Genomic DNA, 57,240 nt, shown 5'->3' with positions numbered 1-57,240 from the left:
CCGATGCCGTAGTTCTCGTTGCTCATCTTGAAGCCGCCGAGCTTGAACTTGCCCTTGAACTCGGGCTGCGAGGCGTATCCGGCGAGGATCGAGTCGTCGGTGGTGACGGCGTCGATGACCCCGTTCTCCAGGCCGGTCAGGCACTCGGAGTAGCCGCCGTACTCCTGGAGCTGGGCGTTGGGGGCGATCTTGTCCTTGACGTTCTGCGCGGAGGTCGAGCCGGTGACCGAGCAGAGCTTCTTGTTGTTCAGGTCGGACGGCTTCTTGATCGAGTCGTCGTCCGCCCGGATCAGGACGTCCTGGTGGGCGAGCAGGTACGGACCCGCGAAGTCGACCTTCTCCATCCTCTTGGGCGTGATCGAGTACGAGGCCGCGATGAAGTCCACGTCACCGCGCTGGAGCAGGGTCTCGCGGTCGGCGCTCTTGGCCTCCTTCCACTCGATGTCCTTCGGGTCGTGACCCAGCTGCTTGGCGACATAGGTCGCCACGTCGACGTCGAAGCCGGTGTACTTCCCGTCGGGGGTCTTCAGGCCGATGCCGGGCTGGTCGAACTTGATGCCGACGACGATCTTGCCGTTGTCGCCGCTGTCCCGTGGCGCGCCGGCCGCGGCGTTCGCGAATCCGGCCGAGGTGACGGAGAGGACGACGGCCGCGGCGGCGGCCACGACGGCCCTGCTGGTCCTGAGCGGGTTCATGAGGATCACCCCTGGGGCTGGGCTGGCAGGTCAGTGGTGGAGGATCTTGGAGAGGAAGTCCTTGGCGCGGTCGCTGCGCGGGTTGTGGAAGAACTCGTCCGGGGTCGTCTCCTCGACGATCCGTCCGTCGGCCATGAAGACCACGCGGTTGGCGGCGGAGCGGGCGAAGCCCATCTCGTGGGTGACGACGACCATCGTCATGCCGTCCCGCGCCAGTTGCTGCATGACCTCCAGGACCTCGTTGATCATCTCCGGGTCGAGTGCGGACGTCGGCTCGTCGAAGAGCATCACCTTCGGATCCATGGCGAGGGCGCGGGCGATCGCCACGCGCTGCTGCTGGCCCCCGGAGAGCTGCGCCGGGTACTTGTCCGCCTGCGAGGCGACACCGACCCGGTCGAGGAGGGAGCGGGCCCGCTCCTCGGCCTTCTTCCGCTCCTTCTTGCGGACCTTGATCTGCCCGAGGGTCACGTTGTCGAGCACGGTCTTGTGCGCGAAGAGGTTGAAGGACTGGAAGACCATGCCCACGTCGGCCCGCAGGGCCGCCAGTTCGCGTCCTTCGGCGGGCAGCGGCCGCCCGTCGACGACGATCTCGCCCGCGTCGATGGTCTCCAGGCGGTTGATCGCCCGGCACAGCGTCGACTTCCCCGAGCCGGACGGCCCGATGACGACGACGACCTCGCCGCGGTGGATCGTGAGATCGATGGACTGGAGGACGTGGAGGGTGCCGAAGTGCTTGTCGACCCCGCGCAGTACGACGAGCGCGTCGCCGCCGTCCGGGACGGGCATGGCACCCTCCTGGGTCACGCCCCCGTTTGCCGCTCCCTCCTCACGTTCATGCTCCGCCCTCCACCCGCCCGGCGCACTCCGGACGACGGGCGTACGGAGGGTGAGGAAGCCGGTACGCAGCGGGGCGCCGGCCCCGGGCGCGCCCCGCCCGGCGGACCGGACCCTGCGCGGTGCGACGGGCGGGCCCACACTGGGGGGTGGGAGCCGAGTGCGCGAGGAGGGTCCGCCATGAGCATCGCCGCACCCAAGGTCAGCACGTTGCCGCCGGAGCACCGGGAGCGGCTGATGGCCTTCGCCGAGGACGTGTACTTCGATTCCGGCCACCGTCTCTTCGAGGAGCAGCAGCACGCCGACCGGTTCTGGATCGTGAAGACCGGCGCGGTGACCCTCGACGCGAAGGTCCCGGGCCGGGGACAGCCCGTGATCGAGACCCTGCACCACGGCGAGCTGGTCGGTCTGTCGTGGCTGTTCCCGCCGTACCTGTGCCAGTCGGGGGCGGAGGCGATGACGCCGGTCCGGGCGTACGAGTTCGACGCGCCGGCCGTGCGGTCGATGTGCCACTCGGACACGGAGTTCGGCGCCTCGGTGATCTTCTGGGTGGGTTCGATCCTCGCCCACCGCCTGCATGTGACCCGGGTGCGTCTGCTCGACCTGTACGCCCCGCACGGGAGCGGTGTGCTGGCCTGACCCGCGACCCGGAGCAGGTCGCGGGCCTCGGGGCGGTCAGGCGAGCAGGACGGCCGCCAGGTCCGCGCGTCCGGTGATGCCGAGCTTGCGGTAGATCCTGCCGAGGTGGTTCTCCACGGTCCGTACGGACAGGACGTACGTCTCGGCGATCTCCCTGCTCGTACGGCCGCGCGCGGCCATCAGCGCGATGTCCCGCTCCCGGGCGCTCAGCGGGACCGCCGCGGCGGCTCCGGCGAGCGCCGGGGTGGCCGCCTCCTGGCACCGGCCGCGCAGCGCGAGGGCCCGGGCGGCTGCCCGGGCGGCGCTCGCCGCGCGGCCCTGGCGCCGCCACGCCCCGGCGGCCTCCGCGAACGCCTCGGCCGCGTACAGGTGCAGGCCGAGCGCGCCCATCCGCTCGGCGACGGCCTCCAGGGCGGCCGGATCGGGCCCGTCCACGGAGCTCGCGGCCGCCGCGTGGGCGGCGCGCACCTCCGCCAGCGCCCCCTGGACGAGCGCGGCCGCCGAGACCAGTTCGTCGGCGACAGCGCCACCCGGCGGTCCCCAGCGCAGGACGTCGTGCAGCAACGCCGTCGCGACGGTGGCCTCACCCCGGCCGAGCGCCGCCCGCGCGGCCCCGAGCATCAGCTCCCGCGCCGGCCCGTCGGCGCCGCGCAGCAGGAGGACCCAGCCGTGGGCACGGAGGGTGTCGGTCTGGCGGAGGGGGGTGTGCGGGGAGGGGGCGGGCGGGCTCGGCTGCGTGCCGGGGGTCCGGGTGGGCGCTGCCGGAGCGGCCGTCGTCAGCGGCTCGGGCTGAGGCCCCCGGGCGGCCGTCAGGCCCTCCGGCACGCGGGCCGGTGCCAGCGCCTCCGCCTCCGGAGCGATGCAGCCCCTCTGGGCCGCGGCGAGGACCAGGCCCGCCACGGCCCGTTGTTCCGCGAAGGGCTGGCCGCAGAGGCGGGCCAGGGCCCGGGCCTCGCGGAAGTGGGACAGGGCGTCGGTGACGAGGCCGCGTTCGAGGGCGATGCGGCCCCTGACCCAGGCGAACCAGACGGTGAGCGCGGGGACCGCGTCCCGCATGGCCTCCTGGCCTTCGAGGGCGGTGCGTTCCGCCTCGTCGAGGCGGCCCGACTCCAGGAGGGCGGCCGCCACGAGGTACAGACTGCGGGCCGGGTAGTAGGCGGTCCACCGGTCGGCGAGCCCGCACTGCACGGCGTAGGCGTGGCGGCCGGTCCGTGCCGCCTCCTCGACTCGCCCTCCGGCGAGCCGCACCCGCAGGTGCGCCTGCAACAGCAGCACGTCCGCCTGCGTCCACCCGCCGTCGTCACCGTCGGGCTTCGGGTCGGCGCCCTCCCCCAGGGCCAGGACCGCGGCGGCCTCGTCGTTGCGGCCGACGGCGCTCAGGAGCGTGGCCCGGCAGGCCGTGAGCGCGGGCCGGGTCCCGATGCGGTCGGCGGCCCGGCCCAGCACCCCGAACGCGGCGTCCGCGTCGCCGAGGCCGTAGAGGTGGTGCTGGGAGAGCGCCGCGGCCGCGGACTCGACCTCGCCGGGGGTACGGGCCTCGGCTAAGGCCCGTTCGAGGACCGGGATGCTCTCGGTGAACTCGCCGCGCTGGCCGAGCCCTTCGCCGAGCAGCAGACCGGCCACGACGTGCGGGCCCTGCACCAGGGCGGCGCGGGCCAGTCGGCACATGGTGTCGACGTCGCCGTCGTCGAGGGCGTGCCCGGCCGCGCGGACGAGGAGGTCGGGGTCGGCCGTGCCGGTGGCGTCGAGTTCCCACCGGGCGAGGGAGAGCGCGTCCCCGCGCCGCCGCGCCCCGTACTCCCGTAGGCGCCCGGCCTGTTCGAGCAGGAGGGCGCGGGCGAGGAGACGGGGGGTGCCCCGGCGGAGGAGCAGGGCGTGCCAGGGGTGGGCCAGCTGGACACGGCTGCGCCGGCCGTCCTCGGTGACCGTGACGAACTGCTCCTCCTCCAGCGCGGCGAGGGCCGCGGGCGTGACCCGCGCCAGGGCGTCGTCGAGCCCGAGCGGGCCGCACAGGGCGAGCAGCCGCAGCAGGGTCCGCCGGTCCTCGGGCAGCCCGCGGAAGCGCCCTTCGGCGGGCGCGTCGAGGAGGGTGTCGTCCAGCGGCCCGGTGAGGCACCACACGTCGTCCACGGTCCGCAGGGTGCCCTCCCGTACGGCGGCGCGCAGGATCTCCCGGGTCCAGAGCGCGTTGCCCCGGCCCGCCTCCCACAGGGCCCGTACGACGGGGGCGGCGACGGGCGCGCCGAGCGTGCCGGCGAGGAGGCGTGCGGTCGTCGCCCGGTCGAAGGGGCCGACGCGGAGGTGCTCCACGGCGTCCTGGTGCCAGAGCGAGCGCAGCGCCTCGGGCCAGTCGGCGTCCTGGGGCAGGGTGGCGACCAGGAAGAAACCGGGTGCCGGGGCGGTGGACGCGTCGGTGGCGAGCGCGGAGAGCAGGGTCAGCGAGGAACCGTCCAGGTGGTGGACGTCGTCCACCAGGAGCAGCGTGCGGGGCCGGCCGGCCGGGGCGGCGAGCAGGCGCCGTAACTCCTGGAAGTGGGGGCCGAGTTCGTCGGGGTCGGCGGGACCCGTGAGGTGGGGGGCGAAGGCCGCGAGGGGGACGTGCGAGGCGGCCTCGCTCACCGGGAGCCGCACGGTCCGGTGGTGCGCGGCGGCCTCGTCGGCGAACTCGACGGCGAGCCTGCTCTTCCCGACCCCGCCCTCCCCCGTGATGACGACGCCCCTGCAGCCGGACCTGCGCAACCCGCCGCGCAGGCGCTCCAGTTCGGCGTCACGCCCGGTGAAGGGGAGCGGACCGGAGAAGGACGGGGGTCTTCCGTCGCCCGTCACCGGCGTCCCCACCCCCTTCTCCTTTCTTGTGTCGCTTGTCCGTTGAGTAGGTGTCCGCCGGGGTTTGAGTAGGTGTCCACTCTGTCGCCGTTCCCCCCGTCGGCGGAGGCTATGCGACAGGCGGGCACCACGACCGAAAGCCCGCCGGTCGTCGGAAGTGCTTCGGGGGGAGTACGACATGAGCGCCGTGCCGGCGTCGGGGGGATCCGGGGAGCTCGTGCTCCTCGGCGGAGGCCGTACGGGTACGGGGGCGACCGGCCGGGAAGGCCTGGCATCGCTCGCGGTGCGGGCCGGCTGGCGGGTCCGGACGCTCACCCCGCCCACGGGGGGCGGGGACAGCGGATGGACCGCGCGGCTCGCGGACTTCCTGGCGGCGCCGGACAGCCCGGACCGGATGGTCCTCGTGGCGGAGGGCCGGGCCTGCGGCGCGGTGTTCGCGCTCGCGGACCGGCATCCGGAGCGGGCGGCCGCCGTGGTGGCGCTGGCCCCGGAGCCTCCGGCGGCGGACGCCCCGCCTCCCGGTCTCGCCTGTCCGGTGCTGGTGCTGCCGGGCCGGGACGACGAGTCCGGGCGGGCCGTGGAGCGGTTCCTCGGGGAGCTGCGCCGGGGGCCGGCCGAGGAGGGGCGTCCCGTGGGCAACCGGGGGCTCTCCCCCACGGACCTCCACGACCCCTCGGTCATGCGCCGGTTCGCCGGTGCGGGGCCGGTCCACCGGCTCGCCTCTCCCGGATCCGTACCGACCTGGGTGGTCACGGGGTACGAGGCCGCACGGGCGGTCCTCGACGATCCGGGGCTCCGGGGAGACACCGCGACGACGGCCGGATACCGGCCACAGCCACAAGAGTCGGCCGCCCTCCATCCGGGGGACGCCGACACGATCACGGTCGGCGCGGACGAGCACGGCCGGCTGCGCGGCCTCGTCGAGCGGCACCTCACCCCGCGCTGGGTCGACTCGCTCGTGCCCCGGCTGCGGCGGGTCACCGACGGGCTCCTGGACACGCTGCCCCGGGACCGGGAGGTCGACCTGGTGGCCGCGTTCGCGGTCCCGCTGCCCGTGGCCGCGCTCTGTGAGCTCCTGGGCGTGCCGGAGCCGGACCGGCCGTACCTCGCCGACTGGCTCGTCCGGCGGGTCCCGACACCGCCGCCCGCCGCACACGAGGACGTCGACGCGTATCTGGGCGGTCTCGTCACGGAGCGGCGGAAGCAGCCCGCCGACGACCTTCTCAGCAGGATGTGCGACTCCCTCCGCGACGAGGACGTGATCGCGGCGGCGCGACTGCTGCTCGTCTCGGGGGCCCGTCCGACGACGACGCTCCTCGGGAACGGTGTCGCCGTGCTCCTCGCCGACCGCGACCGGTGGCGGCTGCTCACCGGGGACCCTGACGCCGTCGCCGGCCCTGCCACCGAGGAGCTGCTGCGCCATGTCACCCCGTACCCGGTGGGGTTCGCGCGCCGGGCCGTCGCACCGGTCGACACGGCCGGTGTCCGGATCCCGGCGGGGCACCGGGTCCTGGCCTCCCTGACGGCCGCGAACCACGACCCGACCACCGTCCCGGAAGGACCGGGCGGCCCGGACCTGGGGCGCGCCCCCCACCCCCACGCCTCCTTCGGCCACGGGCCGCACGCGTGTCTCGGTGCCGGCTTCGCCCGGGCGGTGGTCCGCACGGCGCTCGGGACCTTGGCCCGCCGGTTCCCCGGCCTGGACCTGGCGCCCGGTGTCCGGGAGCTGCACTACCGCAGGAGCCGGGTGCGGTACCTGCTCGCGCTGCCGGTCGTCCTGGGCCCCGAGCACCGCGCGTAGCCCCCTTCTTCCCTTTTCCTTCCTTCTCGCACGGGAGACGTCCGCATGGAAGCCACCACGATTCCGGAGCTGATGGCCTACTGTCAGGCCGATCCGGCCTTCTTCGAACCGCCGTGGCACATGCGGGACGAGGACAGTCTGTTCGAGGCCGGCCGACGGCCCTGTCCGCCCGGCTGGCGCCGTCGCGCCAACGGCCTGTGGACGGTCGTCGAGCCCGAGGGCGGGAAGCTGCCCGAGCAGGGCTGGAAGATCCACGTGTCCGCCGCGGCCGCGGAGGCGGAGACCGTGTGCGACCTCGTCTCCGCGTTCTGTCTCGCCCGTGGCGTGACCTTCAAGTTCCTCCGCAGCGGGGCCGCGCTGCGGCTCCTGAACAGCAAGTACGCCGACCGGGGCGGCAGCGGCAAGCTCCTCACCCTGTACCCGGCGGACGACACCGTCCTCGCCGAGGTGCTGCCGGAGCTCGCGGCCCTCCTGAAGGGCTTCACCGGCCCGTACGTCCTGAGCGACGTCCGGTACGAGGACTCCCCCGTGTACGTGCGGTACGGCGCGTTCGTACCGCTGACGTACACGGGGCCCGCCGGCGAGCTCGTGTACGCCGTGCGGGCGCCGGACGGTTCGCTGGTGCCGGACCGGCGCGATCCGGTCTTCACGGTGCCGGGGTGGGTGACGGTCCCGGAGGTGCTGCGCGACTCGGTGGAGCGGCGCACGGCGGGCGGGGAGGAGTTCCCGTACCTGATCGAGAAGTCGCTGCACTTCTCCAACGGCGGCGGTGTCTATCTGGCCCGGCCGCGGGACGGCGGCGGCTACGTCGTCCTCGTGGAGGCCCGGCCGCACGCGGGGCTCGACCGGGACGGTGCCGACGCCGTCGCCCGGCTGACCCGGCAGCGGGAGGTCCTGGAGCGTCTCGACGGCCTCGACTGCGTGCCCCGGGTCCTCGGCCGTCTGGTCGTCTGGGAGCACCACTTCCTCGTCGAGGAGTACGTCGAGGGCGAGACGCTCCTGGAGGAGGTGTTCGCCCGGTATCCGCTCGGCAGCCCCGAGCCCTCGCCGGAGTGGCTCGCCGAGTACACCGGGTGGGCGACCGACGTCCTGGCGAAGGTGGACCGGGCGCTCATGGCCGTCCACGCGCGCGGGGTGCGCTTCACCGACCTGCATCCGGCGAATGTCATCCTGCGCCCCGACGGGCGCGTGACCCTGATCGACTTCGAGATCGCCGGCGACCTCGACGACCCGAAGCCGCCTGCGCTCGGCGCACCCGGTTTCACCGCGCCCGAGGGGATGCCGGGGAGGGAGGCCGACGAGTACGCCCTGGACTGCCTGCGGCAGTGGATGTTCCTGCCGATCAACCCGCTCCAGGAGCGCGACCCCGTCAAGTACGCCACCCTCACCGACGTCATCACCGCGCACTTCCCGGTGCCCGAGGGCTTCGGCGCGCGACTCGTCCGCAGACTCGGCGAGGGCCGCGAGCCCTTCGGCGAGGACACCGCGGCCCGGCTTCTCGCGGGGGCGCCGGAGGACTGGCCCGCCGTCCGGGAGGCGCTCGTCGCCGGGATCCGCGCGAGCGCGACCCCGGGACGTACGGACCGGCTCTTCCCCGGTGACCCCCAGCAGTTCGGCACCGGCGGCCTCACGGTCGCGTCCGGGGCCGCCGGGGTGCTCTGGGCGCTGCGCCGGGCGGGCGCCGAGGTGCCGGAGGAGTACGTGGAGTGGCTGACCGCGGCCGTACGGCGGGCGAGGGAGCCGCGTCCGGGCCTGATGGACGGTCTGCACGGCGTGGCGGCGACGCTCGACGCGCTCGGGCGCCGCGACGAGGCCCTGGACGTGCTCGGCCGGGCCCGCGCGCTCCACACCGGCCTGCGGGCGCCAGGACTGCATTCGGGTCTCGCGGGTGCGGGGCTGGGACTGCTCGGATTCGCCGCGCTCACCGGCGACGGGGAGCTGCGCGCGGAGGCCCTCGGCATCGGCGAGACGCTCGCCGCGGAGCTGGGGCGCGAGAGCTCGCCGATGTTCCCGCCGACGGGGCGCATGGGGCTCGAACACGGCCTCACGGGAGTCGCGTACTTCTTCCTGCGGCTCCACGAGGTCACCGGCGACCCCCGCCATCTCGCGCTGGCGCGGACGGCACTGCGCCGCGAGACGGACCGGGGCCAGTTCCTCCCGGACGGCGGCTTCCGGCTCCTGTACGGCAACCGGCACCTGGTCTACCTGGGGCCCGGCAGCGGCGGTCTCGCGCTGGTCCTCGCCCGCTACCTCGCGCATCCCGATGCCGCGGCCGACCCCGACGCCGCCGAGTTCGCGCGGGTCGTCGCCGGGGTGCGGCACGCCTGCCGGGCGCCGTTCGTGCGCCATCCCGCGCTGTTCATGGGGCGGGCCGGCGTCATCACCACCCTCGGTCTTCTCGACGTGCCCGAGGACCGGCCGCACGTGCGCGAGCACGTCCGACGGCTTTCCTGGCACGCCGTCTCCCACGAAGGCCACCCGGCCTTCCCCGGCAACCAGCTCCTGCGCCTGTCCATGGACCTGGACAGCGGTTCGGCGGGAGTGCTCGTTGCCCTCGGCGTCGCGTTCGAACGGAACGCGTCGATCGTCCCCTTCCTCGATCTGCGGGCGCCCGCGACCGGGGAACCGCTTCCGGAACACGGAGGGAGGTGATTGAGATGGCCTGCGTTCTCCAGCTGCAGTCGCTCGGCGAGGCCGAGTCCGCGCACCCGTGCAACAGCATCGTGACCTCCTACAAGAGCACCTGCTGACGGGTCCGGGGCCGGGGTCCGTCCCCCACGGCGGACCCCGGCCCCGACACACCCTCCCGACCCGCTTCGAGGAATCCCGTGAACACACCGTCCCGTCCCGACCTTCCTCACGAGGAACCCGCGGCCTCCGTCCGGCGCGTCCTGCTCGACCACGTCCGCCCCTCCTGGCCGGCGCTCGCCCTCGGCGGGCTCCTCAGCCTGCTGACCACCGCGGCCGGACTGACGATCCCGCTCGTGGCCGAGCGGCTCATCGACGGACTCACCCACCACCGGTCCCTGGACGGCGTGCTGTGGGCGATGGCGGCCCTCGTCGCCGTCACGGCGCTCGCCGGTCCGGTCGCGCAGTACGTGCTGCGCAGGGCCGCCGAGACGGTCGTCCTCACCGCGCGGCGGCGCCTCTCCTCGCACCTTCTGCGGCTGCGGATCGGCGAGTTCGACCGGACCGAGCCCGGCGACCTGATCGCCCGGGTCACCTCCGACACGGCGCTCCTCCGGCAGGTCACCACCGACGCGCTCGTCGGCACCGCCATGGGCGCGCTCACCCTGGTCGTGACCACGACGCTGATGGGCCTGCTCGACCCGGTGCTCACCGGCGTGACGCTCGGCGTCCTGCTCCTCGCGGGCTGGGTGGTCCGCACGGTCATGGTCCGGGTGAACGAGGCCGGGACGGCGGCCCAGGAGTCGGTGGGTCTGGTCGGTGCGGCCCTGGAGCGGGCGCTCGGCGCGCTGCGCACGGTGAAGGCCTCCGGGGCGGAGGACCGGGCCGAGGCCGCCGTCCACGAGGCGGCCGAGAGCTCCTGGCGGGCCGGGGTGCGGGCGGCGAAGTGGCTCGCGCTCGCCGGCAACACCGCCGAACTCGCCGTACAGACCGCGTTCTTCACCGTGCTCGCGATCGGCGGCAGCCGGGTCGCCTCCGGTGCCCTGGACGTCGGCCGGCTCATCGCCTTCCTGATGTACGTGTTCTACCTGGTGCCCGCCGTGCAGCAACTCGTCGGCGGCGTCAGCCAGTACCACCTGGGTGCGGCCGCCGTGAACCGCATCCGCGAGACGGAGGCACTGCGCGCCGAACCGAAGGGCCGGGCGCCGCGTCCGGAACCCGCCGTCCCCCCCGTACCGGCCTCCCTGGAGTTCCGGGACGTGCACTTCCGGTACGGTCCCGAACTGCCGCCCGTGCACCGGGGGGTGAGCTTCTCCGTGCCGTCCCGGGGCACGACCGCGTTCGTCGGCCCGTCCGGGGCGGGCAAGACCACCCTCTTCTCGCTCCTGGAGCGCTTCTACGAGGCCTCGGCCGGCAGCATCCTCCTCGACGGGCGCCGTCTGGACAGCTGGGACCTGCGGGAACTGCGCTCCCTCATCGGCTACGTGGAGCAGGACGCGCCCGTCGTGTCCGGTTCCCTGCGGGACAACCTGCTGCTCGGCCGGCCCGGCGCGAGCGGCCCCGAGCTCGACCGGGTCCTGCGCACGGCCCGCCTCGACGAGCTGGTGGAGCGCCTGCCGGAGGGCCTCGACACGCTCGTGGGGCACCGCGGCACCCGGCTCTCCGGCGGTCAGCGGCAGCGCGTGGCGATCGCCCGCGCGCTGCTCCGCCGCCCCCGGCTGCTGCTCCTGGACGAGGCGACCTCGCAGCTGGACGCGGTGAACGAGGCCGCGCTGCGGGACACCGTCGCCGACGTGTCACGGACGACGACCGTCCTGATCGTGGCGCACCGGCTGTCCACGGTCGCCATGGCGGACCGGATCGTCGTGCTCGACGGCGGTGTCGTGCGGGCCGTCGGCACCCACGCCGAACTCCTCGCCGGCGATCCGCTCTACGCCGAGCTTGCGGCGACCCAGTTCCTCGAACCCACCCCCTGAAGTCCGGAAGGAGGACCGCCCGATGGAATGCCCGTACGCCGGTTCCGGCCGGCCGCCCGTGATCGGCGCGGAGATGCTCAGGGACCACGCGGCCCTGACGCGGTTGCGCGAGAGCGGCACGGTGGAGGTCAGCCTCGGCGGCCGCGAGGACGGTCTGATGGTCACCCGGTACGAGGTGGCCGCCGCCGTCCTGGTCGAACCGGCCCTGCGCGGCGAGCATCCGCTGGCCGCGTCCATGCGCACCGGCGCGGACGAAGAGGCCTGCGACGAGGAGCAGTTGTTCTTCCTCCCGACCGAGGAGCACCTCCGGCTGCGCCGTACCGTCTCCCGTCATCTGACCCACCGCCGGGTCGCGGCGCTCGTCCCGCGCGTCCAGCGGGAGGCCGATCTGCTGCTCGCGGCCGTGCCGCCGGGCGAGCCCGTCGATCTGGTGCGGGTGTTCTCGCGCCCGTTCCCGGTGGCGGTGCTCTGCGAGCTCCTGGGGATCCCCCGGGAGGACCGGGGGTACGTCCGCGACTACCTGTACGGCTGGATCGCGGAGTACGGCGGGGCGAGCACCGTCACGGAGAGCGCGGGGCACGCGCTGTCCCGGTACCTGAAGGACCTGATCGGGGAGCGGGCCGAGAAGCCCGGGGACGACCTGGTCAGCGCGATGCTCCGGCAGGGCGGCGAGGACGCCGAGCTGCTTCGGGAGGACGCCCTCGCCGCCGTCCGGTTCGTCCTCGTGGCGGGCCACCGTCCGGTGACCCGGCTGATCACCGACGGTCTGGAGCTGCTGCTTCGGCAGCGGGAGCACTGGGAGCGGCTCGGGGCCGACCCCGGGCGGCTCGACGCCACCGTCGAGGAGCTGCTGCGGCACGTCACGCCGACGACGCTCGCGTCCCGCTACGCCGGGGCCGCGACCGAGGTGGACGGCGCCCCGCTGGCCGCAGGCGGCGGGGTGCACTGCGCGCTCGCCGCCGTCAACCGTGACCCGGACCGCTTCGAGGACCCGGACCGCTTCGCCCCCGACCGGGCGCCGAACGCCCACCTCGCCTTCGGGCTCGGGCACAAGCACTGCCTGGGCTCGGCTCTCGCCCGCGCCGAGCTCCGGATCGCCTTCGGCACCCTGCTCGCCCGCTTCCCCCGCCTCGCCCTCGCCGAGCCGGCCCCGGGCATCGAGGAGGAGCCCGAGCGGCGACGCCTCCGGGTGGTCCTGGCCCCGGACGGCGACCACGACCCCGTACAGCGCTGAGGAGCCGCCGTGGAGATCCCCGACCACCCGCTGGAAGTCCTGTGGGACATCACGTACGCCTGTCCCCTGCGGTGCACGCACTGCTACTCCGAGTCCGGGCGGCGCCCGGCGCGTCGCCTCTCCGGTGACGACATGCTGCGCGCCGCCGACGCGATCCTGGCCCTGGGGACGCAGGGGGTGTGCCTGGCCGGGGGCGAGCCGCTGCTCGTGCCGGAACTGTTCGCGGTCGCGGAGCGGTTCACGGCCGCCGGGGTGCCGGTGTCGCTGTTCACCAGCGGCTGGACGCTCGACCGGGCTTCCGCCGAGGCCGCCGTCGACGCCTTCTCGGCCGTGAGCGTGAGCCTCGACGGGGCCACCCCGGACGTCCACGACCGGATCCGCGGCCGGCGCGGCTCCTTCGACCGGGCGGTGGCCGCCCTGGAGCTGCTGACCGTCGGGGCCCGGGCGAGCATCGGTGTCGACTACGTGGTGATGCGGAGCAACGCCCATCAGGTCGAGGAGTTCCTGACCGCCGTCGCGCCCCGGTTCCCGGGCCTCGGGCAGGTGTCGTTCGGGGCGGTCGTCCCCGAGGGGCTCGCCAGCCGGCCGGGTTTCGCGGAGCACGAGCTGCTCGACGACGAGCGGGTACGGCTCCTGGGCAGCGCGGAGTACGGGCGGCGGCTCCAGGAGCTCGCGCCGCCGGGCGTCCGGGTGACGAGCACGGACAACCTGGCCCTGCGGATGAGCCCCGACCTGATCGCCGAGGGCGTCTGCCTGCCCGTGCTGCAGATCGAACCGGACGGCGCGGTGCGGGCGATGGCGGCGTACGAGGGGACCGTCGGAAACGTCCTGACCGATCCCCCGGCGGAGCTGTGGCGGCGGGCCGTCGCCCGCTGGCACGACCCGTTCGTCCGGGAGACCCTGGGCCGGGTGCGGACCATGCGGGAGTGGGCGGAGGCCACGCGGGCGATCGACCTCCGCTTCGGGACGGAGGCCGACCGGCGGCGGATCGCCCGCCGGGCGGCGTTCGTCCCGGGCGGCTGACGGCTGCCGGGCAGCCGACGGCTACCGGGCGGTACGGTGGAGGTGCGGCACCGCACCATCCCGCATCCATACTCCGGCGACGAGCGGCGAGGCCCGCATGAGCGATCCGACGACGGCACGCGAGGCGATCGCCCTCGTCACCGACGACTTCCACGAACTCCCTTTCGCGGAAGGCCCTCTGACCGGTGACGGACCGATCGGCTGGCCCGGCTACTCCGCCGCGCACGCCCGCGCCGCCGACCGCACCGGCGAGACCGAGTCGGTGGTCTGCGGGACGGGCGTGGTGGGCGGGGTGACGGCGGTGCTGATCTCCTTCGAGTTCCGTTTCCTCGGCGGCTCCCTCGGGGAGCGGACGGGCGCGCGGGCCGCCGCCGCGCACGCCGTGGCGCGGGAGCGACGGCTGCCGGTGGTCGTGCTGCCGGCCACGGGCGGCAGCCGGATGCACGAGGGCATGCGCGCCCTCCTCCAACTCCAGCTCCTGGCGCGCGAGTCGGAGATCACTCGGGCCGAGGGGCTGCCGCAGATCGCGGTCCTGCGGGATCCGACGACGGGCGGCGGCTGGGCGACGCTCGGCGCGGGCGCCGATGTCGTCCTCGCCCTGCCGGGCGCCCAGGTCGGCTTCGCCGGCTCCCGGGTGCGGCCGCCGGACGCGGACCCGGCCGCGTACACCGCCGAGGCGCAGCTCGCCCACGGCCACCTCGACGCGATCGTGCCGCCGGACGCGCTGCGCGAGACGCTCGGACGTTGGCTCTCGCTGCTCGTCCGGCCCTCCGAGGGCCCGGTCCCGCCGCCGTACGCGCTCGGCGACCCGGCGGCGCCCGCCGCGAGCGGCCGGGAGGCGGTGGCGCGTGCCCGGCACCCGGAGCGGCCCCGGGCCGCCGCGTACCTCGACGCCCATTTCACGCTGCGCGAGGAGATCTCGGGCGACCGCTGCGGGGGCGTCGACCCGGGCATGCGGTGCGGCTTCGGCCGCCTCCCCGACGGCCGTACGGTCGCGTACGCGGCCCAGTGCGGCACCGCGACCCGCCCGGCCGGCTTCCGCACGGCGGCCCGTCTGGTGCGCCTGGCCGACCGCCTCGGGATCCCGGTGCTCACGCTCATCGACACCCCGGGCGCCGCGAACGACGCCGAGGCGGAGCACGCGGGCGCGGGACCGGCGATCGCCGACCTCTTCGCCGCCGTCGCCTCCGCCCGTACCCCTGTGACCGCCCTGCTCATCGGCGAGGGAGGTTCGGGCGGTGCGCTCGCCCTCGCCTCCCCGGGCAACACCTGGGCCACGCCGGACGGTTACTTCTCCGTCATCGCACCCGAGTCCGCCGCCGCCATCCTCAAGCGGGCCCCCGAGGAGGCCGCGGCCACGGCCGACCAGCTCCGTCTGCGCCCGCAGGACCTGGTGGACCTCGGTGTCGTCAGGGGTGTGGTGGAGCACCGGCCGGACGCTCGTTGACGCGAGCTCTCAGCCGCCGCCCAGGGCCCGCTTCAGTTCGGCCCTGTCCATCGAGGAGCGGCCGTGGATGTTGCGGCGCCGGGCCTCCGCGTAGAGCTGGTCGTAGGTCGGGCCCTGCGCGCCGCTGTGCGAGCGCAGGCCGCCACGGCGCCCGGAGGACATGTCCTCGGTCGAGCTCCTGCTCGCGGTCTTCGACTCGCCGGACCGCGCCCTCTCCTTGTTCACCGTGCGCGCGGCGATCTCCTCGGCGCGCTTCCTGCCCTCGCCCCGCTCCAGAGCGCTCTCCTTGATGTGCTCGTACTGCCGCTCCCGCTTGGCGTTCGATCCGCGCGGCATGATCCGCTCCTCTCGCACCGATGCGACGGCCCCGTGTCCGGCGGCTGCCCGCCCCCGCCGGGTCTAATCGCCGGTGCTCCTTCGGGGCAGGCGGGCGACCTCCAGCCAGACCACCTTGCCCACGGCTCCCGGCTCCTTGTCGCGGCTGCCCCACTCGGCGGCGAGCAGGTCGAGGACCATCAGGCCGTGTCCGCCGGGCAGGGCCGGGGATCTGGGCACCCGTACGCGCGGGTGCTCGGGGCTGGCGTCGGACACCTCCACGCGCAGCCGCCCCTGCCCGTTCCGCAGGACGAACTCCTCGGGGCCGCCGGCGTGCAGACAGGCGTTGGTGACGACCTCGGAGACGAGGAGCAGGACGTCCTCGACCCGCTCTCCCGCCTCCTCGCTGTCCGCCGGGATCCAGCCCCAGTCGGCCAGCGCCTCCGCCGTGAAGTCGCGGCAGCGCGAGACGACCCCGCGCGTGCCGTGCAGCACCAGCCGGCGGACCTGGTCCGGGGGGCCACCGTCGCCGTCACCCATGGGCTCCTCCTTCCCCCCAGTCTCGGGCAGGTGGCCCCGATCGACCTCCGCTGGGCCGGACATCCCCTAGCGAGGCTGGATCCCGCCGGCGTAGACGTGGTCCGGGGTGACGATCGCGGTGACCGCGCGGGCGACGAGCGTGGACGGCTCCTGGCCCCCGCTGGTGATGTCCGTGTTGAGCATGATGACCAGCGTGGCGTCCCGCTCGGGCAGGTAGACGGTCACCGTCTCGTACCCGGGAATCGAGCCGTTGTGCCCGATCCATCCGTTGGCGTCGAAGATGCCGAGGCCGTAGCCGAGGCCGGGGAAGCCCGTCGGCAGCGTCTTGAGCCGCTGCGCCTGCGTCTCGGGGCTGAGCAGCTCTCCGGTGGCGAGGATCTTCGCCCAGCGGCGCAGGTCGTGCTGGTCGGAGACCATCGCCCCGGCCGCCCAGGCCCAGCTGGGGTTCCAGTCGGTGGAGTCCACGACCGCGCCGCTGAGCGTCTGGTTCGTGTAGCCGCGGGGGTGCGGCTCGGGGAACTCGGGGCCGGTCGGAAGGAGCGTGTGGCGCAGGTGGGCCGGGCGGAGCACACGGTTGCGGAGGAACTCCTGGAGCGGCCGGCCGGTGACCTTCTCGACGACCAGGCCGAGCAGGACCAGGTTGCTGTTCGAGTACTCGAACTTCGCGCCCGGCTTGAAGGTGTTCTTGTGCTTGAAGCCGTACGCGAGCGCCTCCTCCGGGGTGAAGTAGCGCTGCGGGTCGCTGAGCAGGTCGTGGATGAAGCCCGGGTCGGAGGTGTACGGGAAGAGGCCGCTGCGCATCTCGGCGAGGTGGCGCAGGGTGATGCGGTGGCCGTTCGGCACGCCGTGGACGTAGCGGGCGATGGGGTCGTCGAGGCGGATCCGGTGGTCGTCGACGAGCTTCAGGAGGGCGGTGACGGTGAAGGTCTTGGTCTCGCTGCCGATGCGGATGAAGCCGTCGGTGGTCATCGGCTCGCCGGTGGCCTTGTTCGCGACGCCGGTCGCGTGGACGTAGCTTCCCCTGCCCGGCATCCACAGGCCGACGGCGACACCGGGGATGCCGGCCTGCCTGCGGACGTCCTCGACGGCCTTGTCGAGCCGGGAGGTGAGCTCGGGACCGAATCCGCCCGGCGGGCAGTCCTCCTCGCCGTGCATGCCGACGGCGACGGTGCTCACGGCGTGGACGGCGGCGGCGGGCGTGGCCGTCACGGGGGCCAGCACGGACGCCACGAGCAGCGTCGCGGCGAACAGCCGGCGGGAGGGGGTACGTCGCATGTCGGGGGTGCCTCTTCCGGGTCACGGGAGCTTCTGGACGGCCACATCACCACCGGGGGGCGACGCGACGGCCCTCCCTCTCGGCGCCCGCGCGACGAGTCCACCCGTACGGGGTCACGCGGGTAACCGAGACGGCCTCAGGGCCCGGATAATCGGAACCCCGACCAACTGGAGACGAAGGACCGATGACGCTGAACGAGGGCCGACGGGTGAGGTTGACGGTCGATCTCCGGCTGGACGGGCAGGTCGTCCCGGCGGGCGGGACCTCCGCCGGGACGGCGGCGGGGTTCCTGGCCCTCGCGGCCGGCCTCGAGGGCACCGTCGAGCGGGTGGACGAGGACCGGCCGCAGAGCCAGGAGGTCCGTGAGTACGAGCGGCTCAAGTCGCTGCTCGACGACTTCGGCCACCAGATGCCGCCGGGGAGCAGGCAGCAGCTGGAGGAGCAGGTCGCCTCCCTGGAACCCGAGTGGACCGCGTACCAGGAGCGGAAGCGCAGGCTGACGGTCCGCGTCCGCTTCGACAACGGCTTCGTCCTCGACGACGCCCCCGGGGACCTGTTCACCGCGGTCTGAGTCCCGTTTCACGGTCCTGTTTGCGGTCCTGGCAAAGTTCTTTGCCAGGACCGCTCCCCCGGTTCGAGTCTGGACGGCGTCCGCACTCGTCGAAGGGGGAACTCACGTGCTCACGACATCCCTGGCCGCTCCACCCGTCCCGCTGAGCTCACGCCGGCGCTGGACGGTGCTCGCTGTCTGCGCGCTCAGCATGTTCCTGGTCGGCGTCGACGCCACCATCGTCAACGTGGGGCTGCCCGAGATCGGGCGGGGCCTCGACGTGGGCACGCGCGGTCTCGAATGGGTCGTCGACGCGTACACCGTGGCCATGGCCAGTCTGCTCATCGTCTCCGGCGCCCTCGCCGACCGTCTCGGGCGGCGCCGGATCTTCCGGACCGGGCTGCTCGTCTTCGGCCTGGCCTCCCTCGTGTGCGCCCTCGCCCCGTCCCTCGGCGTCCTGGTGGCCGCCCGGGCCGTGCAGGGGATCGGCGCCTCGATGCTGAGCCCGGTGGCCCTGGCGATCGTGGTGAACGCGATGCCCGACCCCCGGGAACGGGCCCGCGCGATCGGGGTGTGGGCCTCGGTCTTCGGGTTGAGCATGGCGGCGGGCCCGGTCACCGGAGGGGCGCTCATCGGCGCGTTCGGCTGGCGCGCGGTGTTCTGGATCAACGCGCCGGTGGTGGTCCTCGCCCTCGTCCTGGTCGCCCTGTTCGTGCCGGAGTCCCGTGGGGAGCGCGCCCGCCGCCTCGACCTGCCCGGTCAGCTGCTCCTCACCCTGGTGCTCTGCCTCACCGTCGGCCTGCTCATCGAAGGCCCCCGGATCGGCTGGGCGTCGCCCGCGGCCCTCACCGGCTACGCGCTGACCGCCGTGGCCACGGCTTGCTTCGTCCGGATCGAACTGCGACGCGAGGAGCCCCTGATGGACCTCGGCCTGTTCCGGCGGCCGCCGTTCGTCACGGCGGTGCTCGGCGCGACGGCGGTCTTCGTCGCCCTCAACGTGACACTGCTGCTCAGCACCCTCTACCTCCAGCAGGCCCGTGGCCTGACACCGCTCGCGGCCGGCGCCGTGACCCTGCCCCTGGCACTCGGCGCCACGGTGTGCGCGCCCTGGTCCGGCGCCCTCGTGGGGCGCATCGGGCCCCGGCGTCCCCTGCTCCTCGCGGGCGGGTTCACCACGGCGGGGGGCCTCTGCCTCGTGGGCCTGGACGGGGACACGGGCGTGCCGCTGATCCTGTTCGCCTTCCTGCTGATCGGCATCGGGTTCGGCTTCGCCAACGCCCCTCTCACGAACACCGCGGTCAGCGGTCTGCCGCCGTCCCGGGCCGGCGTGGCGGGGGCCGTCACGTCCACCTCGCGCCAGGTCGGCGTGGCCGTCGGCATCGCCGTCGCCGGCGGTCTCGTCGCGGGCGCCGACCCGGCCGGTCTCGCCGCCGCGACCCGTCCGGGGTGGCTGATCGTGGCGGCGTGCGGACTGTTCCTCCTGGTCGCGGCGCGCGCGGCGCGACCGAAGCCCTAGGAACCGTCTTTCCCGAGTCTTGGACGGGCGCTTGACGTCCGCTGTACGGGGGCTGCATCACGCGCCGCGAGAGTGGCAGCACCCGAACGCACCGGCGTCCGGGGCCCGTCCACGCGAAGCTGGAGCCTCTGATGAAGCGCATGACCCGTACCCGCGCCGCCCTCGCCGGCGGTCTCGCCGTCGCAGCCCTCGGCACGCTCGTCGCCGGGGTCGGCGTGGCACAGGCGGACGAGGAGGACGGCCGGCGCGGCAAGGCCGCGGTCATGCCCGGCGAGCGGGAGATCGCCGGGCTGTTCGACCGGTGGAACGCGGCGCTGCGCTCCGGCGACCCGGAGCGGGTCACCGACCTGTACGCCGAGGACGCCGTCCTGCTGCCGACCGCCTCCCCGAGGATCCGCACCGACCACGTGGAGATCGCCGACTACTTCGCGCACTTCCTGGAGAAGAAGCCGAGGGGCGAGAAGATCCGCTCGGAGATCAACGTCCTGGACGCGGACTCGGCGATAGACGCCGGTCTCTACCGCTTCCACCTCACCGACCCGAAGACGGGTGTCACCAAGCCGCTCGACGCGCGCTACACCTATGTGTACGAGAAGCGCGACGAGTGGTGGCTGATCGTCAACCACCACTCGTCGGTGATCCCGTCCTGAGGCGAGGGCCTGCGCCCCGCCGAGAGCGAACATCCTGGGATCCGGGCCGTGTTGCGGTAAGGCTGGGAGGACACATCCCGGATCCCGGAGGACCTCCATGAGCGCCGAACACACGAACACCCTGTACGAGGCCGTGGGCGGCGCCGACGCGCTGCGCCGGCTCTCCGGAACGTTCTACGAGGGGGTCCTGGCCGACCCCCTCCTCGCTCCCGTCTTCGCCGACTTCACCGCCACCCATGTGGAGCACGTCGCCGTGTGGCTGGCGGAGGTCTTCTCGGGGCCCGCCGGGTTCACGGCGGAGCTCGGCGGGCACCAGGCCCTGCTCCGTGCCCATCTCGGGCTCGGCATCACGGAGGAACAGCGGTTGCGCTGGATGGAGTTGATGAAGGCGGCCGTGGAGAAGGAGCTGCCCGACGACGCCCTGCTGCGCCGCCGGGTGATGGAGTACTTCGACTGGGGCACGCGGATCGCCAAGGACGTCTCGGCCTCCGCCCCGGGCACGGACCTCGGCGAGCCCGGCCCCACCCCGCGCTGGGGCTGGGACGGCCTCGCCTAGGGCCCGCTCCCTGATCCGGCACGATCCGAAAGACAGGCCCCAGTCGTCGGGCAGGCACTAAGGGGTGATCCAGCGGGGCGCGTCGGCGGCGGTTCTCAGCCGTATCCGTACGCACAGTCCGCCGCCGGGCGCGTCCCGCAGGGCCACCCCGCCGCCGTCGTCCGTGACCAGCTGCTTGACGATGGCGAGCCCCAGGCCGGAACCCGAGCGCCCGGTCAGCCCCTGGCCGCGCCAGAACCGGTCGAAGGCGCGGGCCTGCTCGGCTGCGGACATGCCGGGGCCCTCGTCGAGGACCTCCAGGACCGCCTCCTCCGGGCCGCCCGTCTCCACCCGTACCGTGATCGTCCCCCCGTCCGGGGAGACCTCCAGGGCGTTGGAGAGCACGTTGTCGAGGACCTGGTCGAGGTTGCCGGGCCCCACGAGGACCGGCGGCAGGTCGTCGGCTTCGCCGGTGAGGAGGATGGTCACCCCGCGTTCGTCGGCGGCCGGGCGCCAGACCTTCAGCCGCTCCTCGACCAGCTCGCGCAGCGCCAGCGGTTCGGGCGCGGACACCTTGGCCTCGGCGCGGGCGAGCACGAGCAGGCCGCTGACCAGGCGGCTCATCCGGACGACCTCGGCGGTGGCCTGGTCGACGTCCTCGCGGACGAACCCGTCGTCGACGCCGTCCGCGATGTTGTCCAGGGAGAGGCGCAGCGCCGTCAGCGGGGTCCGCAGCTGGTGCGAGGCGTCCGCGACGAAGATGCGCTGCGAGGCGACGAGGGTGTCGAGGCGTTCGGCTCCCTGGTTGAGCGTGCGGGCCAGGGTCTGCGTCTCCTGCGGGCCGGTGACGGGCGAGCGGGCGGTGAGATCGCCGTCGCCGAACCGGCTCGCCATGTCGTTGAGCTGACGCAGCGGCCTGGTGAGCAGCCGGGCGACGATCGCACCGAGACCGGCGGCGACCGCGAGCACGCCGATCGCGAGGATCGCCCGGAAGCCCCAGATCCGCCAGAGCCGGTCGCTCAGGTCGGCGGTCTCGTACCGGACCCGGACCGCGCCGACGATCCGGTCGGCCGGGGCCGGGGCCGCGACGGTCTCCGCCTCTTCGTCGTCGCCATCGTCGTCCTCGCCGAGGGCTTCGCGCCGTGCGTACACCGGCACGGTGACGACCAGCTCCGGGCCCCAGACCAGCCGGGAGCCCCAGTCGACGGTGGTCCGGCCGTGGGCGAGCGCCGCGCCGAACGCCGGGTCGTCCGGGTGCGACGGCAGGGGCAGCGGCGGCATCGCACTCCTGCCGTCGGCGGCCACCACCTCGACCGTGCCCGGCGTCTCGTCCGCGTACGCCCCGGCCATCCGGGCCAGCGCCTGCCGTGCGGGCTCGTCGCCGTCCCCGAGGAGCAGGGCCATCGTGGTGGCCTCGCGGCGTACGGACTCCTCGGTGTCACCGCGCAGTTGGGCGGTGAGCGTGAACGCGACCGGCACCGTGAACGCGGCGAGGGCCACGGCGACGAGGAGCACGTAGCTGACGATGAGACGTCTGATCACGGGCGGGCCACGGACTCCACGACCAGCCGGAAGCCCACGCCCCGGACCGCCTCGACGGTCACCGCGCCGGCCAGCTTGCGGCGCAGCGCCGCCACGTGGACGTCGAGGGTCTTGGTCGGCCCGAACCAGTTGGCGTCCCAGACGGCTTCCATGATCTGTTCGCGCGACATCAGGGCGCCCGGCTCCTCCGTGAGGAACGCGAGCAGGTCGTACTCCTTGGGCGTCAGCGCCACCTCGGCGTCGTCCAGCCACACCCGGGCCGCCTTGCGGTCGACGCTCAGCCGGGCCCCGTACCGCTGGGGCCCCGTGGGCTGCTCCGCCGGACGCACCCGGCGCATCACGGCCCGGATGCGGGCGATGACCTCGCGCACCCCGAAGGGCTTGGACACGTAGTCGTCGGCGCCGATCTCCAGGCCGACGACCCGGTCGGTCTCGTCGCTGCGGGCGCTGATCACGATGATCGGCACGTCGCCGCGCCGCCGCAGCGCCCGGCAGACGTCGAGCCCGTCGGTGTCGGGCAGTCCGAGGTCGAGGAGGACCAGGTCGTAGGGCGTGGTGACGGCGAGTCCGGCCGTCCCCGTGGTGACCCACTCCACCTCGAAGCCGTAGCGCAGCAGCCCGCGCCTCAGGGACTCGGCGACGGGCTCGTCGTCTTCCACCAGCAGTACACGCACGGGGCAACCCTAGTTCGAGTTCCGTACGTCAGTTCACCACCGGAGTCCGCTCCCGGTTCAGTAGTAGTGGCGCATGATCTCGTCGGCCCAGGCGGGCTGCGTGGTCGGTCCCTGCGGGCCGAACTCCGTCATGTACGGCTTGATGTCGAGGACCGGCGTGCCGTCGACCGCGTCCAGACCGCGCACATGGAGGTCGAGACCGTCCGTACGGACCAGGCGGCAGCGGGAGACGCCGAGCCGGTTGGGGCGGTTCTTGCCGCGCTGGGCGAAGATCCCGACCTGCGGCCACTCCGCGTTGCCGCGCGGATGCCGGGCTCCGGTCTCGACGGCGTCGGGGCTCACCCGGTCGAAGTGGTAGACGACCTCCAGGTGCGAGAAGGCGTCGAGCCCGGCCAGCGCCTCGGGCCCGAAGGCCTCCGCGTCGAGGCGGACGACCGACTCGACGTCCCCCCACTCGTCGTCGCGCACCTCGCTCCGCCCGCCGACCACCCGGCCGACGGGACGCGAGACGATCACGCCCGGGGTGTGCTCCGTGTGCTCCTGCGCCATGGGGGCTCTCTCCTTCGTCGGTCGTGGCCGCGCCTCCGGCGAGGCGGGCGTCGGGCACGCTACCCCGCGCCGAGGGACCGTCAGATGCCGGGCCCGTACCCGGGATCCGGGCCCTGACGCGGATGCCACCAGGCCGCGAGGCCCCACAGCGCGAGTCCGGCGACGGCCACGCAGACGAGCACGGCCGCCAACGGCCGGAGCCACCGGGTGGCCGCCGCCCAGGTCAGCGGAGGGACGACCAGACCGGCGAAGAGGATCAGCGGCACATCGACGAGGATCACTCCCCAGTCCCGCGCGTGCGCCTCGAAGCCTCCCTCGATGCTGTACGAAGCGCGGGGCAGCGCGTAGGCGCCCGCGACGGCGACGCCGACGACGGCGAGGAGGCAGCCGACGGCGCCCTCCCACCGGTCCCGCGCTTCTTCTGACGGGTTCTCGCTCATGCCCGGGAGGGACGCGGGACGGCCCCGACCGGTTCCTCGAAGGGGGCCCTACCGGGGCAGGACGATCGCGGTGAGCACCAGGCCTTCGCGTACGAGCCAGCGTCCGGTGAAGTGGTCCCTCCGGGTGCCGCCGGTCACGGGGCCGGGGACGAGCAGCCCGGCGGTGAACGTGCCCGAGTGCTGGCGGGCGTCCGGCTCGAAGTCGATCGACGCCTCCTCGAATGCCAGCTCCCTCCGCGTCAGCGGGTACCAGGTCTTGAAGACGCTCTCCTTCGCGCTGAACAGCAGCCGGTCCCAGGGGACTCCCGGCGTGCGGGCGGTCAGCGCGTCCAGGTGCCGCCGCTCCCCGGGCAGGGACACGCCTTCCAGGACCCCTTCGGGAAGGGCGGCGGCCGGTTCCGCGTCGATGCCGATCGACAGCACGTCCGCGGACCTGGCCAGAGCGGCGGCCCGGTAACCCGCGCAGTGCGTCATGCTGCCGGCCACGCCCTGCGGCCAGCGCGGCTCCCCGCGCGCACCCGGCGCGAGGGGCGTCTCGGGCAGGCCGAGGTGGCGCAGGGCGAGGCGTGCGCACAGTCGTACGGTGGCGAACTCACGTTGTCGCCCGACGACGGCGCGCGCGACGGCGGCGGCCTCCTCGGGGAAGAGCGTGACGGGCTCCGCGTCGTCGCGCCGCCAGGCGGAGGCGACGGCGTCCGGCAGCAGTTCCGCGATCATTCGGCGCACTCCCCTGCTTCCTCGGTGGCCCGTGCCCATGCCGTCCGGACCTCGCACGGCAGCCGGCCTCGGTCCGGTACGTCGAAGCCCTGGGCACGGCCCCACACGCGGAGGTCGTTCGTGGACAGTCCGCCGGGGCGCATGACCGGCAGGGCGGGCCGTGTCGAAAGCCAGTACCGGCGCTTCGTGCCGTACACGCTCGTCCGGACGTCCTCCAGGGCGCCCCCGTTGCGCTCGATCGTCCGCGCGGAGGCGAGGTCGTCCTCGTCGCAGGTGACGAGGACGCGGTCCAGGCCCAGGTCCCTGGCCCTCGGCAGGAGTTTCCCCAGGGCCCGGATCGCCACGCCCTTGCGCCGGGCGGACGGCCGCACGCTGTAGCCGATGTGGCCGTCGGCCTCGCGGAGGAAGTCGTTGAGCTCGTGCCGGAGTTCGGCGGCGCCGAGGTAGGTGTCGCCGTCGACGATCCACAGGTACGTGGCGTGGACGCGGCCCGGGGCGGCGGGCACCGTCGTGTCGCCCTGGCCGCGCAGCCGCTCCACCCAGGCGGCGAAGACGTCCGGCCGGTCCAGGGTGCCGTCCGGGGCGAGCCGCAGCCCCGCTCCGTCCTGCTGCGCGCCGGCGGGCCACTCCTCGTACGCCTCCTGCCAGGAGGTGTGCAGGCGGGTGGTGGGAGTGATCAGTTCGAGCATGCGCGCGACAGTACCGGTCCCGGCCGACGCGACCGGACGGCCGTACCCGCTCGCCGACGCGGCGGCCCCGGGTGACGATGGGGTCCGGGAACCTGGGAGGCACGCGTGGCGCACCAACGCTCCACCACCGACGTCCTGATCGTGGGCGCGGGTCCGGTCGGTCTGAGCGCGGCCGCCGAGCTGCGCCGGCACGGCGTGCACTGCCGGCTCGTGGACCGGCTGCCCGCCCGTCTCCCGTACGCCAAGGCCGTCGGGATCCAGCCGCGCACCCTGGAGCTCTGGGACCGGATGGGCCTGGTCCGGGACGTCCTGGAGGCCGCCGTGCCGCTGCGCGGTCAGCTGGCCTTCGTCGACGGCCGCGAGCGGGACCGCATCGAGCTGACCATGCCGCCCGAGGTGCCGTACGGCTTCGCCGCGCTGCCGCAGTACGAGACGGAACGGCTCCTGGAGCAGTACGTGGCCCGCATGGGGACGGTGATCGAGCGCGGTACGGAACTGGTGTCGTTCACCCAGGACCGGGACGGGGTCACGGCGCGGCTGCGCACGGCGTCCGGGGCCGACGAGGAGCTGCGGGTCCCGTATCTGATCGGCTGCGACGGCGCGCACAGCGTCGTGCGGAAGACGCTGGGCCTGTCGTTCGAGGGCGGCGCGTTCCAGGAGGAGTACATGCTGGGCGATGTCGTGGCCGACTGGGACCTGCCCTCCGGCTACGGCATCCGTTCGACCCGCCTGGGAGCCGACGGCTCCCCCGGCGACGTGCTCGTGTGCATCCCGCTGCCGGGGGCGGGGCGCTACCGGATGTCGATGAAGCTCCCGCCGGAACTCTCCCCCTCCCGGGGCGCGGACGCCCCGGACGGTGTGGCGCACGGCCTCGAAGGCGGCCGGGGCCCTTCGCTCGCCGACCTCCAGGACGTCGTCGACCGGCTCGCGCCGCGCCCGGCGCGCCTTTCGGGGCTGCGCTGGTCCTCCGTCTTCCGCATCAGCCACCGGATCGTCGACCGGTACGGGCGGGGCCGGGTCTTCGTGGCGGGCGACGCGGCGCACATCCATCCGCCGACCGGCGCCCAGGGCATGAACACCGGTGTGCAGGACGCCTGCAACCTGGCCTGGAAGCTCGCCCTCGTGGTGCGGGGCGAGGCGGAGCCCGCGCTGCTCGGCACGTACGACGCCGAGCGCCGTCCGGTCGGCGAGGAGGTCGTCGGCCGGACCGTGCGGCACGCCGTACGGGGGATCGAGGCCGACCCCGAGGACCGGAGGACGCTGCTCCTGCGCGAGGCCCAGCTGCTCGTCGGCTACCGGGGCGGTCCGCTCGCGGGCGAACCGTACGGTCCGGAGGGCGCGCCCCGGGCGGGCGACCGGGCCCCGGACTGCGCGGGCCTGACCACGCCGATCGCCGCGTATCCGCTGCGGCTCCTCGACGTGCTGCGGGGGCGCCCGGGGCACGTGGTGCTGCTGTACGGACCGGACGGCGCCGAACTGGCCGGGGCCGCCGAGGCGGTACGGGCGGCCGGCGACCTCCCGGCGATCGTGATCCTCGCGGCGGACGCGGACGAGACGGCGGGTCCGGACGACCTGTCCGTGCCCGACGCCCGGTCGACGCCCGGTGCCCCGTCCTCACGGGGCGACCTGTCCTCGCCCGGCAGTCCGTCCTCGCCCGCCGGCCGGTCCGTGCCCGCCGGTCCGTCCGTGCCCGTCTACCGGGACACCGCCGGGGAGTTCGCTCGGCTGTACCTCCCCGACGGTGCCACCGGTCTCGTCGTCCGTCCCGACGGGCAGCTCGGTGCCCGTTTCCCGCTCGCCGGGACCGCCGCCGCCCTGAGCGGTTATCTCAGGGCCCTGTCCGTGCGGCAGGACGCCCCGCTACGGCACCCAGTGGTTGCCTGAGGCGGTGATCATGACCTGGAGCTGGATGCTGGCCGAGAAGTAGCTGCTCGTGTCGACCGGGGTCGCCAGCATCTTGCTCCACAGGGCGTCGAGCCAGGCCTGGCTGCCCGGGTCGGTCATCGCCGCCACCGCGAACGGCGCGAAGAAGGCGGCCTCGCTGCCCGAGGAGATCTGGGTGCCGTTGAGCTTGTAGCCGACGGCGATCTTGTTCGGGTCGCCGCCGGTCTTCGTCTTGATCCACCCGTTGACCTTGCGGGCGGCCGCGAGGGACGTGGCGTCGCCGCTGGTCACCGCGTCGTCGCCGATGCGCCAGGGGGTGCGGCAGGCGTTCCACCAGTACGCGCCGTCGTTGGGGTCCTCCAGGACCTGGCCGGGGGCGGGCCTGGGCGTGGTGTTGGTGTCGACGACGAAGTCGGGCAGGAGTCCGGTGCCGGAGGCGTAGGTGGACTGGAGGCGGGAGATCTGCGTCTGGTGGGCGCTGCGCACCGCGTCCCAGGTGCTGTCGCCCGAGGCCGCGCGGAAGGCGCGGAAGTGGTCGGCCATCCAGTCCGAGGTGCGGGTGATGTAGTAGTACTGGTCGCCCGAGCTGCTCCAGTCGCCGAGCTTCAGGAGTTTGGTCGTCGCGTTGACCTCGTCCTTCTTGATGGCGGCGATGTGCTTGAGCGCGAGGTCCTTGTAGTTGTACGTGCCGGTGCTGCCCCACTGCTTGTCGGCGAGGAGCAGGCCGTAGGCCACGTCCATGTCGCCGTCGGTGGCGCCGTCGCCGCCGTCGACGCTCTTGCAGGAGGCGTCCTGCTCGGCGGCGAGGAGGTTGGGGTTGACCGAGGACGGGTGGTCGATCTTCCACTTGACGAGCCCGTCGAAGATCTTCTTGGCGTCGGGGTCGGCGCCCGCCATGGTGGCGGTGACGACCATGCCGTAGCCCTGCGCCTCGGCGACGTACGGGTGGTCGGCGTCGGGCGAGATGACCTGGTACCAGCCGTTGCCGCAGTTCTGCCGGACGAAGGCGGCCTTCCACCGGTTGTAGTAGTCGACGACCTTCTGGTCGAGGGCGGACTGCGTGCCGGAGGGCTTCAGGATGCCGGCGACGTACGGCTTGAGGTGGCTGCCGAAGGGGACGGCGGGTCCTCCGCCGCCCCCGCCGGTGCCGGTGGGCGCGCCGTACACCTCGAACTCCCAGAGGGAGTAGCCGTACGGCGTGCCGCGACCGGTGCCGTACATCCGGACGTACCGGCCGCTGCCGGAGACCGTGAGGTCGTCGGTCGCCCCGTCACCGGCGGTGGTGGAGTAGACGTCGGTCCAGGTCGTGCCGTCGGTGGAGGTCTGGATGCGGTACGCCTTGCCGTACGCGGCCTCCCAGTCGAGCTTCACCCGGGAGATCGTGTGGTTCGCCCCGAGGTCGATCCGTATCCACTGCGGGTCGACCCCTTCGACGCTCGCCCAGCGGGTGGCCGTGCTGCCGTCGACCGCGAGGCCGGGCCCGAAGGCCGAGGTCTCGACGGACGAGGCCGTCACCGCCTTTCCGCCGGACACGAGGCCGTCGGCGGCCTGCGCCTGCGGCATGACCGTCAGGGGCAACGCCAGCAGACCCGCGAGCCCGAGAAGCGTGACGCTTCGTCGACGCATGTCAACTCCCTTTCCCTCCATGGCCAATCGTTAGGAAATATTCCTAACCATTGGCCGGGAGAGTAGAGAGGCCGCCCACCCCGCGCAAGACCCCGCGCACGGGGGAAGTCGGCCGCGCGCGGCACGGACTCGGGTGTGAACCGGTCCGGGAACTCAGCCGCGCGCGTCCCGCAGCGCCGTGTGCACCGACCAGACCACCGACACCAGCGGCACCGCCACGACCGCGCCCACGACGCCCGCGGCGATGGAGCCCGCGACCACCGAGACGGCCACCACCAGCGGGTGGAGCCGCACCGCCCAGCTCATGACGAGCGGGTGCAGCAGATGTCCCTCGATCTGACCGATGATCACGATCAGTGCCACCACGATGCCCGCCACCAGCGGGCCCTTCGAGGCGAGCGCCACGACGGCGGCGATCGCGAGGGCGATCGGCGAGCCGATCAGCGGGATGAAGGCGGCGAGGAACTCCAGGAGGGCGAGCGGGACGGCGAGGGGGACCCCGAGGGCCCAGAGGGCGATGCCGACGAGCACCGCGTTCGTCGCGGCGACCAGGACGATGCCGTGCGTATAGCCGGTGAAGGTGCTCCAGGCCGCTCTCCCGCCCATGGCGACGCGGTCGCGCACCACATTCGGGAGCTGCTCCTGGAACCAGGACCAGTGCCGGTCCCCCGAGTGGATGAAGAACACCGCGGAGAACAGGCCGAGGGCCAGCGTGGCGAGGACGGTGACGACGTGCCCGGCTCCGCTCAGCGCCGTGCTGAGCAGGGCGGATCGGTGGCTGGAGAGGTAATCGCCGATCTTGGACTGCACGCCGGAGAGCGCGTCCGGATCGAGGCGGAACGGGGGCCGCTCCAGCCAGCGCTCGATCCGTCCGACGCCCTCCCGGAACTCGCGCACCAGGGTGGTCTGCTCCCCCGCGACCGCCTCGCCGACCAGCACGAGCACTCCGATGACGAGCGCGATGCTGACGAGCAGGGTGAGGGCGACCGCGAGCGGCCGGGGCAGGTGCCGGGCGACCAGGTCGGCGACGGGCCGGAGCAGCGCGGTGATCACCAGGCCGAGGAAGAGGGCCACACCGATCTCGTGGAAGCGCCCGAGCACCGCGAACAGGCTGTAGACGAGGAGGCCGACGGCGAGCAGCCGCCACGCGTAGGCGGCGGCCGTACGGAGGAAGGGGCTGACCGTCGGGGGCGTGGCTGGCTGCATGGCCATCGACGTACCACCGCCCGCTCACGGGGCCACGCCGTCAGCGGCGGATTCGCCCGACCCGGTCCCGCCATTCGGCCGTCCGGTGTGCAGAATGGTCCCCGATTCCGGCGTCTTCACTTTCGGGGGAACGTGACGTGTCCAGACTGAACCGGTGGTGCCTCGTCCTCGCCGTGGCCGCTCCTCTCGCGCTCGCGGGCTGCAGCAGCGCACCGCCGCCGCTGGAGTTCGGCGCGGCGAAGCCGTCGGGCCCGAGACTCGCCGCGCACCCGGCCGCGAACGCCTCGCTGCCGCTCGCCGAGTGGCCGAACGCCTGCGAGGTGCTGAGCGACGAGGAGATCCGGGCGATCCTCCCGCAGGCGACCGACTTCGCGCGGGACCCGGTGAAGGTCACGATCATCGACTTCAACCCCCTGTCCGAGTCCGCGCCCGGCACGACGGGCGACGTCCCGGCGGGCGGCTGCGAGTTCGAGTTCGGGCTGCCGTCCGAGTACGAGAGCGAGCACAACAGCAGCGTCAGAGTCACCTTCACGGCCATCGCCGACCCCGCACTCGTGGAGCAGAACTACGCCGAGGACCTCAAGTCGGCGCGGAAGCGGGCGACCGAGGGCACGTACAAGAAGGAGTTCCGGGACCTCGGCACCTCGCTCGGCACCGAGGGCTGCTTCCTTCCGGACGTCTCCGACGGGCCCACCTGCCACCAGGGCCCGTACCAGTTCGAGGTGAGCGGGATGTCCACCGCGGACGGCGTGGGCGAGTACCCGGCGTCGAAGCGGAACTGGAGCGAGAAGGTCCTCACGCAGGTCGTGCGGACACTGGGTCCCCGCATGCCATGACGGTGACGGGCCCGGTCCCGGCGACCGCCGCGACGGCCGCCCGGTCCCGGTCGGCCCACTCCAGGAGTCGCAGACCCTCCTGACCGCCGGCCTTGAACCGGGCCTCACCGCGCACCCACAGGCGGAGCAGCGCCGCGTCCGGGTCCGGGGCGGCCGCCGCCTCCCGCAGTTCGGCCTCGGGGAGCAGTCGCCGCAGCACGGGGAGGGGGCCGGGCCGGCGCCCCTCGGGTTCCACGTCGATGCCGACCGGACCGGGGCCGACGGCCGCCGCGACCAGACCGTCGGCGTGGCTCAGGCTGACGCCGAGCCCGGGGAGACGGCTCGGGTACGGGCGGCCGTGCCCGTACCGCCGGCATCCCTCGCAGTACTGCTCCGGGCCCGACGCCTCGGGCGGGAGCCCGGTGAACCGGGCGACGCACCACCGGACCAGGAGACGGGCGGCAAGCACGTCGTCGCGGCGGTTCGGCACCCGGATCCGGTCGAGCCGCCGGCGTTCCCAGGGCGCGAGCATGCCCTCGTGGAGTCCCGGCAGGTCCAGGGCCTCCCCGGTGGTGGCCACCACGGCCAGGGCGTTCAGGGGCGGGGGGTCACTGCGCGCCACTCAGGAAGCGCTCCTGGACGCGCCCGATGGTGCGGAAGTCGTCGATGGTGACCTCCTGGAGGTCGATGGAGCTGTCGGACAGCTCCTCCAGGAGGTCGATGAACTCCAGGAAGTCCATGGAGTCGATGAGCCGGGCCTCGATGAGGTCCTCGTCGGTGTCGATCGGACCGTCGAGACCCGGGTTCTTCTCGTGGAGCCACGCGACGATGGGGTCCATGGGGGGTGCTCCTTGCTGTGCCGAGTACTGGTAGAGGTGCGGAAGGAAGGCCTGCCGTCTACGCGGCGGCGGCCTCGCGCAGCCGGTCGAGCGCCTGCTCGGGGCTGCCGTGGGCGAGGATCATCGCGTGCACCCAGCGCTCGACGCCGAAGGCGACGCAGGCGCTGTACGCGGGGCCCGCGGAGCCCGCGCGGATGTCGAGGCGCTCGCCGAAGAAGTTGCGGTGCCGGTTCACGGAGGCGATGGCCGTGCCGTCGGGGGCGCTGAACTCGTGCTTGACGGGGTCGAGCGCCATGAGCCGGGCGCGGGAGCCGCCCTTGTCGTAGAAGGGGTCGTCGGCCACGGCCCGGTCCAGTGCGAGGCCGAGGCGTCCGGCCAGTTCCTGGATGAACTCGGCTCCCTGGTCGAGGTGTTCGAGCGATCCCTGCTTCGTGCCGAGGTACAGGACCTCGCGCATGTGGAAGCCCCACAGGCGTTTGAGGCCGTCGTAGTGGGTCTCGTTGCGGAAGCAGCGGCCGGCGGCCGAGAGCCGCAGTCCTCCCTCGCCGACGTCCCGGCCCTCCAGGGAGAGCAGCAGGCCGTAGCAGGTGGCGGACGGCAGGAGGTGGCCGGTGGGCCGGAGCGGCAGTTCGCCCGGGGACTCCCCCGCGGCGAGGCCGTCGAGCGCGTCGGGGGCGAACCGCCCGGCGGAGACGCCGAGATGGGGGAAGTTGCGGAAGAAGTCGAGGCGCGCGAGGCCCTCCACGGAGAGCAGCGGCGGGCCCACCACCTCGGGGGCGGAGAGGCGCGCGGCCAGGCCGGTGAGCAGCTCGTCCAGGCCGTGGAGCAGGGCGGTGCGGACCGGGTCCAGGGTGATCAGGCCCGCGCCGGGGCTCTTGAGACCGCCGTCCGGGAGGACGGTGGTGCCGGGTGTGCTCATGGAGAAGGGCTCCCTCTGGGCGTGGGCGAACAGTCACGGCGTGGGGTCCTCGTCGACCACGGCACGGCGGAGAAGCCGCCTGACGCTTCCTCAGGGGCCGGCCTGCGCATGGGGACCCTAAGCCAGTTCACCGAAGGTTGTCTAGACCAAAGCGGCCGAGCCGCCGAACCTTCGGGGTTGCCAACGGGACACACCCGGGAGGCACTTGACAGAAGCGATGGTCTAAACCAATTCTTCTGAACGACGTGGCCGCCTGACCTCCGGCCACCGCCTCTGGAGGGACCCCATGACGACACCCGCCCCGCACCGCCCTGCCCGCCGACCCCGGCTGCACCGGGCGGCGTCGGACCTGCCGTACTTCAGCGCGGACGGCGAGTCGTACCTCGCCCAGACCACCCTGCGGGAGCTGAAGAAGTCACGGCCGCTGCGGGTGCTCTCCGAGGAGGACTTCGCCCACTGGCAGACGTACGGCTACGTCGTCGTCCGCGAGGCGATCCCGGCCGCGGCCGCACGGCGCCTGCTCGACTTCGCCTGGGACTTCCAGGGCCTCGACCCCGAACGCCCGGACAGCTGGTACGAGGACCGCCCGTTCCGCTCCGAACTGGACCAGCAGCTGCACGTGTACGGCTTCGTGGAGGCGTACCACCACCAGCTGCTCTGGGACAGCCGACAGGCCCAGCGGGTCTACGACGCCTTCGTGGACGTGTGGGACTGCGAGGAGCTGTGGGTCACCCAGGACCGCCTCAACCTCAACCCGCCCAACGTGCGCAACCGCGACCGCGCCCTCATCGAGCCCACCGACCGGGGCTTCGACATCGAGCTGCACTGGGACATCGACACCACGCTCGGCGTGCCCCCGCAGCGGGTGCAGGGGATCATCGCGCTGAACGACACGAGCCCGGAGTCCGGCGGCTTCCAGTGCTGCCCGGAACTGTTCCGCCGGTTCGAGGAGTGGAAGCTCGGCGAGCCCGCCGACCGGGACCCGATCCGCCCCGCCGTGGACCGGACGGAGTTCCCCGTGGTCCGCCCCGATCTGCGCCCGGGCGACCTGCTGATCTGGAACGGCCTCCTCGCCCACGGCGTGGCCCGCAACACCTCGGCGGACCAGGTGCGGGCGGTCCAGTACCTGTCGATGATGCCGGCCCTGGAGGAGCACACGAAGCTGCGGAAGTCCCGGGTCGAGTCCTGGCGGCACCTGCGCACCCCCCGCTGGAACCGCACCCTGGTCGGCGACCCCGTCCTGCACGAGTCCGAGCGCTACCCGACGGCCACCCTGAACGGGCTCGGAAGCCGCCTCCTCGGGCTCACCTCCTGGAACGAGCCCCACGAGGCCACGGGCGAGGAGCCGGCGTGCGCCGTGTCTGCCTGACCCTGCCCACCCACCGCGCCTGCTCCGGGACGATCCGGTCGGTCGCGGCGGAAGCCGCCCACGGCGCACGGGAGTTCGGCGTCGAGGTGCACCTGCTGATCCTGGACTCCTCCCCCGCACCCGCCCTAGCCGAGCACCGGCAGACCGTGGCCGCGCTGCCCCCGGTGCCCGGCGTGGTCGTCCACCACTTCGACGAGGCCGCCCAGCGGGACTTCCTGCGCGAGGTGATCGTCCGGTCCGGCGTCGCCGAACCGGACCGCGTGCTCGCCCTGATGCTGCCGGACCGGGTGTCCTACGGCGCCTGCACCAACCGCGCCTTCCTGTTCGCGGAGGCGCTCGGCTGCGCCTCGGTGCACCGCAGGGACTCCGACAGCCGCTACCAGCACCTGGACGGGGAACCGGTCTTCCCGCTCCACCACGAGCTGGCGGCCCTCGGCCGGCGGGCCTCCGACGTGGCCGGGCTCGTGTCCCGGAGCAGGCTCGACCCCGCGTCCGCGCACCGGCCGGTCTCCCTGGTCGGCGGCTCCTTCGTCGGCGAGATGTCCGTGGACGTCGAGGAGATCCACAGGCTCGACCCCGTCGTGTACGAGGACGTCATCGGCCTCTCGGTCCCGGACGGCTATCCGGAGATCTGGCGCCGCAACCTCATCGCCGAGTCGTTCCGGGGCGCCGGGACCGCCGCGTTCACCGGAGACCTGACCACGCTCACCACCGTCAGCCCCACGCGCGTCGACATGTGCAACATCGCCCTCGCGCGCGAGGTGTACGGACGGGTGCCGCTGCCGCCCGCCACCGACACCATCGGCAGCGACTACCTCCTCCTCCACCTGGTCCACGACGCCCGGCTGCCCGGAGTGCTGCACAACCGGCACATCGTCAACTTCCACACCGGAGAACGGCGTTCCGACAGCGGATTCCTCGCCTACCAGCTGCGGTTCACGAAGTTCCTGCTCGCCACCCCTCATCTCCACTCCGTGTACGCGGGGACGAAGGCGGCCGGCGATTCGCTGCTCGACGCCGGGGGCGGGCTCCGCGCCGACGCCGTCGCCGCTCTCGTCCGGGAGAGCACGCGGCTCGACCGGGCCGAGAACGCCGAGCGCCTCGACGTCGTCGACCGCTCCTACCGCAAGCTCGGCGGCCGCTACGCCGAGGCGGCGGACTTCCTCGCCGCCCGCCGCGAGCCGATGATCGACGAAGTCCGGCAGGACATGGCGGAGTTCGCCCTCCTCATCGACACCTGGGCGGCCGTCGTCCACGCGAGCGGGGACCACGAGCTGTCGTCCGGGGGCGCCGCATGACGAAGACGTACACGATCACCGTCGCCTACGCGGGCGGGGAGCGGCGCCGGGGGCCCGTCACGATGGGCCAGGCCAACATGATCCGCTGCATGCTGCGGGACGAGCCCGAGCACATCAACATCCACGCCGTGTGGCCCGTACCCGAGGGGACGCGGACGGAGTCGGCGATCGACGCGCTGCGCGCCCTGGTGGTGCGGCACGAGGCACTGCGGACGACCTTCCCCCACGCGCCGGGCGAGGCGCCGTGCGAGCAGGTCGTGGCGCCGGAGGGAGAGTTCACGGTCACGGTCCTCGATCACGACGAGGTTCCCCCGGACGCCGCCGGGTACGCCGACTCGGTGGCCCGCCGGGACCGCGTCGGCCGCTTCCACCTGGACCGGGACTTCGGGCTCCGCATCTCCCTCGTCGCCGTGGCCGGCGCTCCGGTGTTCGTCGCCCTGGCGGCGAGCCACGCCGTGACGGACGTCAGCGCGCTCTCCGTCCTGGAGGAGGACTGGCTCGACCTGCTCGCCGGCCGGACGCTCCCCGCCGTGACGGCGTTCACCCCGCTCGACCTCGCCGCCGAGGAGGCGACCCCGGGCGGACTCCGGAAGGCCGGGGCTTCCCTGCGGTACTGGGAGCGGATCATCCGCACCGGCCCGCAGGCGATGTTCGCGGAGCCGGGCGCCGTGGGCACCGAGGTCGAGGCGGAGCAGCTGACGCTCCGCTCGCTGCGGGGCGCCCGCGCGCTCGCCCTCGTGGCGGAACGCACCGGCGGCCTGCCGTCCACCGTGCTGCTCACGGCCTGGTGCGCGCTCGTGGCGCACCGTACGGGCCAGTCGTCCTGCGTGGCGGCCGTGCCGACCTCCAACCGGTTCCTGCCCCGGCTCGCCCGCTCGGTGAACACCGTGTCGCAGGACGCGCTGCTCTGCCTCGACATGGGGGTGCCGTCCTTCGACGCGCTCCTGAGCAAGGCGTGGGGGGCGGCTCTCGACGCCTACCGGAACAGCCGGTTCGACGCGGTCCGCCTCTGGGACATGATCGACGCCGTCACCCGCGAGCGGGGCAGCCGCTTCGCCCGCGACGTCGTCTTCAACGACGTCAGCACCCTCCCGGCGGCGGCCGGATCCACGGGCGAGGCCGACGGACCCGAACTGGACGTGGTCCGGGGGCCGGTGCAGGTGCTGCCGACCCGGATCCTGACCTTCGTCCACGAGACGGCGCCCCTGCTCCGGCTCGACCTGTGGGTCGATCCCGCTCTCTTCGCCCCGGACGAGGCCGAGGAATTCCTCACCGGTCTGGTACGGCTCCTGGAGGCGGCCGCCGCCGAGGACGTGCCACTGGCGGCGCTCACCGAGGTGACGGGCGTCCGGCCGGTCGAGCGCGGCGCGGGCTGGGTCCGGGTGGACGGCTCGTGGGTGTCGCCGTGCGAGGTGGCGGAGGTGCTGAGCGGGGCGCTGGGAGGCGTACCCGTGCGGGTGGCTCCGGACGAGGACGGCCTCACCGCGTACCTCGCGTGCGGTGGCTCCCCGCTCACTCCGGCTGACGCGCACGCGGCATTGATGGACGCCCTCCCGGGCCGGCCGGGGGTGCTGGCCCCGCGCCGGTACGTGATCGTGCGGGACGCGCCGGCGGAGGCGGACCGGGACCGGACCAGTGCGTGGCTCCGGCAGCGGATTCTCAGGGAAGGGGCCGGCCGGGACCGGCGCATGTGACATGACGACGAATGACGTGACGATACAGACGGCGGCGAACTCCCTTCCCAGTCCTTGGCGTTCGCCGCGCTTCCGGCTGTTCTTCGGCGCCCGCAGCACCTCGCTCCTCGCCGACGGCATGCTGATGGTCTCGCTGACGACCGCCGTGCTCGGCGCGGGGTACGGGGCGGCGGGCGTGGGCTACGCGCTGGCCGCGTGGATGGCGCCGATCGTCCTGCTGGTGCTGTTCGGCGGGGTGTTCGCCGACCGGTTCACCCCGCAGGTGATGATGGTCGGCGCCGACGTGGTGCGGATGGTGGCCATGCTGGCGCTCGCGCTGCTCCTCGCCGCCGGCGGCATGCGGCTGTGGCACATGATGGCGCTGCTCGCGCTCAGCGGCGCCGCGACCGCCATGTTCCAGCCGGGTCTGGCGAGCCTGGTGCCCCGGGTCGCCGAGGACATCCAGCGGGCCAACGCGCTGCTGCGGATCTCCGAGTCGATCTGCACCCTGCTCGGTCCGGGCCTCTCCGGCCTGCTCGTGGCGTACTGGGACGTCGCCGGCTCCTTCGTCGTCATCGCGGCCTTCTACGCCTGCAGCGCGCTCGGGCTGGCGCCGCTGCGGAAGCTCGGCACGGCCCGGGACGAGAGCGACGAACCGATCCTGCGGCGGCTCGCCACCGGATGGCACGAGTTCCGGTCCCGGTCCTGGCTGTGGGGCGTGATCGCCGTGTGGTCCGTCTACGGCCTGTTCGTCTTCGGCCCGGCCCTGCCGCTCGGCGCGGCGCTGCTCACCGAACAGCACGGCGCGAGCGGTTACGGCTGGATCGCCTCCGCCGACGGCGCCGGCACGATCGTCGGCGGACTGCTCGGCATGCGGGTCCGGCCGCGCCGCCCGCTCGTCGCGGGCGCGTGCGCCATGTTCTTCTTCTCCCTGAACCCGCTGGCGCCCGCCCTGGGGTGGAACTTCACCGTCACGGCGCTGACCGGTGTCGTGGCCGGCTGCGGGTTCGCCTTCTGGGGCGTCATGTGGGCGACGAGCGTGCAGTCGCACATCCCCCTCGCCGTCCTGAGCCGTGTCTCCGCGTACGACGTCGCCGGCTCGATCATGGTCATCCCCCTGGGCCGCGCCCTGTCCGGCCCGGCCGCCGAGAGCGTGGGCGCCGACCGCGTCCTGCTCTTCTCGTCCGTCATGGGTCTGGTCCTGATCGCCGCCATGCTCTCCGTCCCGGCCGTCCGCGCCCTGCGCCGGGCACCGGAAACGGCCGCCGCCACCGAGAGCGCCGCGGGCGCCGGCTGAGCACCCGACGGCCCGGGGGAAGCGGAGGGAAACAGCTGTGCGATTGTCGGCCACGCGTGATAGTCACTACCTCCACGGGGCGGGTGATCACTGACCTCCCCGTTCGGACACAGCAAGGGGTGGGGACATGGCGTTGCTCCGTGATTGGGGGCTCACGCTGGGGAAATGGACGGGCCGGCCGGCCGTGCGGCTGGTGAAGGACTCCGGGGATCCGGACGCCTCCCGCGTCCGGGAGGCCGCGCGGGCCGGGGACTGGACCACGGTGCGGAAGGTGCTCGAAGCTCACCCCGAGAGCGAGGGCCGCACGGAACTCCTGTGGGCCGTCGGCGACACCCCCGGCGTGGAGCGGTGGATCACCCCGGTCCTCGAAGCGGAACCGGAGGCGGCCCTGCCCCGGCTCGTGGCCGGAATCCGCCACCTCAGCTGGGGGTGGGAGGCGCGCACCGCGGCCCGCGCCAAGGACGTCTCGCGCGAGCAGTTCGAGGTCTTCCACTCGCGGCTGCGCACGGCCGAGGAGTGGCTGTACGAGGCGGCCGAGCGCGAACCGCTGTGGACCTCTCCGTGGTACGGCCTCCAGATCACCGGGCGCGGCCTCGAGGTCGGCCAGGTCACCGCGCGGCGCCGCTTCGAGGCGACGGTGCGACGCGACCCGCAGCACCTGGAGGCGCACCAGCAGCAGTTGCAGCAGGTCTGCGACAAGTGGGGCGGCTCCCACGAGGAGATGCACGCGTTCGCGCGCGCGTCCGCGTTCGGCGCCCCGGGCGGCACGCACCTGGGGCAGCTCGTCGCCGCGGCGCACCTGGAGGAGTGGCTCTCCCTCGACCCGGGTGCGGACGCCGCGTACATGCGGCTGGCCGAGGTGACGAAGTCCCTGCGGGAGGCCGCCGAGCACTCCTACCGGCACCCGGACTTCGTCCGGCGGGGCGGATGGCTCCAGGTCCTCAACACCTTCGCGATGGCCTTCTCGCTGGCCGGGGACCAGGAGGCCGCCCGGGAGTGCTTCCGCGCCACCGAGGGACAGGTCACCGAGTTCCCCTGGTACTACCTGGACGGCTCCGACCCCGCCGCGGCGTACCGCAAGCGGCGCTCGTCGGCCGGTCGCTGAGCCGGGGGCCGCGCCGGTTCGGCCCCTGCGCGCCACGCGTCGGCCGGGCCGCCCGGTCGTGAGACCGCCGGCCCCTCCGTACGCCCTCCGTACCCCTCCGTACGCCTTCCTTCCGCTTCCCGTCCGCGCCCTCCCGGCGCGGACGCGCCCACCGAAAGACTCCGTCAGGTGCACCCTTCCGAGTCCGCCCACACGTTCCAGGTCGATCTGCGCGGCCTGGTCGACCTGCTCTCCCACCACCTGTACTCCAGCCCCCGCGTCTACCTGCGCGAGCTGCTGCAGAACGCCGTCGACGCCATCACCGCACGCCAGGCGGTCTCGCCCGGCGCACCCGGCACCATCACCGTCCGCACCGGTGAGACCCTGACCGTCACGGACACCGGCATCGGCCTCACGGAGGCCGACGTCCACCGGTTCCTCGCGACCATCGGGCGCAGCTCCAAGCGGACCGCCGGCGGCGCCCTGGACGGCGCCGGTCTGGACGCCGCCCGCGGGGAGTTCATCGGCCAGTTCGGCATCGGCCTGCTGGCGTGCTTCGTCGTGGCCGACGAGATCACGGTGGTGAGCCGGTCGGCGGCCGAGCCGTCGGCGCCCGCCGTCGAGTGGCGCGGCCACTCCGACGGCCGCTACACCATCCGGACCCTGCCCGCCTCCGCCGCGCCGGAGCCGGGCACGACCGTCCGCCTGACCCCGCGCGCCGACAACGCCGAGTGGACGAGTCCGGACCGGGTCGTCTCGCTGGCCCGCCACTACGGCGGCCTGCTGCGGCACGAGGTCACCGTCGTCGGCCCCCGGGGCGAGACCCACCGGATCAACGAGGCGCCGCCGTGGGAGCGGGAGCACCGCTCCCCGCTGGCCCGCCGCGAGGCCCTCGCCGCGTACTGCAAGGACCTGTTCGGCTTCGCACCGCTCGACAGCGTCGAGCTCGACCTGCCGGCGGCCGGTCTTCGCGGCGTCGCCTACGTGCTGCCGACGGCCGTCAGCCCGGCGCAGCGCGCGGGGCACCGGGTGCACCTCAAGGGCATGCTGCTCACCGACCAGGCGCCCGAACTGCTCCCGGATTGGGCGTTCTTCGTCCGGTGCGTGGTCGACACGACGAGTCTGCGGCCGACCGCCTCCCGGGAGGCGCTGTACGAGGACGGCACGTTGTCCGCCGTGCGGGACGCGCTGGGCGACCGGATCCGCGACTGGCTCACCGGGCTCGCCGCCAGCGACCCGTCGCTCCTCCACCGCTTCATCGACACCCACCACCTCGCGGTGAAGGCGCTCGCCCGGTACGACGACGAACTGCTGCGGATCGTGCTGCCGTGGCTGCCGTTCGAGACGACCGACGGCAACGTCACCCTGGAGGAGTTCGTACGGACGCACCCCACGGTCCTGGTCGCCCGCAGCGTCGAGGAGTTCCGCCAGGTCGCGCCCATCGCCTCGGCCGCCGGTCTCGGCGTCGTCAACGGCGGCTACACCTACGACCGGGACCTGGTGCACCGGCTGCCCGAGATCCGTCCGGGCACGACCGTCACGGACCTCGACCCGGCCACGGTCACCGCCCACCTGGACGCGGTGGACCCGACCGCCGAACTGCGCGCCGCGGCCTTCCTCGCGGTCGCCCGGGAGACGATCGGCGTGCACGACTGCGATGTCGTCCTGCGCGACTTCCAGCCCGTCACCGCCCCCGCGCTGCTCCTCGACAACCGGGAGGCGCGCCACGAGCGGACGAGGTCGGACCTCGCCGCCGGAAGCGACGGCCTGTGGGCCGACATCCTCGGTTCGCTGCGGCAGGAGACCCCGCGCGCCCAGCTGGTCCTGAACCACCTCAACCCGCTGGTCCGGCAGGCAATCACGATCACCGAGCGCGGCCTCGCCGTGACGACCGCCGAGGCGCTCTACGGGCAGGCGCTGCTGCTCAGCCGCCGTCCGCTGCGCGCGAGCGAGAGCGCCCTGCTCAACCGGGCCTTCATCGGTCTGCTCACCCACGCCATGCACCACCCCGGCACGGACGCCACCGGCACCGGGCCCCGGAAGGAACTGTAGAGATGCTGGACACCCCCGAGGCCGTCTTCGAGGCGCTGCGCGAGAACCACGACCGTCCGCACGGACTGCAGCGGACCGTGACCGCGGAGGAGCTCGTCGAGGCCGCCGCGCCCTTCGAGAAGCCGGACACGCTCGTCACGGCCCTCCTGGAACTGATGACGGCGTACGAGTTCACCGGCGAGCACCGCAAGTCGCCCGTCGTCTTCGCCCGGCTGCTCAAGCTGTGGGACACCGCTCCCGAGTCCTTCAGCGAGTGGGAGGCGCACCAGGTCTTCTGGCGCTTCAAGTGGGTGACGACGTCCCTGCTCCAGGTGCCCGAGATGCCGCTGGCCACCGTCCGGGGGTGGATCGACCAGATGCGCGTCCGGTACGCGGAGGCCGGGCACGGTCTCCAGCCGGTGGCCGCGATGCGCTACCACGTCGCGGCCCACACCGGCGTGGACGTCGCCGACGCCTACGACCTGTGGGCCACCCGTACCCGCACCGACCTCAGCGACTGCGAGGCCTGCGAGACCCGGCACCTCGCCTGGCACCAGGTGACGGCCGGGGACGACGCCGGAGCGCTCGACAGCTGGGCCCCCGTCCTCGGCGGGGTCCAGAGCTGCTCGGAGGAGCCGCAGGTCAGCCAGGCGCAGGCGCTGCTGCCGCTGCTGCGCCTGGGCCGCGCGGACGAGGCCCGCTCGCACCACCTCTCCGGCTACCGACGGGTCCGGGGCAACACCGGCACCCAGGAGTCGGTCGGCCTGCACCTGGAGTTCTGCGCGCTGTCCCGCAACGAGGGGCGCGGCCTGGAGATCCTCGCGGAGAACCGTTCGCTGTTCGAGGCGACGGGCGCCCCGCTGGCCCACCTGGAGTTCCTGACCGGCGTCGAGGTCCTGCTCGCCCGGCTCGTCGGGGACGGGCACGGGGACACCCCCGTGGCCGGGCCGCCGGGACGGAACTGGACGGCGGACGGGCTCCTCGCCCATGTGCGCGCCGAGGCGGACCGGCTCGCCGCCGCGTTCGACGCGCGCAACGCCACCACGGCCGTCGGCGACCGCCGCCGCGAGCGCCTCTCCCGGCGCCCGCTGCTCGACGAGCCGCTGCCGCTGGGCCTGCGGGCGTCCGCCGGCCGCACCCCGGCGGTGGCGCCCGCCGCGCCCGCCGTCGACGTCCCCGGGGTTCCCGAGGACTTCGTGGAGCTGGTGCGCGAGGCGCGGCGCATGGCGCGGGCGGGGCATCCCGGCGACACCCGGCTCTGGACCCGCATCGCGGACCGCCTCGCCGACGGCTCCGCCGCCCACGACGACCGGCTCGGCCCGGAGGACCTGCTGCGGGCCGAACTCGCAGGGCAGCGCGCGCTCACGCTCACCCTGGAGGACCGGGACGCCGAGGCCGTCGCGGAGCTGGAGCGGTCCGCCGCGCTCTACGAGGGCATCGGGATGCCGTGGCAGGCGCTGTCGACCCGCAGCCGGGCCCTCGCCTGGGTCACCGGGGGCGAGGCCACCGAGAACGCGACGGACGGGGCCACGGCCCCCGACGCCGAGGCCCTCCGGGCCGGCCTCGACGCGAAGGTGCGCGAGGCGGAGCGGCTGAAGGCCGAGGTCCCGCTCACGGGCGAGGCGCTCGGGGAGGGCGAGGCCGCGGGCGACGATCCGGCGCTCGGCCGCCGCCAGCACTACCTGACGGTGCTGTACTCCCGTACGTTCGCCGCGTTCAAGGAGGTGGCGCAGCAGCTCCCGGAGGTCTCCGACCTCGCCCTGGAGCGGTTCGAGGAGGCCGCCCGCGTGATGCGGGCCGAGGCGGAGAGCCTTTCCCTCCCCCACCAGGTGGCCCATGTGCGTCAGTTCGTCGCCGAGGTGGCCGTCCGGCGCGGTGACGCGGCCCTCGCCGAGGCGGAGCTGCGCGCCGGTCTGCGGGACAACGAGGCGGCGGAACGCCCGTGGCTCAGTGCGCGTCCCCGCGCGCTGCTCGCGCAGGTCCTCCTCGCCGGGGAGCGGCCCGCGGAGGCGAGGGAGCTGCTGCACCAGGCGATCGCGGACACCCTCCGCTACGACGACGCCGAGTTCCCGCTGGCTCCGACGTACGCGCTGCTCGGCCACGCCGCCTCGCGCCTCGGGGACACCGGGGGCGCGGTGCGTCATCTGTCCGAGGCTGCGGCGCGGTTCGACCAGGAGGGGGCGGCCGACCAGGCCACCGACGTACGGCTCCAGCTCGCCGACGTGCTGGCCCGCTCGGGGCAGCAGGCGGACGCCGTCGCCGTACTGGAGTCCGTGCTCTCCGACGAGGCGTCCGCCGCGGTCGGCGAACGGCCGCTGGCCCAGGCACGCCTGTCGCTGGCGCGCGGACTGCGGGAGCTGGAGGAGCACCTGGCCGCGGCCGAGGAGTTCCTGCGGCTCGCGGACGTCGTCGCCGGATGGGGGGACGGCGGCCCGGTCCTCACCCTGGTGGCGGCGGAGGCGGCGACCACGCTGGCCCTCGCCGGCCGCTGGGACGCGGCGGACACCGCGTACGAGCGGGCCCTCGCCGCGCACGCCGAGGCGCCGCACCCGCACCTGATCACGCACATGATGCGCGAGTTCGCCCGGCTCACCATGCTGGCCCGGGAGGCCGAGGGAGTGGACGCGGCCCTTGGGCACCTGACGCGCGCGGACGCGGTGCTCGCCGCCGTGCCGGAGGACGTCGAGGGCTTCGCGGCCTGGTACGAGCGCGGCGAGGTGCGCCACCGCCGTGCCCGGGTTCTGGCGGAGGCGGAGCGCTTCCCGGAGGCCCTGGCCGAGGCGGAGGCCGCGATCGCCACCCATGAAGAGGGCGGCGAGGAGGGCGAGGTGCCGCGGGCCGAGGCGGTCCGGATCGCCGCGCTGATCGAGGGTGCCCTCGGCCGGCACACGGAGGCGATCGCCCGGCTGACGACGGCGGCGGCGCGCTGCCGCGCGGCGGGCCTTCCCGAGGCCGCCGAGATCCTCGACGGCCTGCGGCAGGACTACGCGACCCGCGCGCGGGGCTGACGGCCCCGGCCCGCCGTCCCCGGTTCCCGTGCACCGGGCCGGCGGGCTCACGCCCCGCTGAACGCCATCGCGAGGGTCACCAGGGCGAGCAGCGCGAGGTACGCGCACGCGTGGACGCGGTCCGGGATCCGGGGCGGTCGGCGGCGCAGGACGGCGATGACCGGCAGGGCTCCGAGGAGCAGCGCCCCGGCCGCGTACGGGTCGACGAGACCGACCAGTCCGGTACCGGGCGGCGAGGAGGCGGCGAAGGAGACCGCGACGGCCGGGAGCGCCACGGCGAGGGTGAGGGGGTTGGCCAGCGCGGTCGCCACCCGCATGGGGTGTCCGGCCCGGCGCATCGCGGGGACGGTCATCACGCTGCCGCCGACGCCGAGGAAGGCGGCGACCGCGCCGATCGGGGCCCCGGCGGCGGCCGGCAGTGGCCGCGGGGCTCTCACAGGCCCCGCGTCCGGCCGGGTCGTCCGCAGGAAACCGGGCCGGAGCAGCAGGTCGAGGGCGGTCAGGGCGGTGTACGCGACGAACGCCCAGCGGGCCAGGGCCGGCGGGGCGAAGCGGGTCGCGTACGCCCCGGCGCAGGCGCCCGCCGCGAGCAGGGGGAGCAGGGCGCCGCTGCCGCGCAGGGCGAGGAGCACGGACCGGGGGGTGACGGCCGTGGCGAAGGCGGCGTTCACGACCATCACCAGGGCCGAGGTGGCGGTGGCCACCGGGAGGGCCGCCGTGCCGAGGGCGGCGTCGGCCCACACCACGACCGGGACCGCCACGAACCCGCCGCCGAACCCGAACAAGACCGTCGTCGCTCCGGTGAGGAGCCCGATCGCCATCAGCATCACCACGTCCATGGGTCAAGATCACCAGTCGGCCGGGGGTTCCCGCATGCGATGGTCGGCAGGATTCCTTCGCGTCTCGGCCGGTACGGTGGCCCGGTTACGGTGGCCCGGTGAAGAACATCCCGCTGGACGACGTCGACCACCTCGACCGCGCGGTCCTGCCGATCGGCACCGACTACGCGGCCGGGCAGGTCCTGGACTGGCACGAGCACCGGCGGGCGCAGTTCCTCTACGGGGCGACCGGCGTCATGGTCGTCGACACCGCCGACGGCACGTGGACGGTCCCGCCCGAGCGGGCGGTCCTGATCCCGGCCGCCACCCCGCACCGGGTCCGGATGCTGGGCGTCAGCACCCGCAGCCTGTACGTGGAGCCGGGCGCCGTTCCGTGGTGGCCGGCCCGCTGCACGGTCGTCGACGTACCGCCGCTGCTGCGCGAACTGCTGCTCGCGGCGGTCGAGTTCACGGCCGACTACAGCCTGTCGGGGCGGGAGGGCGCCATCGCGACGCTGCTGTTGCACGAGATCGCCGCGCGCTCTCCGCTCCCCTTCCACGTCGGGATCCCCGCCTCCGGAGACCTCGCGGCGCTGTGCCGGGAGTACCTGGCCGTCCCGGACGCGGCCGTCACCAACACCGACTGGGCGGCCAGGTCCGCCCGGAGCGAGCGGGCGTTCACCCGGCGGTTCCGCGAGGAGACGGGCGAGAGCCCGGCCGTCTGGCGGTCTCGCGCCCGGCTCCTCGCCGCAGTGCCCCTGCTCCGTACCTCGACGGTCAGCGAGGTCTCCGGCCGGCTCGGATACGGCTCCCCGGCCGCGTTCACGGCCGCCTTCACGCGGGCGTTCGGCATGCCGCCGTCCCGCTTCACGGCGGGCCGGGGCCGGGGCTGACGTCAGATCAACGCGTCACCGTCCACTTCTGGTTGGCGCCGCCGGAGCAGCTCCAGATCTGCAGCCGGGTGCCGTTGGCGGAGCTGTTTCCGGTGGCGTCCAGGCACTTGCCGGACTGCGGGTTGACCACGTCCCGGGCGGAGTCGGCGGTCCAGCGCTGGGCTCCCGTGCCGTTGCAGTCCCACAGCTGGACGGGGGTTCCGTCGGCCGTGCCGGCGGAGGTGACGTCGAGGCACTTGCCGAGCGCGCGGACGGTGCCGTCGGCCGCGAGGGTCCACTGCTGGGCCGCGGTCCCGTTGCAGTCGTAGAGCTGGACGGGCGTGCCGTTCGCGGTGTTCGCGCCGGCCACGTCGACGCACTTGCCGCCGATGCCCGTGATCGGTCCCGAGGTGGCGGGCGCGTCGGCGGTGGTGACGCGGACGTGGTCGACGACGAGTTGGTTCGGGAAGGCGGTGGAGCCGTCCGGGTCGCCGGGCCAGTAGCCGCCGACGGCGAGGTTGAGGATGAGGAAGAAGGGCTTGTCGAAGACCCAGGTCCGGCCGCCGAGGTCGGCGGGCGTGCGGGTCTGGTAGACCGTCCCGTCCACGGACCAGGTGATCCGGTTGGGCGACCAGTCGACGGCGAAGGTGTGGAAGGCGTCGGCGAAGGCCTGTCCGCCGGGCAGGGTGTAGCCGGCGCCGATTCCTCCGGAGCCGGAGTAGCCGGGGCCGTGCAGGGTGCCGTGCACGGTGGACGGTTCGAAGCCGACGTTCTCCATGACGTCGATCTCGCCCGAGTTCGGCCACCCGACCTGGCCGATGTCGTTGCCGAGCATCCAGAACGCGGGCCACATGCCCTGGCCGCGCGGCACCTTCATGCGGGCTTCGACGTGCCCGTACTTCGTGGTGAACTTCCCGGCGGTGTTGAGCCGGGCGGAGGTGTACTCGCAGCGCCCGTACCAGCACTGGTAGTTGCCCGGGTTCTCCTTGCGGGCGGTGATCACCAGGTGGCCCTGGCCGTCGAGCGCGGCGTTGCCGTTGCCGGCCGTGTAGTACTGCCGCTCGTGGTTGTTGACGTTGTCGCCGGTCTCGGTCTGCCACCGCGAGCCGTCCACGGCGGATCCCGCGGGTCCGTCGAAGTCGTCGGAGAAGGTGACGGCGGCCGTCCCGGCCACGGGCAGGAGGGCTTCCTGCGGATCGGCGGCCGGACCGAGCGCCGCGACGGCCAGGGCGACCGCGAGGGCCGCCACCGAGGAGGACAAGGTGCGCAGGCGTGAGCGGGAGGAGGTCATGGGGCTCTCTTCCGTCGGCTGTGGGGGGAGCGGCGGGACGGGTCCACTTCGCCGCACCCATGATTTAAGGAGTGAAGGAAGGGGCCGTCAAGACATCCGACACCCCTTCCGACTCCCCACGGCTCAGCGGGGGTTGCCCGCGTGGGTCAGGGTCTCCCAGGCGACGAAGAGGTTGTTCGTGCCCGCCGGCCGACCGGCCTCGGTGTACTCCCGGGTGTTCGTCATCGCGTACCCCATGCGGCCGTTCAGCGCGTTGAAGCCGACCTCGGTGACGGGTCCGAGGTGGTCCTTGAGGGTGCCGCCGCAGAGCCAGGACGGAACGGGCTCGCCGAGCCCGTACTTCGCCTGGAGGCCGAGGGCGTGGCGCAGCCGGTCGGCGACCTCGGGGTAGAGGTCCTGACCCTGGATGCGGCCGGTCTCGGCGATGTGCGAGATCGCGGACAGGCCGTAGCCGGTGTGGGTGAGGTCGCGGCAGGTCTCCTGGGTGAGCCCGTCGACGAAGGTGGTCTGCCCCTGCCAGTACCGGACGAGCTCGTCGCGGGTGTCGAGCCCGCTGCCCGGCGCGGCCTTCGGCAGGGCGCCGTCGCTCGTGAGGTAGATGTACGCGGGGACGCGGCCGCGGAACGTGGCGACGGCCTTGTCGTAGGCGGCGCGGTCCTCCAGGAAGACGGCGATGCCGAGGGCGGCCTCGGTCATGCTGAGCTCCCAGTTGCCGTTGGACTGGGAGCCGTTGGCCACCTCGGGGAGGTAGACGTTCCTCAGCATGGTCTCGAACCGGTCGACGCGGGCCTGCGGCCAGCCGGTGTAGGTGTAGCGGATGATCTCGGCGGCACGCGGCCAGGAGGAGCCTGCCCAGCCGGCCTGGAGGGGCGCGTTGGAGTTGGTGTGGTCGGTGATGACGCCGGACCAGGCGTCCATGATCTCGATCGCCTTCTCGGCGTAGCGGCCGTCACGCGTGACGTACCAGGCCAGGGAGAGCGTGTACGCGGCGAGGGCGTCCTCGCGTTCGTCGGTGCAGCCGTGGTTCGGGTTCGAGTACGAGCCGCACTCGACGACCGCGCGGGGCTTCGGAATCCGGGCGAGCGAGGCGTACCTGCTCGCCAGCATCTGGTCGAAGGCGCCCTTCCAGGGCTGCGCCCCGGCGGTGACCCTCTCCCGGGTGAAGTCGAGCTGCCCCCGGGAGACGAGGACGCCGGGGTGGACGAACGCGGTCGGGGCGGCCTCGGCGCGGTCGCCGCCGGGGGCGGCGACGAGCGCGGCCAGCAGGCCGGCGAGGAGGAGGGGGGCGGTGAACCATCTGGTCATGGAGTTACCCCATCTTCACGTATGTGAACGAGCGACCGTTGTCGACGCTGGAACCTAAAGGTCTGAACCAGGGCCGTCAAGAAGGCCCGTTCACATCGGATCCACCTCGCGAACCGCACACCACCGCCACACCCGAGGCCGAGACGTTCAAATGCGTGAACCAGCCGGAGGGGGTCACGACGGCCCGTGTCGTGGGGACGGCCCCGCCTTCCGTACGATTCCCCACGTTGCCACTCATACGTCTGAAGGAGATCAACATGGCCCAGGTCACGCTGAAGGGCAGCCCCGTGCAGGTCAACGGCGCTCTGCCGGCCCCCGGTAGCCAGGCCCCCGACTTCACGCTCGTCGCCGAGGGGCTGGCGGACAAGTCGCTCAAGGACTTCGCCGGTCAGCGCAAGGTCCTGAACATCTTCCCGAGCGTCGACACGCCGACGTGCGCCTCCTCGGTCCGCGCGTTCAACGAGAAGGCCGGGCAGCTGGACAACACGGTCGTCCTCTGCATCTCCGCCGACCTGCCCTTCGCCCAGGCCCGCTTCTGCGGCGCCGAGGGCCTGGAGAACGTCAAGAACCTCTCGACGCTCCGCGGCCGCGAGTTCCACACCAACTACGGCGTGGAGATCGCGGACGGCCCGCTGGCGGGTCTGACCGCCCGCGCCGTCGTCGTCCTCGACGAGAACGACACGGTGCTGCACGCGCAGCTCGTGGGCGAGATCGCCGACGAGCCGAGCTACGACGACGCGCTCGCCGTCCTGAAGTAGTCCTCACCGCGGCACGAAGAACGGGAGCCCTCCACCGACCCCGGTGGAGGGCTCCCGTTCTTCGTGCCGCGCCTCAGGCGCACCCCGGGCAGAGCCCCCGGTAGGTGACGTCCGCCTTCGACACCGTGAAGCCGAACCGCTCCTCCGGCGGCAGCACGGCCAGCGGGTCGCCCGACGGGCGGACGTCCCGGATGATCCCGCAGTTCGAGCAGACCAGGTGCTGGTGCGGGTGGCGCGCGTTCGGGTCGTACCGCTTGGCCCGCCCGTCCAGGGAGAGCTCCACGACCTCGCCGAGGGCGACCAGCTCACCGAGCGTGTTGTAGACGGTCGCCCGCGCGATCTCCGGCAGGCGCGCCACCGCGCGCGCGTGGACCTCGTCCGCCGTGAGGTGCACGTGCTCCCCGGCCAGGACCTCCGCGACGACGCGGCGCTGGGACGTCAGCCGCCAGCCACGCGCGCGCAGTCGCTCCAGCAGGTCACTCATGTCTCACCTCGGCGGCATAGGCAAACTTGGGGTTCATCTTGACTTGGACACTGTCCATCGTAGGATCGGTTTCGTAAATGGCCAAGGGACAGGAAGACTCCAGCACGGCGGGAGAAGCACACGTGACACCCGCGCCAGGCCCGTCCGCCGAAACGCACTTCCTGAGCACAGTGATCCGCCATGTCCGGAAGGATTCCCATGTCTGAGAACCACGACGCAATCGTCACCGACGCGAAGGCGGAGGGCGCAGGCGGCTGCCCCGTCGCGCACGGGCGTGCCTCCCACCCCACCCAGGGCGGCGGCAACAGCCAGTGGTGGCCGAACCGGCTGAACCTGAAGATCCTCGCCAAGAACCCCGCCGTGGCCAACCCGCTCGGTGAGGAGTTCGACTACGCGGAGGCCTTCAAGAGCCTCGACCTGCCGGCCGTGAAGCAGGACATCGCCGAGGTCCTCACCACCTCGCAGGACTGGTGGCCCGCCGACTTCGGCCACTACGGCCCGTTCATGGTCCGCATGGCCTGGCACAGCGCCGGCACCTACCGCATCAGCGACGGCCGCGGCGGCGCCGGTGCCGGCCAGCAGCGCTTCGCGCCGCTGAACAGCTGGCCGGACAACGGCAACCTGGACAAGGCGCGCCGTCTGCTGTGGCCGGTGAAGAAGAAGTACGGCCAGAACCTCTCCTGGGCCGACCTCATGATCCTCGCGGGCAACGTCGCCCTGGAGTCGATGGGCTTCGAGACCTTCGGCTTCGCCGGCGGCCGCGCGGACGTGTGGGAGCCCGACGAGGACGTCTACTGGGGCCCCGAGACCACCTGGCTCGGCGACGAGCGCTACACCGGCGACCGCGAGCTGGAGAACCCGCTCGGCGCCGTGCAGATGGGCCTCATCTACGTCAACCCGGAGGGCCCCAACGCCAACCCGGACCCGATCGCCGCGGCCCGCGACATCCGTGAGACCTTCCGCCGCATGGCGATGAACGACGAGGAGACCGTCGCCCTCATCGCGGGTGGCCACACCTTCGGCAAGACCCACGGCGCCGGCCCCGCGGACAACGTGGGCGCGGACCCGGAGGCCGCCTCCCTGGAGGAGCAGGGCCTCGGCTGGAAGAGCACCTTCCGCAGCGGCAAGGGCCCGGACGCCATCACCTCCGGCCTCGAGGTCACCTGGACCACCACGCCCACCCAGTGGGGCAACGGGTTCTTCAAGAACCTCTTCGAGTACGAGTACGAGCTGACGAAGAGCCCCGCGGGCGCCCACCAGTGGGTCGCCAAGAACGCCGAGGCGATCATCCCGGACGCGTACGACCCGGAGAAGAAGCACCTCCCGACGATGCTCACCACCGACCTGTCGCTGCGCTTCGACCCGGTCTACGAGCAGATCTCGCGCCGCTTCTACGAGAACCCGGCGGAGTTCGCGGACGCCTTCGCCCGCGCCTGGTACAAGCTCACCCACCGTGACATGGGCCCGGTCGTGCGCTACCTCGGCTCCGAGGTCCCGTCCGAGGTGCTGCTCTGGCAGGACCCGCTGCCGGCCCGCTCCGGCGAGCTCGTCGACACCGCCGACATCGCCTCCCTCAAGGAGAAGATCCTCGGCTCGGACCTCACGGTCACCCAGCTGGTCTCCGCCGCCTGGGCCGCCGCCTCCTCCTTCCGCGGCAGCGACAAGCGCGGTGGCGCCAACGGCGGCCGCATCCGCCTGGAGCCGCAGCGCAACTGGGAGGTCAACAACCCGGACGAGCTCGCGCAGGTGCTGCGCGTCCTGGAGGGCGTCCAGGAGTCCTTCAACTCCGCCCAGACCGGGGGCAAGCAGGTCTCCCTCGCCGACCTCGTCGTCCTCGCGGGCGTCGCGGCGGTCGAGAAGGCGGCCGCCGACGCCGGCCACGCCGTCGAGGTGCCGTTCACCCCGGGCCGCGTGGACGCCGCCCAGGACCAGACGGACGTCGAGTCCTTCGCCGCCCTGGAGCCGGCCGCCGACGGTTTCCGCAACCACCTGGGCAAGGGCAACCGCCTCCCGGCCGAGTACCTGCTCATCGACAAGGCGAACCTGCTCACCCTGAGCGCGCCCGAGCTGACGGTCCTCGTCGGCGGCCTGCGCGTCCTGGGCGTGACCCAGCCGCAGTCCTCGCTCGGTGTCCTCACCGAGACTCCGGGCAAGCTGACGAACGACTTCTTCGCCAACCTGCTCGACCTGGGCACGGAGTGGAAGTCCACCTCCGCCGACCAGACCACGTTCGAGGGCCGTGACACGGCCACCGGCGAGGTCAAGTGGACGGGCAGCCGCGCCGACCTGGTCTTCGGCTCCAACAGCGAGCTGCGCGCGCTGGCCGAGGTCTACGCGAGCGACGACGCGAAGGAGAAGTTCGTGAAGGACTTCGTGTCGGCGTGGGACAAGGTCATGAACCTGGACCGGTTCGACATCGCCTGATCCTCGCCGCCGTTCATCGGCGCGACTCCGGGGCCGGCCCGGGTGGCTTTCACGCCACCCGGGCCGGTCCGCTTTCGATGCCGCTCCGAGATCGACATCTTGACGCCGTGTGAGACAACCGAAGGGTGTCCACCACCGTCCTCACGAATCGAGAGGGGCATCGGGAGGAGGCCGGGCATCCGGCCTCCTCCCGGTGCTCCGACGATTCCGATCGTGAGGAAGAACGTTTTGATACGTGTCACACGCGGCCTGACCACCGCCGTGGCGTTACTCGCACTGACAGCTGCGTCGCCCTGGCCGGCGACCGCGCAGCCTTCACCCGGATCACCGCAGACCGGGCCGTCGGGGAGCCCGCTCGGTGACCTCACCCTCCCACCGGGCTGGCACGTCACCGGGGGCGGCGCGGACCGGCAGCTGGTCTGGACGTCCCCCGAGCGCGTCCCCGCGGGCGACGCCCGCGTCGAGTTCCACGCCGGCGACCGGCTCCTCGGCCGCCCGCTCCCCCGCCCGGACGGGCGTTCGTTCGCCCTCCCCCTCGGCGACCTCCGGCTCGAAGAGGGCGCGCAGCTCCGGGTGACGGCCGGCGGACGGCGGCTCGACGCGGCAGGACGCGCCGAATCCGCGCGCGAACGCCCCCTCGCCCCCGCCGCCGCACCCGAGGCACCGCTTCCCGTGAACCCGGTCGACCCCGGCGTGCCGGGCCCCTACCGGACCGTCAGCGGCGAGTACGCCCTGAACTCCGTGCGCATACCGGGGCTCCCGCAGCCCGTCGAGATGCGCGCCACGGTCGTCGGCCCGACGGGAGCACCGGGGAAGCGGCCGGTGGTCCTCTTCCTGCACGGCCGCCACGACACCTGCTACACGCCGGGGACGGAGGACGTCCGGTTCACCTGGCCGTGCCCGGCCGGCACCCGGCCGATACCGAGCGAGCAGGGATACCTGCGCGCCCAGCGCCTCCTCGCCTCGCAGGGGTACGTCACGCTGTCGATCGCCGCGAACGGCATCAACGGCCAGGACTGGCAGGCCGAGGACGGCGGCGCCCAGGCCCGCTCCTCCCTGGTCCGACAGCACCTCGCCCGCTGGGCGGACTGGACCGCACACCGGGCCGACGCCCCGGCGGCCGTACGGAAGACCGCGCCGGCCGACCTCTCGCGGGTGCTCCTCGTCGGGCACTCCCGGGGAGGCGAGGGCGTCAACCGGGCCGCGCTCGACAGCCTGAACCCGCCGCCCGCCGCCCAGGACGGGTACCGGGGTCCCGTGCGGTGGAAGATCCGCGGCAACGTCCTGATCGGGCCCACGGTGTTCGGCCAGAACCCGGCCCCCGACGTGCCCTCCACCACCATCCTGCCGGGCTGTGACGGCGACGTGTCCGACCTCCAGGGCCAGATCTACGTCGACGGCACCCGCGGCGTCAGCCGGGGCGCCGCCCTGCACAGCGCGGCGTACGTGATCGGCGCCAACCACAACTTCTTCAACAGCGAGTGGACGCCCGGCCAGGCGAAGGCCGCGGCCATCGACGACTTCTCGTCCGACGACGGCGTCGACCCGGTCTGCTCCCCCGGCACGGCGACCCGACTGACGGCGACCCAGCAGCAGGCCGCCGGCGCCACGTACATCGCCGCCTCCGCCCGGCTGTTCGTCGGGGGCGACGACGCGGTCCGGCCGCTGCTCGACGGCACCGGCCGCCGCGCGCCCTCGGCCGGTCCCGCACGGGTCCTCACCCACGCCGTCGGCGCGCACCGCACGCCGGCGTTCCTGCCGGGCTCCTCGGTCACCGTCTCCGGCGGCGGCCGGCTGTGCGCCCAGGTCGACCCCGACACCGCCCGCTCCTGCCTGTCGTCCGAGGAGGGCTGGTCGCCGCACTTCGCGTACTGGGAGACCTCACCGGAGCCGGGCCGCGACGCCGTGGCGATGAAGTGGACCGGTACGGGAAGCCCGGTCACGGTCCGCTCGACCAGGCCGGTGTCCCTCGCGGGCGCCGCGTCCCTGGCGCTGCGCGTGATCGTCCCGCCCAACAGCACCGGCACCGACCTGGACGTCGCCGTGACCGACGCCTCGGGACGCCGCGCGGACCTGGGCCGTGCCCGCGTCGACGGGCTGCCCGGCAGCCCGCGCACCGCCGCGTACTGGAGCCGGGAGGTCCGCGTACCGCTGACCGCCGCCACCCGGGCGGGCCTGGACCTCAAGCGGATCGCCACGCTCCGGCTGACCCCGCGCGGCGGCGCCGGACGCGCCTGGCTGATGGACGCCTGGGGCTGGCGGCCCGGCACCCCGGAGGCGCGCCCCGCGCCGCTCACGCGCGTCGACCTCGGCCGCCTGACGGTCGCCGAGGGGAACTCCGGGGTCCGGACCTACCGGATCCCGGTCACGGTCTCCGGCCGGGGCAGCGGCCAGGTCCGCCTGTTCGTCCCCGTGCCGGGCACCGAGGAGGTCGCGTCCCGCATCGTGACGGTGCGTCCGGGACGCCACGACATCGACGTACCGGTCGAGGTGCGGGGCAACAAGCGTTACGGCTACGACGTGGCGCACGACGCGTTCGTGAAGGCGGTGCGCGGCACCGTGGTCGGGGCGCACCGGGGCGGGGTGACCGCGCGGAACGACGACGCCATGCCCACCGTGCGCCTGACGCCGGTCACGGACGACGTGGCCGAGGGCTCGGCCCTGAAATGGCGGGTGACGCTCTCCGAGCCGGCCGACATCGAGATCTCGGGCGGAGTCCTGCTCAAGCCGGTGACCGACGGTCCGGAACTGTCCACGAAGGACGTCGACCGGGCCTGGCTGGAGGCACAGTTCGGCGAGGTGACGGACCCCGCGAGGCCGCTGTCCGGGACGGTGGAGGGCGGCACGAGCCTGTGGCTCTCCGTGCCGGCCGGCCAGACGAGCACGGAGGTGGCCGTCCCCACCGCCCGCGACGGTGAGGCGGAGCCGGCGGAGTTCCTCCGGGGTGCGCTGTTCACGTACGACGGGGCCTGGGAGCAGATCCCGGGCCCGGAGTTCACCGGGCGGGTACGGGACGCGGCGTGAGCTGAACCGACGGAAGCGGGGGCGGCCGGCGTGACCCTTCGGGGCCACCGGCCGCCCCTTTGCGCCACCCCTTGGCGTCACGTGGCACCATCCGGCGCCACGTGGCACCATTTCGCATCTCTGGAAGCGTCCGCACACGCGTGACACCCCAGCGACCCACCTAGGCACCATGGCGTTTCCCCAGGTCAGAATGGGTGGCACCGGAGAGCGTCCTCGCGACACCAAAGCACCCCTTGCATGTGGCGCCATTATGGTGCCATGATGACGTCATGGACCTCACCCCGTATGTCGAGAACCTCCGCCGCGAACTCGCGGTGGCCGCCGAAGCCGGCGGCGACGAGGCGCGCGAGCTGGCCGAGCGGCTGACCGCTCCCCTGGAGTCGGCGACCCGGCTGACCATGCTCAACGTGCTCTCCGCCGCGACGGACGAGATCACCCGTGAACTCGCGCCCGGCTCGGTCGACGTACGGCTCCGGGGTCTCGACCCCGACTTCGTGGTGACGCTCCCGCCCACCGGCGGCGCCCCCGCGGAGCCGGAGGCCGCCACCACCGAACCACTCCCGGCCCCGGCTCCCGCCGAGGGCGACGAGGGCGGCACCGCCCGCGTCAACCTGCGCCTGCCGGCCCACCTCAAGACCCGCGCCGAGGAGGCCGCGGCCCGCGAGGGCCTGTCGGTCAACGCCTGGCTCGTACGGGCCGTGTCGGCCGCGGTCGGCGGCGGCACCCGGACGCGCCCGCCGGAGAAGTCCCAGAACGTCGGACAGAGCATCACGGGCTGGGTGCGCTGACCGCGCCCCGGCCACCAGCACCTCACCCGCACCACCTCACCCACATCGCGTCCCACCCGCGGGGACGACCTGAAGAGTCAAGAGGACGGGACAGCCATGCCTTCTTTCGACACGCCCGAACCGATCTCGGTCACCGCCTACGTCTACGCCGGTTCCCTCCAGTTCACCGCGAGCGACCGCCTCGACACCGCCGTCGAGGTGCGGCCCCGGAGCCCGAAGAAGGACCTGGACGTACGGGCGGCCGACCAGACCGAGGTCACCTACGCCGGCGGCGTCCTGACCATCACCACGCCCAAGGCCAATCTGCTCGGGCGCGGCGGCACCGTCGACGTGACGGTGGAACTGCCCACCGGATCGCGCATCGACATGACCGGCACCGGGGCCAGCCTGATCGGCGAGGGCCGATTCGGAGAGGTCCGGGCGAAGACCTCCGCCGGCGACGTCCGCCTCGACACCACCGGCCCCCTGCACCTGACCGCGTCGCACGGCCAGACCACCGTGGAGCGGGTCGAGGGCAGGGCCGAGATCACCAGCAGCTCCGGCAACCTGCGCGTCGGCCACGTCGACGGCCTCGCCGTCCTGAAGAACTCGCACGGCGCCACGACCGTCGGCACGGTGACCGGCGAACTGCGCGTCAGCGGCGCCAACGGCAGCATCGACATCGCGCGCGCCGAGTCGTCGGCCACCGTCACCTCCACCAACGGCACCCTTCGCATCGCCGAGGTCTCCCGCGGCGAGGTCCAGCTGGAGACCTCCAACGGCTCCATCGAGATCGGCATCCGCTCGGGCACCGCCGCCTGGCTGGACGTCAACTCCAACCGCGGGCACGTACGCAACACGCTCTCCGCGTCCGAGGCCCCGGACGAGAGCGAGGAGACCGTCAAGATCCGCGCGAGGAGCAACTGGGGCAACATCGACATCCGCCGCGCCAAGGCCTGAGCACCCCGGCCCTCGCCAGGCCCCCACCCCGACTTCACCTCTATCACCCTTCGATCGGAGGGCCCCATGCCTTCTTCTGTCATGCCCATGATCACCTCATCCGACCGTCACCCCTCGCCGGCCGCCGTCTCCGCCTCCGGCCTGCGCAAGTCCTACGGCGACAAGACCGTCCTCGACGGCATCGACCTGCAGATCCCGGCCGGCACGATCTTCGCCCTGCTCGGCCCGAACGGCGCGGGCAAGACGACCGCCGTGAAGATCCTCTCCACGCTGATCACGGCGGACGGCGGCCGGGCGCAGGTCGCCGGCCACGACATCACCGCGCAGGCGCAGTCCGTCCGGGCGGCGATCGGGGTGACGGGCCAGTTCTCCGCGGTGGACGGCCTGATCAC

Annotated in this window: 48 protein-coding genes (1 of these 48 only partly in view); 27 read left to right on the top strand and 21 right to left on the bottom strand. The window is 73.6% G+C overall.

Translation table 11 applies throughout. From position 1 onward, the window contains the following. Positions 1–695, bottom strand: the 5' portion of a protein-coding gene (locus ACFYX3_RS37285; protein WP_376589950.1) for a glutamate ABC transporter substrate-binding protein. The gene continues 154 nt to the left of window position 1, outside the view; 695 of the gene's 849 nt are visible here — the first part of the coding sequence; it begins with the start codon at positions 693–695; its stop codon lies off the left edge, out of view. A 30-nt stretch (positions 696–725) separates the two neighbouring features. Beyond that, entirely contained in the window at positions 726–1,481 is a 756-nt protein-coding gene (locus ACFYX3_RS37280; RefSeq protein WP_389023622.1) for an amino acid ABC transporter ATP-binding protein, read from the bottom strand. Positions 1,482–1,709: 228 nt separating this feature from the next. Here ACFYX3_RS37280 and ACFYX3_RS37275 point away from each other — a divergent pair, with 228 nt between their 5' ends. After that, entirely contained in the window at positions 1,710–2,168 is a 459-nt protein-coding gene (locus tag ACFYX3_RS37275) for a cyclic nucleotide-binding domain-containing protein (protein ID WP_359519254.1), read from the top strand. A 36-nt stretch (positions 2,169–2,204) separates the two neighbouring features. On the opposite strand, the gene ACFYX3_RS37270 is transcribed toward ACFYX3_RS37275, so the two are convergent. Further along, complete coding sequence (locus tag ACFYX3_RS37270; RefSeq protein WP_389023619.1) at positions 2,205–5,006, bottom strand: LuxR C-terminal-related transcriptional regulator; 2,802 nt, start codon at positions 5,004–5,006, stop codon at positions 2,205–2,207. 166 nt (positions 5,007–5,172) lie between these two features. Here ACFYX3_RS37270 and ACFYX3_RS37265 point away from each other — a divergent pair, with 166 nt between their 5' ends. The 6 genes from ACFYX3_RS37265 (at position 5,173) to ACFYX3_RS37240 (ending at position 15,103) form a co-directional block, all read left to right on the top strand. Further along, positions 5,173–6,795, top strand: a complete 1,623-nt coding sequence (locus tag ACFYX3_RS37265; RefSeq protein ID WP_389023616.1) for a cytochrome P450 — start codon at positions 5,173–5,175, stop codon at positions 6,793–6,795. A gap of 45 nt (positions 6,796–6,840) precedes the next feature. Then, on the top strand, positions 6,841–9,447 hold the full coding sequence (lanKC, locus tag ACFYX3_RS37260; protein ID WP_389023613.1) for a class III lanthionine synthetase LanKC: 2,607 nt from the start codon (positions 6,841–6,843) through the stop codon (positions 9,445–9,447). A 176-nt stretch (positions 9,448–9,623) separates the two neighbouring features. Further along, positions 9,624–11,399 carry an ABC transporter ATP-binding protein gene (locus ACFYX3_RS37255; protein ID WP_389023610.1) on the top strand — a complete coding sequence of 592 codons (1,776 nt, stop codon included), beginning with the start codon at positions 9,624–9,626 and terminating at the stop codon, positions 11,397–11,399. Between the two features lie 22 nt (positions 11,400–11,421). Then, entirely contained in the window at positions 11,422–12,633 is a 1,212-nt protein-coding gene (locus ACFYX3_RS37250; RefSeq protein ID WP_389023607.1) for a cytochrome P450, read from the top strand. Positions 12,634–12,642: 9 nt separating this feature from the next. Continuing rightward, a complete protein-coding gene (locus ACFYX3_RS37245) occupies positions 12,643–13,656 on the top strand; it encodes a radical SAM protein (protein WP_389023604.1) in 1,014 nt (337 codons plus the stop codon). Between the two features lie 97 nt (positions 13,657–13,753). Further along, entirely contained in the window at positions 13,754–15,103 is a 1,350-nt protein-coding gene (locus tag ACFYX3_RS37240; RefSeq protein WP_376589936.1) for a carboxyl transferase domain-containing protein, read from the top strand. Positions 15,104–15,112: 9 nt separating this feature from the next. On the opposite strand, the gene ACFYX3_RS37235 is transcribed toward ACFYX3_RS37240, so the two are convergent. From ACFYX3_RS37235 to ACFYX3_RS37225, 3 genes are all read right to left on the bottom strand, one after another. Then, complete coding sequence (locus tag ACFYX3_RS37235) at positions 15,113–15,439, bottom strand: plasmid stabilization protein (RefSeq protein ID WP_389023601.1); 327 nt, start codon at positions 15,437–15,439, stop codon at positions 15,113–15,115. A gap of 63 nt (positions 15,440–15,502) precedes the next feature. Continuing rightward, the gene (locus tag ACFYX3_RS37230) at positions 15,503–15,958 is read right to left on the bottom strand and encodes an ATP-binding protein (protein ID WP_389023598.1); all 456 of its coding nucleotides are present in this window, start codon (positions 15,956–15,958) and stop codon (positions 15,503–15,505) included. 66 nt (positions 15,959–16,024) lie between these two features. Beyond that, positions 16,025–17,233: a serine hydrolase domain-containing protein gene (locus tag ACFYX3_RS37225; protein ID WP_389023596.1), complete on the bottom strand. Its 1,209-nt coding sequence runs from the start codon at positions 17,231–17,233 to the stop codon at positions 16,025–16,027. A 185-nt stretch (positions 17,234–17,418) separates the two neighbouring features. Here ACFYX3_RS37225 and ACFYX3_RS37220 point away from each other — a divergent pair, with 185 nt between their 5' ends. From ACFYX3_RS37220 to ACFYX3_RS37205, 4 genes are all read left to right on the top strand, one after another. Beyond that, positions 17,419–17,805, top strand: a complete 387-nt coding sequence (locus ACFYX3_RS37220) for a hypothetical protein (RefSeq protein WP_389023593.1) — start codon at positions 17,419–17,421, stop codon at positions 17,803–17,805. A 106-nt stretch (positions 17,806–17,911) separates the two neighbouring features. Continuing rightward, positions 17,912–19,300, top strand: coding sequence for an MFS transporter (locus ACFYX3_RS37215; protein ID WP_389023590.1), 1,389 nt, complete (start codon positions 17,912–17,914; stop codon positions 19,298–19,300). Between the two features lie 131 nt (positions 19,301–19,431). Beyond that, on the top strand, positions 19,432–19,950 hold the full coding sequence (locus tag ACFYX3_RS37210; protein WP_389023587.1) for an SgcJ/EcaC family oxidoreductase: 519 nt from the start codon (positions 19,432–19,434) through the stop codon (positions 19,948–19,950). Between the two features lie 97 nt (positions 19,951–20,047). After that, positions 20,048–20,506, top strand: coding sequence for a group II truncated hemoglobin (locus tag ACFYX3_RS37205; RefSeq protein ID WP_389023584.1), 459 nt, complete (start codon positions 20,048–20,050; stop codon positions 20,504–20,506). Positions 20,507–20,563: 57 nt separating this feature from the next. On the opposite strand, the gene ACFYX3_RS37200 is transcribed toward ACFYX3_RS37205, so the two are convergent. From ACFYX3_RS37200 to ACFYX3_RS37175, 6 genes are all read right to left on the bottom strand, one after another. Continuing rightward, complete coding sequence (locus ACFYX3_RS37200) at positions 20,564–22,027, bottom strand: sensor histidine kinase (RefSeq protein WP_389023581.1); 1,464 nt, start codon at positions 22,025–22,027, stop codon at positions 20,564–20,566. Beyond that, complete coding sequence (locus ACFYX3_RS37195) at positions 22,024–22,701, bottom strand: response regulator transcription factor (RefSeq protein WP_116157497.1); 678 nt, start codon at positions 22,699–22,701, stop codon at positions 22,024–22,026. Before ACFYX3_RS37195 ends, ACFYX3_RS37200 begins: the two co-directional genes overlap by 4 nt. Before the next feature lie 57 nt (positions 22,702–22,758). Beyond that, on the bottom strand, positions 22,759–23,250 hold the full coding sequence (locus tag ACFYX3_RS37190; RefSeq protein ID WP_389023577.1) for an SAM-dependent methyltransferase: 492 nt from the start codon (positions 23,248–23,250) through the stop codon (positions 22,759–22,761). 80 nt (positions 23,251–23,330) lie between these two features. After that, positions 23,331–23,690, bottom strand: coding sequence for a hypothetical protein (locus ACFYX3_RS37185; RefSeq protein WP_389023574.1), 360 nt, complete (start codon positions 23,688–23,690; stop codon positions 23,331–23,333). A 48-nt stretch (positions 23,691–23,738) separates the two neighbouring features. Beyond that, complete coding sequence (locus tag ACFYX3_RS37180) at positions 23,739–24,407, bottom strand: 4'-phosphopantetheinyl transferase (protein WP_389023572.1); 669 nt, start codon at positions 24,405–24,407, stop codon at positions 23,739–23,741. Further along, positions 24,404–25,096 (bottom strand): GNAT family N-acetyltransferase, encoded by a 693-nt coding sequence (locus ACFYX3_RS37175; RefSeq protein ID WP_389023569.1) that lies wholly within the window; start codon positions 25,094–25,096, stop codon positions 24,404–24,406. The genes ACFYX3_RS37180 and ACFYX3_RS37175 overlap by 4 nt, the downstream gene beginning before the upstream one ends. A gap of 105 nt (positions 25,097–25,201) precedes the next feature. On the opposite strand from ACFYX3_RS37175, the gene ACFYX3_RS37170 reads away from it, so the two are divergent. Beyond that, positions 25,202–26,980, top strand: a complete 1,779-nt coding sequence (locus ACFYX3_RS37170) for an FAD-dependent monooxygenase (protein ID WP_389023566.1) — start codon at positions 25,202–25,204, stop codon at positions 26,978–26,980. Here ACFYX3_RS37170 and ACFYX3_RS37165 read toward each other — a convergent pair. Both ACFYX3_RS37165 and ACFYX3_RS37160 read right to left on the bottom strand, forming a co-directional pair. Then, positions 26,957–28,606: a glycosyl hydrolase family 8 gene (locus ACFYX3_RS37165; RefSeq protein ID WP_389023563.1), complete on the bottom strand. Its 1,650-nt coding sequence runs from the start codon at positions 28,604–28,606 to the stop codon at positions 26,957–26,959. The genes ACFYX3_RS37170 and ACFYX3_RS37165 overlap by 24 nt on opposite strands. A gap of 153 nt (positions 28,607–28,759) precedes the next feature. After that, positions 28,760–29,812, bottom strand: a complete 1,053-nt coding sequence (locus ACFYX3_RS37160) for an AI-2E family transporter (protein WP_389023709.1) — start codon at positions 29,810–29,812, stop codon at positions 28,760–28,762. Between the two features lie 137 nt (positions 29,813–29,949). On the opposite strand from ACFYX3_RS37160, the gene ACFYX3_RS37155 reads away from it, so the two are divergent. Continuing rightward, entirely contained in the window at positions 29,950–30,648 is a 699-nt protein-coding gene (locus ACFYX3_RS37155) for a hypothetical protein (RefSeq protein ID WP_389023560.1), read from the top strand. Here ACFYX3_RS37155 and ACFYX3_RS37150 read toward each other — a convergent pair. The 3 genes from ACFYX3_RS37150 to ACFYX3_RS37140 are packed head-to-tail and all read right to left on the bottom strand — an operon-like array spanning position 30,608 to position 32,385. Beyond that, on the bottom strand, positions 30,608–31,249 hold the full coding sequence (locus tag ACFYX3_RS37150; protein ID WP_389023557.1) for a 4'-phosphopantetheinyl transferase family protein: 642 nt from the start codon (positions 31,247–31,249) through the stop codon (positions 30,608–30,610). The genes ACFYX3_RS37155 and ACFYX3_RS37150 overlap by 41 nt on opposite strands. Next, positions 31,236–31,466 (bottom strand): acyl carrier protein, encoded by a 231-nt coding sequence (locus ACFYX3_RS37145; protein WP_116157505.1) that lies wholly within the window; start codon positions 31,464–31,466, stop codon positions 31,236–31,238. The genes ACFYX3_RS37150 and ACFYX3_RS37145 overlap by 14 nt, the downstream gene beginning before the upstream one ends. Before the next feature lie 58 nt (positions 31,467–31,524). Next, positions 31,525–32,385 (bottom strand): hypothetical protein, encoded by an 861-nt coding sequence (locus tag ACFYX3_RS37140; RefSeq protein ID WP_389023553.1) that lies wholly within the window; start codon positions 32,383–32,385, stop codon positions 31,525–31,527. A gap of 286 nt (positions 32,386–32,671) precedes the next feature. Here ACFYX3_RS37140 and ACFYX3_RS37135 point away from each other — a divergent pair, with 286 nt between their 5' ends. The 7 genes from ACFYX3_RS37135 (at position 32,672) to ACFYX3_RS37105 (ending at position 44,145) form a co-directional block, all read left to right on the top strand. Further along, positions 32,672–33,754 carry a phytanoyl-CoA dioxygenase family protein gene (locus ACFYX3_RS37135; RefSeq protein ID WP_389023550.1) on the top strand — a complete coding sequence of 361 codons (1,083 nt, stop codon included), beginning with the start codon at positions 32,672–32,674 and terminating at the stop codon, positions 33,752–33,754. Next, positions 33,736–35,052, top strand: a complete 1,317-nt coding sequence (locus ACFYX3_RS37130) for a DUF6271 family protein (RefSeq protein WP_389023547.1) — start codon at positions 33,736–33,738, stop codon at positions 35,050–35,052. The genes ACFYX3_RS37135 and ACFYX3_RS37130 overlap by 19 nt, the downstream gene beginning before the upstream one ends. Next, positions 35,049–36,746: a condensation domain-containing protein gene (locus ACFYX3_RS37125; RefSeq protein ID WP_389023544.1), complete on the top strand. Its 1,698-nt coding sequence runs from the start codon at positions 35,049–35,051 to the stop codon at positions 36,744–36,746. The genes ACFYX3_RS37130 and ACFYX3_RS37125 overlap by 4 nt, the downstream gene beginning before the upstream one ends. Before the next feature lies 1 nt (position 36,747). After that, on the top strand, positions 36,748–38,022 hold the full coding sequence (locus ACFYX3_RS37120) for an MFS transporter (protein ID WP_389023541.1): 1,275 nt from the start codon (positions 36,748–36,750) through the stop codon (positions 38,020–38,022). 127 nt (positions 38,023–38,149) lie between these two features. After that, positions 38,150–39,127, top strand: a complete 978-nt coding sequence (locus ACFYX3_RS37115) for a hypothetical protein (RefSeq protein ID WP_389023538.1) — start codon at positions 38,150–38,152, stop codon at positions 39,125–39,127. 168 nt (positions 39,128–39,295) lie between these two features. After that, complete coding sequence (locus ACFYX3_RS37110) at positions 39,296–41,158, top strand: HSP90 family protein (protein WP_389023535.1); 1,863 nt, start codon at positions 39,296–39,298, stop codon at positions 41,156–41,158. Between the two features lie 2 nt (positions 41,159–41,160). Continuing rightward, positions 41,161–44,145 carry a hypothetical protein gene (locus tag ACFYX3_RS37105; protein WP_389023532.1) on the top strand — a complete coding sequence of 995 codons (2,985 nt, stop codon included), beginning with the start codon at positions 41,161–41,163 and terminating at the stop codon, positions 44,143–44,145. 47 nt (positions 44,146–44,192) lie between these two features. On the opposite strand, the gene ACFYX3_RS37100 is transcribed toward ACFYX3_RS37105, so the two are convergent. Continuing rightward, positions 44,193–44,984, bottom strand: coding sequence for a TSUP family transporter (locus tag ACFYX3_RS37100; RefSeq protein WP_385664672.1), 792 nt, complete (start codon positions 44,982–44,984; stop codon positions 44,193–44,195). Positions 44,985–45,082: 98 nt separating this feature from the next. On the opposite strand from ACFYX3_RS37100, the gene ACFYX3_RS37095 reads away from it, so the two are divergent. Then, on the top strand, positions 45,083–45,856 hold the full coding sequence (locus ACFYX3_RS37095; RefSeq protein WP_389023528.1) for an AraC family transcriptional regulator: 774 nt from the start codon (positions 45,083–45,085) through the stop codon (positions 45,854–45,856). Positions 45,857–45,863: 7 nt separating this feature from the next. Here ACFYX3_RS37095 and ACFYX3_RS37090 read toward each other — a convergent pair whose 3' ends face one another. Further along, a complete protein-coding gene (locus ACFYX3_RS37090) occupies positions 45,864–47,126 on the bottom strand; it encodes an RICIN domain-containing protein (protein ID WP_389023525.1) in 1,263 nt (420 codons plus the stop codon). A gap of 123 nt (positions 47,127–47,249) precedes the next feature. Beyond that, a complete protein-coding gene (locus tag ACFYX3_RS37085; protein ID WP_389023522.1) occupies positions 47,250–48,431 on the bottom strand; it encodes an alginate lyase family protein in 1,182 nt (393 codons plus the stop codon). 227 nt (positions 48,432–48,658) lie between these two features. Here ACFYX3_RS37085 and tpx point away from each other — a divergent pair, with 227 nt between their 5' ends. Continuing rightward, positions 48,659–49,189, top strand: coding sequence for a thiol peroxidase (gene tpx / locus ACFYX3_RS37080; RefSeq protein WP_246532357.1), 531 nt, complete (start codon positions 48,659–48,661; stop codon positions 49,187–49,189). A 73-nt stretch (positions 49,190–49,262) separates the two neighbouring features. On the opposite strand, the gene ACFYX3_RS37075 is transcribed toward tpx, so the two are convergent. Continuing rightward, complete coding sequence (locus tag ACFYX3_RS37075) at positions 49,263–49,673, bottom strand: Fur family transcriptional regulator (RefSeq protein WP_376595033.1); 411 nt, start codon at positions 49,671–49,673, stop codon at positions 49,263–49,265. A 198-nt stretch (positions 49,674–49,871) separates the two neighbouring features. On the opposite strand from ACFYX3_RS37075, the gene katG reads away from it, so the two are divergent. The 5 genes from katG to ACFYX3_RS37050 form a co-directional block, all read left to right on the top strand. Further along, positions 49,872–52,097 carry a catalase/peroxidase HPI gene (gene katG / locus ACFYX3_RS37070; RefSeq protein WP_389023517.1) on the top strand — a complete coding sequence of 742 codons (2,226 nt, stop codon included), beginning with the start codon at positions 49,872–49,874 and terminating at the stop codon, positions 52,095–52,097. A gap of 228 nt (positions 52,098–52,325) precedes the next feature. After that, a complete protein-coding gene (locus ACFYX3_RS37065; RefSeq protein ID WP_389023706.1) occupies positions 52,326–55,121 on the top strand; it encodes a hypothetical protein in 2,796 nt (931 codons plus the stop codon). Between the two features lie 269 nt (positions 55,122–55,390). Next, complete coding sequence (locus tag ACFYX3_RS37060; RefSeq protein ID WP_389023514.1) at positions 55,391–55,909, top strand: toxin-antitoxin system HicB family antitoxin; 519 nt, start codon at positions 55,391–55,393, stop codon at positions 55,907–55,909. Between the two features lie 96 nt (positions 55,910–56,005). Then, the gene (locus tag ACFYX3_RS37055) at positions 56,006–56,848 is read left to right on the top strand and encodes a DUF4097 domain-containing protein (protein WP_382664096.1); all 843 of its coding nucleotides are present in this window, start codon (positions 56,006–56,008) and stop codon (positions 56,846–56,848) included. An 81-nt stretch (positions 56,849–56,929) separates the two neighbouring features. Next, a partial coding sequence (locus ACFYX3_RS37050) for an ATP-binding cassette domain-containing protein (protein ID WP_389023703.1) occupies positions 56,930–57,240 on the top strand: 311 nt, incomplete at its 3' end.

It is taken from the genome of Streptomyces sp. NPDC002463, assembly GCF_042889835.1.
GTDB classification, from domain to species: Bacteria; Actinomycetota; Actinomycetes; order Streptomycetales; family Streptomycetaceae; genus Streptomyces; species Streptomyces nymphaeiformis.
This window is presented reverse-complemented; position numbering and strand designations above follow the sequence as displayed.

Excerpts from the sequence above, each read along its gene's own strand:
- ACFYX3_RS37280 (WP_389023622.1), bottom strand. The coding sequence starts at position 1,481 with ATGCCCGTCCCGGACGGCGGCGACGCGCTCGTCGTACTGCGCGGGGTC.
- ACFYX3_RS37275 (WP_359519254.1), top strand. The coding sequence starts at position 1,710 with ATGAGCATCGCCGCACCCAAGGTCAGCACGTTGCCGCCGGAGCACCGG.
- ACFYX3_RS37265 (WP_389023616.1), top strand. The coding sequence starts at position 5,173 with ATGAGCGCCGTGCCGGCGTCGGGGGGATCCGGGGAGCTCGTGCTCCTC.
- lanKC (WP_389023613.1), top strand. The coding sequence starts at position 6,841 with ATGGAAGCCACCACGATTCCGGAGCTGATGGCCTACTGTCAGGCCGAT.
- ACFYX3_RS37250 (WP_389023607.1), top strand. The coding sequence starts at position 11,422 with ATGGAATGCCCGTACGCCGGTTCCGGCCGGCCGCCCGTGATCGGCGCG.
- ACFYX3_RS37240 (WP_376589936.1), top strand. The coding sequence starts at position 13,754 with ATGAGCGATCCGACGACGGCACGCGAGGCGATCGCCCTCGTCACCGAC.
- ACFYX3_RS37235 (WP_389023601.1), bottom strand. The coding sequence starts at position 15,439 with ATGCCGCGCGGATCGAACGCCAAGCGGGAGCGGCAGTACGAGCACATC.
- ACFYX3_RS37230 (WP_389023598.1), bottom strand. The coding sequence starts at position 15,958 with ATGGGTGACGGCGACGGTGGCCCCCCGGACCAGGTCCGCCGGCTGGTG.
- ACFYX3_RS37225 (WP_389023596.1), bottom strand. The coding sequence starts at position 17,233 with ATGCGACGTACCCCCTCCCGCCGGCTGTTCGCCGCGACGCTGCTCGTG.
- ACFYX3_RS37220 (WP_389023593.1), top strand. The coding sequence starts at position 17,419 with ATGACGCTGAACGAGGGCCGACGGGTGAGGTTGACGGTCGATCTCCGG.
- ACFYX3_RS37210 (WP_389023587.1), top strand. The coding sequence starts at position 19,432 with ATGAAGCGCATGACCCGTACCCGCGCCGCCCTCGCCGGCGGTCTCGCC.
- ACFYX3_RS37205 (WP_389023584.1), top strand. The coding sequence starts at position 20,048 with ATGAGCGCCGAACACACGAACACCCTGTACGAGGCCGTGGGCGGCGCC.
- ACFYX3_RS37190 (WP_389023577.1), bottom strand. The coding sequence starts at position 23,250 with ATGGCGCAGGAGCACACGGAGCACACCCCGGGCGTGATCGTCTCGCGT.
- ACFYX3_RS37185 (WP_389023574.1), bottom strand. The coding sequence starts at position 23,690 with ATGAGCGAGAACCCGTCAGAAGAAGCGCGGGACCGGTGGGAGGGCGCC.
- ACFYX3_RS37180 (WP_389023572.1), bottom strand. The coding sequence starts at position 24,407 with ATGATCGCGGAACTGCTGCCGGACGCCGTCGCCTCCGCCTGGCGGCGC.
- ACFYX3_RS37175 (WP_389023569.1), bottom strand. The coding sequence starts at position 25,096 with ATGCTCGAACTGATCACTCCCACCACCCGCCTGCACACCTCCTGGCAG.
- ACFYX3_RS37165 (WP_389023563.1), bottom strand. The coding sequence starts at position 28,606 with ATGCGTCGACGAAGCGTCACGCTTCTCGGGCTCGCGGGTCTGCTGGCG.
- ACFYX3_RS37160 (WP_389023709.1), bottom strand. The coding sequence starts at position 29,812 with ATGCAGCCAGCCACGCCCCCGACGGTCAGCCCCTTCCTCCGTACGGCC.
- ACFYX3_RS37145 (WP_116157505.1), bottom strand. The coding sequence starts at position 31,466 with ATGGACCCCATCGTCGCGTGGCTCCACGAGAAGAACCCGGGTCTCGAC.
- ACFYX3_RS37140 (WP_389023553.1), bottom strand. The coding sequence starts at position 32,385 with ATGAGCACACCCGGCACCACCGTCCTCCCGGACGGCGGTCTCAAGAGC.
- ACFYX3_RS37135 (WP_389023550.1), top strand. The coding sequence starts at position 32,672 with ATGACGACACCCGCCCCGCACCGCCCTGCCCGCCGACCCCGGCTGCAC.
- ACFYX3_RS37125 (WP_389023544.1), top strand. The coding sequence starts at position 35,049 with ATGACGAAGACGTACACGATCACCGTCGCCTACGCGGGCGGGGAGCGG.
- ACFYX3_RS37120 (WP_389023541.1), top strand. The coding sequence starts at position 36,748 with ATGACGACGAATGACGTGACGATACAGACGGCGGCGAACTCCCTTCCC.
- ACFYX3_RS37115 (WP_389023538.1), top strand. The coding sequence starts at position 38,150 with ATGGCGTTGCTCCGTGATTGGGGGCTCACGCTGGGGAAATGGACGGGC.
- ACFYX3_RS37105 (WP_389023532.1), top strand. The coding sequence starts at position 41,161 with ATGCTGGACACCCCCGAGGCCGTCTTCGAGGCGCTGCGCGAGAACCAC.
- ACFYX3_RS37100 (WP_385664672.1), bottom strand. The coding sequence starts at position 44,984 with ATGGACGTGGTGATGCTGATGGCGATCGGGCTCCTCACCGGAGCGACG.
- ACFYX3_RS37090 (WP_389023525.1), bottom strand. The coding sequence starts at position 47,126 with ATGACCTCCTCCCGCTCACGCCTGCGCACCTTGTCCTCCTCGGTGGCG.
- ACFYX3_RS37085 (WP_389023522.1), bottom strand. The coding sequence starts at position 48,431 with ATGACCAGATGGTTCACCGCCCCCCTCCTCCTCGCCGGCCTGCTGGCC.
- ACFYX3_RS37075 (WP_376595033.1), bottom strand. The coding sequence starts at position 49,673 with ATGAGTGACCTGCTGGAGCGACTGCGCGCGCGTGGCTGGCGGCTGACG.
- katG (WP_389023517.1), top strand. The coding sequence starts at position 49,872 with ATGTCTGAGAACCACGACGCAATCGTCACCGACGCGAAGGCGGAGGGC.
- ACFYX3_RS37060 (WP_389023514.1), top strand. The coding sequence starts at position 55,391 with ATGGACCTCACCCCGTATGTCGAGAACCTCCGCCGCGAACTCGCGGTG.
- ACFYX3_RS37055 (WP_382664096.1), top strand. The coding sequence starts at position 56,006 with ATGCCTTCTTTCGACACGCCCGAACCGATCTCGGTCACCGCCTACGTC.